The sequence below is a fragment of the Gemmatimonadota bacterium genome (assembly GCA_009838845.1).
GTDB lineage: Bacteria > Latescibacterota > UBA2968 > UBA2968 > UBA2968 > VXRD01.
This window is the reverse complement of sequence record VXRD01000102.1, coordinates 1-48,923: the sequence shown is the minus strand read 5'-3', so window position 1 is coordinate 48,923 and position 48,923 is coordinate 1. Positions and strand designations below refer to the sequence as shown.

General features: G+C 50.7%; 47 protein-coding genes. 23 read left to right on the top strand and 24 right to left on the bottom strand.

Annotation, left to right across the window (positions count from 1 at the left end; all coding sequences use genetic code 11):
- The first annotated feature begins 40 nt into the window (after positions 1-40).
- Both F4Y39_12920 and F4Y39_12915 read left to right on the top strand, forming a co-directional pair.
- On the top strand, positions 41-574 hold the full coding sequence (locus F4Y39_12920; GenBank protein ID MYC14624.1) for a hypothetical protein: 534 nt from the start codon (positions 41-43) through the stop codon (positions 572-574).
- A 5-nt stretch (positions 575-579) separates the two neighbouring features.
- Positions 580-1,191, top strand: coding sequence for a YigZ family protein (locus F4Y39_12915; protein MYC14623.1), 612 nt, complete (start codon positions 580-582; stop codon positions 1,189-1,191).
- Between the two features lie 8 nt (positions 1,192-1,199).
- On the opposite strand, the gene rnd is transcribed toward F4Y39_12915, so the two are convergent.
- Complete coding sequence (rnd, locus tag F4Y39_12910; GenBank protein MYC14622.1) at positions 1,200-2,369, bottom strand: ribonuclease D; 1,170 nt, start codon at positions 2,367-2,369, stop codon at positions 1,200-1,202.
- 99 nt (positions 2,370-2,468) lie between these two features.
- Here rnd and F4Y39_12905 point away from each other — a divergent pair, with 99 nt between their 5' ends.
- The gene (locus F4Y39_12905; GenBank protein ID MYC14621.1) at positions 2,469-3,380 is read left to right on the top strand and encodes an aldo/keto reductase; all 912 of its coding nucleotides are present in this window, start codon (positions 2,469-2,471) and stop codon (positions 3,378-3,380) included.
- A complete protein-coding gene (locus F4Y39_12900; protein ID MYC14620.1) occupies positions 3,310-4,215 on the top strand; it encodes an amidohydrolase in 906 nt (301 codons plus the stop codon). The genes F4Y39_12905 and F4Y39_12900 overlap by 71 nt, the downstream gene beginning before the upstream one ends.
- An 88-nt stretch (positions 4,216-4,303) precedes the next feature.
- Here the strand turns inward: F4Y39_12900 and F4Y39_12895 are convergent, their stop codons facing one another.
- The 3 genes from F4Y39_12895 to F4Y39_12885 form a co-directional block, all read right to left on the bottom strand.
- Positions 4,304-5,134 carry a phytanoyl-CoA dioxygenase gene (locus tag F4Y39_12895; GenBank protein MYC14619.1) on the bottom strand — a complete coding sequence of 277 codons (831 nt, stop codon included), beginning with the start codon at positions 5,132-5,134 and terminating at the stop codon, positions 4,304-4,306.
- Positions 5,135-5,233: 99 nt separating this feature from the next.
- A complete protein-coding gene (locus tag F4Y39_12890) occupies positions 5,234-7,450 on the bottom strand; it encodes an amino acid permease (protein MYC14618.1) in 2,217 nt (738 codons plus the stop codon).
- Positions 7,451-7,454: 4 nt separating this feature from the next.
- Positions 7,455-8,303: a phytanoyl-CoA dioxygenase family protein gene (locus F4Y39_12885; protein ID MYC14617.1), complete on the bottom strand. Its 849-nt coding sequence runs from the start codon at positions 8,301-8,303 to the stop codon at positions 7,455-7,457.
- Positions 8,304-8,450: 147 nt separating this feature from the next.
- On the opposite strand from F4Y39_12885, the gene F4Y39_12880 reads away from it, so the two are divergent.
- From F4Y39_12880 to F4Y39_12845, 8 genes are read left to right on the top strand one after another with little or no spacing between them, the layout of a single operon-like run.
- Positions 8,451-9,362 (top strand): hypothetical protein, encoded by a 912-nt coding sequence (locus F4Y39_12880; GenBank protein MYC14616.1) that lies wholly within the window; start codon positions 8,451-8,453, stop codon positions 9,360-9,362.
- A gap of 20 nt (positions 9,363-9,382) precedes the next feature.
- On the top strand, positions 9,383-9,583 hold the full coding sequence (locus F4Y39_12875) for a hypothetical protein (protein MYC14615.1): 201 nt from the start codon (positions 9,383-9,385) through the stop codon (positions 9,581-9,583).
- A gap of 30 nt (positions 9,584-9,613) precedes the next feature.
- A complete protein-coding gene (locus tag F4Y39_12870; protein ID MYC14614.1) occupies positions 9,614-10,588 on the top strand; it encodes an acetamidase in 975 nt (324 codons plus the stop codon).
- Between the two features lie 6 nt (positions 10,589-10,594).
- Positions 10,595-11,581, top strand: a complete 987-nt coding sequence (locus F4Y39_12865) for a hypothetical protein (protein ID MYC14613.1) — start codon at positions 10,595-10,597, stop codon at positions 11,579-11,581.
- Positions 11,582-11,584: 3 nt separating this feature from the next.
- Entirely contained in the window at positions 11,585-12,952 is a 1,368-nt protein-coding gene (gene bioA / locus F4Y39_12860; protein MYC14612.1) for an adenosylmethionine--8-amino-7-oxononanoate transaminase, read from the top strand.
- Positions 12,949-13,641, top strand: coding sequence for a dethiobiotin synthase (bioD, locus tag F4Y39_12855; protein ID MYC14611.1), 693 nt, complete (start codon positions 12,949-12,951; stop codon positions 13,639-13,641). The genes bioA and bioD overlap by 4 nt, the downstream gene beginning before the upstream one ends.
- A gap of 7 nt (positions 13,642-13,648) precedes the next feature.
- Positions 13,649-14,716, top strand: a complete 1,068-nt coding sequence (locus F4Y39_12850; GenBank protein MYC14610.1) for a methyltransferase domain-containing protein — start codon at positions 13,649-13,651, stop codon at positions 14,714-14,716.
- A 24-nt stretch (positions 14,717-14,740) separates the two neighbouring features.
- Positions 14,741-15,043: a hypothetical protein gene (locus F4Y39_12845; GenBank protein MYC14609.1), complete on the top strand. Its 303-nt coding sequence runs from the start codon at positions 14,741-14,743 to the stop codon at positions 15,041-15,043.
- A gap of 158 nt (positions 15,044-15,201) precedes the next feature.
- On the opposite strand, the gene F4Y39_12840 is transcribed toward F4Y39_12845, so the two are convergent.
- Both F4Y39_12840 and F4Y39_12835 read right to left on the bottom strand, forming a co-directional pair.
- The gene (locus tag F4Y39_12840) at positions 15,202-15,492 is read right to left on the bottom strand and encodes a helix-turn-helix transcriptional regulator (protein MYC14608.1); all 291 of its coding nucleotides are present in this window, start codon (positions 15,490-15,492) and stop codon (positions 15,202-15,204) included.
- Complete coding sequence (locus F4Y39_12835) at positions 15,492-15,815, bottom strand: type II toxin-antitoxin system RelE/ParE family toxin (GenBank protein MYC14607.1); 324 nt, start codon at positions 15,813-15,815, stop codon at positions 15,492-15,494. Before F4Y39_12835 ends, F4Y39_12840 begins: the two co-directional genes overlap by 1 nt.
- A gap of 778 nt (positions 15,816-16,593) precedes the next feature.
- Here F4Y39_12835 and F4Y39_12830 point away from each other — a divergent pair.
- Positions 16,594-17,571 carry an Rpn family recombination-promoting nuclease/putative transposase gene (locus F4Y39_12830; protein MYC14606.1) on the top strand — a complete coding sequence of 326 codons (978 nt, stop codon included), beginning with the start codon at positions 16,594-16,596 and terminating at the stop codon, positions 17,569-17,571.
- A 53-nt stretch (positions 17,572-17,624) separates the two neighbouring features.
- Here the strand turns inward: F4Y39_12830 and acs are convergent, their stop codons facing one another.
- Positions 17,625-19,619: an acetate--CoA ligase gene (gene acs, locus F4Y39_12825; protein ID MYC14605.1), complete on the bottom strand. Its 1,995-nt coding sequence runs from the start codon at positions 19,617-19,619 to the stop codon at positions 17,625-17,627.
- A 206-nt stretch (positions 19,620-19,825) separates the two neighbouring features.
- Between acs and F4Y39_12820 the strand changes: the two genes are divergently transcribed.
- The 4 genes from F4Y39_12820 to F4Y39_12805 all read left to right on the top strand — a co-directional run bounded on the left by F4Y39_12820 (position 19,826) and on the right by F4Y39_12805 (position 24,123).
- Positions 19,826-20,437, top strand: a complete 612-nt coding sequence (locus F4Y39_12820; protein MYC14604.1) for a sigma-70 family RNA polymerase sigma factor — start codon at positions 19,826-19,828, stop codon at positions 20,435-20,437.
- Positions 20,438-20,475: 38 nt separating this feature from the next.
- Entirely contained in the window at positions 20,476-21,072 is a 597-nt protein-coding gene (locus tag F4Y39_12815) for a hypothetical protein (protein MYC14603.1), read from the top strand.
- 32 nt (positions 21,073-21,104) lie between these two features.
- On the top strand, positions 21,105-22,223 hold the full coding sequence (locus tag F4Y39_12810) for a PDZ domain-containing protein (GenBank protein ID MYC14602.1): 1,119 nt from the start codon (positions 21,105-21,107) through the stop codon (positions 22,221-22,223).
- Positions 22,224-22,326: 103 nt separating this feature from the next.
- Complete coding sequence (locus F4Y39_12805) at positions 22,327-24,123, top strand: hypothetical protein (GenBank protein MYC14601.1); 1,797 nt, start codon at positions 22,327-22,329, stop codon at positions 24,121-24,123.
- A 36-nt stretch (positions 24,124-24,159) separates the two neighbouring features.
- Here F4Y39_12805 and F4Y39_12800 read toward each other — a convergent pair whose 3' ends face one another.
- The 3 genes from F4Y39_12800 to F4Y39_12790 form a co-directional block, all read right to left on the bottom strand.
- A complete protein-coding gene (locus tag F4Y39_12800) occupies positions 24,160-24,540 on the bottom strand; it encodes a transcriptional regulator (protein ID MYC14600.1) in 381 nt (126 codons plus the stop codon).
- 78 nt (positions 24,541-24,618) lie between these two features.
- Entirely contained in the window at positions 24,619-25,908 is a 1,290-nt protein-coding gene (locus F4Y39_12795; GenBank protein ID MYC14599.1) for a hypothetical protein, read from the bottom strand.
- A 188-nt stretch (positions 25,909-26,096) separates the two neighbouring features.
- Positions 26,097-27,221, bottom strand: a complete 1,125-nt coding sequence (locus F4Y39_12790; GenBank protein MYC14598.1) for a mandelate racemase/muconate lactonizing enzyme family protein — start codon at positions 27,219-27,221, stop codon at positions 26,097-26,099.
- Between the two features lie 551 nt (positions 27,222-27,772).
- On the opposite strand from F4Y39_12790, the gene F4Y39_12785 reads away from it, so the two are divergent.
- The 3 genes from F4Y39_12785 to F4Y39_12775 are packed head-to-tail and all read left to right on the top strand — an operon-like array spanning position 27,773 to position 31,102.
- The gene (locus F4Y39_12785; protein ID MYC14597.1) at positions 27,773-29,275 is read left to right on the top strand and encodes a hypothetical protein; all 1,503 of its coding nucleotides are present in this window, start codon (positions 27,773-27,775) and stop codon (positions 29,273-29,275) included.
- A 29-nt stretch (positions 29,276-29,304) separates the two neighbouring features.
- Positions 29,305-30,267, top strand: a complete 963-nt coding sequence (locus F4Y39_12780; GenBank protein ID MYC14596.1) for a hypothetical protein — start codon at positions 29,305-29,307, stop codon at positions 30,265-30,267.
- A 10-nt stretch (positions 30,268-30,277) separates the two neighbouring features.
- The gene (locus tag F4Y39_12775; GenBank protein MYC14595.1) at positions 30,278-31,102 is read left to right on the top strand and encodes a site-specific DNA-methyltransferase; all 825 of its coding nucleotides are present in this window, start codon (positions 30,278-30,280) and stop codon (positions 31,100-31,102) included.
- A gap of 141 nt (positions 31,103-31,243) precedes the next feature.
- Here F4Y39_12775 and F4Y39_12770 read toward each other — a convergent pair whose 3' ends face one another.
- The 14 genes from F4Y39_12770 to F4Y39_12705 form a co-directional block, all read right to left on the bottom strand.
- Positions 31,244-31,495, bottom strand: coding sequence for a hypothetical protein (locus F4Y39_12770; GenBank protein MYC14594.1), 252 nt, complete (start codon positions 31,493-31,495; stop codon positions 31,244-31,246).
- A gap of 11 nt (positions 31,496-31,506) precedes the next feature.
- Positions 31,507-32,367 carry an HNH endonuclease gene (locus F4Y39_12765; protein ID MYC14593.1) on the bottom strand — a complete coding sequence of 287 codons (861 nt, stop codon included), beginning with the start codon at positions 32,365-32,367 and terminating at the stop codon, positions 31,507-31,509.
- Entirely contained in the window at positions 32,364-33,089 is a 726-nt protein-coding gene (locus F4Y39_12760; protein ID MYC14592.1) for an OmpA family protein, read from the bottom strand. The genes F4Y39_12765 and F4Y39_12760 overlap by 4 nt, the downstream gene beginning before the upstream one ends.
- A gap of 9 nt (positions 33,090-33,098) precedes the next feature.
- Complete coding sequence (locus tag F4Y39_12755; GenBank protein MYC14591.1) at positions 33,099-34,409, bottom strand: hypothetical protein; 1,311 nt, start codon at positions 34,407-34,409, stop codon at positions 33,099-33,101.
- 23 nt (positions 34,410-34,432) lie between these two features.
- The gene (locus F4Y39_12750; protein ID MYC14590.1) at positions 34,433-35,410 is read right to left on the bottom strand and encodes a hypothetical protein; all 978 of its coding nucleotides are present in this window, start codon (positions 35,408-35,410) and stop codon (positions 34,433-34,435) included.
- A gap of 11 nt (positions 35,411-35,421) precedes the next feature.
- The gene (locus F4Y39_12745) at positions 35,422-37,308 is read right to left on the bottom strand and encodes a S9 family peptidase (protein MYC14589.1); all 1,887 of its coding nucleotides are present in this window, start codon (positions 37,306-37,308) and stop codon (positions 35,422-35,424) included.
- A gap of 66 nt (positions 37,309-37,374) precedes the next feature.
- Positions 37,375-38,604: a hypothetical protein gene (locus F4Y39_12740; GenBank protein MYC14588.1), complete on the bottom strand. Its 1,230-nt coding sequence runs from the start codon at positions 38,602-38,604 to the stop codon at positions 37,375-37,377.
- A complete protein-coding gene (locus tag F4Y39_12735) occupies positions 38,601-39,392 on the bottom strand; it encodes an NAD(P)-dependent oxidoreductase (protein MYC14587.1) in 792 nt (263 codons plus the stop codon). The genes F4Y39_12740 and F4Y39_12735 overlap by 4 nt, the downstream gene beginning before the upstream one ends.
- Entirely contained in the window at positions 39,346-39,990 is a 645-nt protein-coding gene (locus tag F4Y39_12730; protein MYC14586.1) for an NAD(P)-dependent oxidoreductase, read from the bottom strand. The genes F4Y39_12735 and F4Y39_12730 overlap by 47 nt, the downstream gene beginning before the upstream one ends.
- Positions 39,991-40,004: 14 nt before the next feature.
- The gene (locus F4Y39_12725; GenBank protein ID MYC14585.1) at positions 40,005-40,853 is read right to left on the bottom strand and encodes a hypothetical protein; all 849 of its coding nucleotides are present in this window, start codon (positions 40,851-40,853) and stop codon (positions 40,005-40,007) included.
- A gap of 21 nt (positions 40,854-40,874) precedes the next feature.
- On the bottom strand, positions 40,875-41,864 hold the full coding sequence (locus F4Y39_12720) for a 3-dehydro-L-gulonate 2-dehydrogenase (GenBank protein MYC14584.1): 990 nt from the start codon (positions 41,862-41,864) through the stop codon (positions 40,875-40,877).
- A complete protein-coding gene (locus F4Y39_12715; GenBank protein MYC14583.1) occupies positions 41,864-42,799 on the bottom strand; it encodes an aldo/keto reductase in 936 nt (311 codons plus the stop codon). Before F4Y39_12715 ends, F4Y39_12720 begins: the two co-directional genes overlap by 1 nt.
- Positions 42,796-43,935, bottom strand: coding sequence for a pectate lyase (gene pelA, locus F4Y39_12710; GenBank protein MYC14582.1), 1,140 nt, complete (start codon positions 43,933-43,935; stop codon positions 42,796-42,798). Before pelA ends, F4Y39_12715 begins: the two co-directional genes overlap by 4 nt.
- Before the next feature lie 5 nt (positions 43,936-43,940).
- Positions 43,941-44,348, bottom strand: coding sequence for a CoA-binding protein (locus F4Y39_12705; protein ID MYC14581.1), 408 nt, complete (start codon positions 44,346-44,348; stop codon positions 43,941-43,943).
- 327 nt (positions 44,349-44,675) lie between these two features.
- Here F4Y39_12705 and urtA point away from each other — a divergent pair, with 327 nt between their 5' ends.
- The 3 genes from urtA (at position 44,676) to urtB (ending at position 48,659) form a co-directional block, all read left to right on the top strand.
- The gene (urtA, locus tag F4Y39_12700; protein MYC14580.1) at positions 44,676-45,941 is read left to right on the top strand and encodes an urea ABC transporter substrate-binding protein; all 1,266 of its coding nucleotides are present in this window, start codon (positions 44,676-44,678) and stop codon (positions 45,939-45,941) included.
- Positions 45,942-45,992: 51 nt separating this feature from the next.
- A complete protein-coding gene (locus F4Y39_12695; GenBank protein ID MYC14579.1) occupies positions 45,993-46,892 on the top strand; it encodes an outer membrane beta-barrel protein in 900 nt (299 codons plus the stop codon).
- 93 nt (positions 46,893-46,985) lie between these two features.
- Positions 46,986-48,659: an urea ABC transporter permease subunit UrtB gene (gene urtB, locus F4Y39_12690; protein ID MYC14578.1), complete on the top strand. Its 1,674-nt coding sequence runs from the start codon at positions 46,986-46,988 to the stop codon at positions 48,657-48,659.
- Positions 48,660-48,923: the final 264 nt, after the last annotated feature.

Sequence of the window (48,923 nt, the reverse complement as noted above, 5' to 3'; positions counted from 1 at the left end):
CATTCCCGCATGGCCCGCGTTGCCTCATCACCTCATACTTTTGGGGAATGACGTCCGCCGCCGATGGGTTTTCTGGATCGTTCTGCTGGCTTTTGCCTCGGGGTTCTTCGGGTCTTGTCTTTTTATTGTCCATTTGGGATATAATTACGCGGGTCAAAATTTAGGGCTGTCGGGTTTTAGCGGGTCCAATATTCGCACGTATGATCGCATGGTTTCCGCTATTGTCGGCGCGGATAAAACGGTTTTTGATCCGGGTAAAATAGCGGTCTGGATTTTTGGGTTTGGGCAAGCGGGTCTGCTTATGCTCCTTCGCAATCGCGTCCCGTGGTGGCCCTTGCATCCCCTGGGTCTGGCTTTTCAGAAGATGTCGGGGTCTCGGGTCTATGCCTTCAGTATTTTTCTGACCTGGGCGTCCAAGCTCATTATTCTGCGCATTGGTGGCATTTCGCTCTATCGGCGCTGTATCCCTTTGTTCTTTGGCCTTGTGATCGGTTATGTCGTCGGTGTGGGGGTGTCTTCTATTGTCGATTTTACCTTTTTTCCGGAAGAAGGGCATTCTGTTCACGGGTGGTAGATCTTATGTCCAATCGCTATCCCATTCCCGCCGAGACATGCCGCGTAGAGGATGAAATTAAGCGTAGTCGATTTATTACTACTCTGGCACATACACCGGCACGAGAAGAGGCTCGAATATTTATCGATCAAATTCGCGCCGAATTTCCAGATGCTTCACACAATTGCTGGGCATTTTTGATCGGGCCGCCAAGCACGACTGGCAATGTGGGGATGAGCGATGATGGAGAGCCGCACGGTACGGCTGGTCGTCCTATGCTGACTGTGCTGACGCATTCGGGTCTCGGCGATGTGGTAGTGGTGGTGACGCGCTATTTTGGCGGGACAAAGTTGGGCAAGGGCGGGCTTGTGCGGGCTTATTCAGGTGGCGTTCAACACGCGCTTGAGAAGGTTCAGTGTACGGAGCGCGTGACGCGCGTCGCTGTTTTGGCGACGATTGACTATGCGGCTTATGAATCTTTCAAGTGGTTGCTTCCGGATTTTGAAGCACGTATTGTCGCTGAAGATTTTGGGGCCGATATTACATGTGAACTGGCTATGCCTGAAGAACAGGTTGGCCCTTTCAAGCAGGCAGTGGGGAATCTCACGAGAGGACAGGCGCAGGTTGAAGAGGTGTGAGGCGCGCATTATGGTTTATCGCGGAGCAAGTTTGGCAAGCGGGTGTTGGGATTGATGCCGATGGCGTGTTTGCCAGTTAAGAGCGCAGTGAGGTCTGCGCCCAGAAATTCGCGTCGCCAACCTGTGTGCAACGGATTATCTGTCGCATTTTTTTGGGAGGAAATGAATTCTTTGACTTCTGATCGCGATGCCACCATTGCGATGTCGATTCCTTCTGATAGACATTGTCCGCGCATAAATGCCATGGCGAGGTCGAGACGCGCATCCTCAAAGGGATCGGGTCGCACAGGTAGCGATATGGGCGGGCAATTTTTTTCGTCGATTGCCAATCCGCGCTGTACAGTGTTGAGGAGGCTATTGCCGTACTGATTTATGGTTGCCCTCGCAATGCCCCGCACTCGTTTTAACGACTGAATTGATTGCGGCTTGCGCCGGGCAATTTGCACGATGGCGTCGTCGCTTATCACGCGATTTCTGGGGCGATCTACCTGTCGCGCTTTTTTTTCGCGCCAGGCGGCCAGTTCGCGCACGATGGCCATATCGCGTCTCGATAGTCGTCCCGTGCCTTTTACGCGCGTATATTGTTCTTCGGGGGCGCGGTCGTCGTACAATTTGGCGATATCGTACTGACGGAGTTCTTCTGCCAGCCAGTTTTCTCGGCCTCGTCGCTGTATGTCGGTCAGGATATGTTCGCGAAGGGCGGGCAAAAAGCGCACGTCATCCAGGGCATATTCGAGTTGTTTGTCCGATAATGGTCGCCTCAACCAGTCTGTGCGCGTTTCTGTTTTGGGTAATTGTATATTGAGACGCATGCGCAATAGATTGCCCAGCGATAGGTTTGAACTCAAACCCGCGAAGCCCGCTGCACAGCGCGTATCGAATATATTGCAGGGGATGGCATCTGTTATCCGTCTTAAAATCCAGAGGTCTTGCTGTGCATCGTGCAAAATTTTCACGGTGTGGGGGTCTGATAATAAGGTCCCCAGAGGCGATAGATCCGATAATGTGACGGCATCTATCAGGTGGCAATCATTTTCTGAAAGTCCCACCTGTATAATGCCCAGGCGCGGATAATAGGTTTGTTCCCAGACAAATTCTGTATCAATGCCCACACAGGGCGCGTCCAGGGCGCGGTTGACAAGGGTTTCGAGTTCGTTGGGTGTATTGATTAGTGGCATGAAAAGACCGTTCTGGTTAATGTGTTGAGATCAAGGTATCATATCACGCGCTTAATATCAAGCACAGAACCTGCACCTTATTATTATAAAGGAGTCTATATGAACCATCGACAATTAGGCAAAGACGGTGCCGACATCCCGGTTATTGGCCTGGGTGCCTGGCCCATTGGCGGCGGTATGGGCAATATGGGCGATAGGGATAGTATTGATACTGTGCGTACTGCTATTGACAGCGGTATTACCCTGCTCGATACTGCACAGGCATATCGCACCAGCGAGGCCACACTGGGCAGAGCGCTCAAAGATGGCTATCGCGAGCGGTGCTTTCTGGCAACGAAAGTCAGTCGTCAATATTCTCGAGGGGATATTGAAAACGCCATTGAAAATAGCCTGCGAAATCTCGATGTCGATTACGTAGATTTGTATCAAATCCACAGTTGGAATCCGCAATATCCCATTGAAGAGAGTATGGAAACTATGGCCCGGCTGCAAGAACAGGGCAAGACGCGCTTTATCGGGGTTTCCAATTTCAATGCGGCACAGATGCAACAAGCGTACGATATTGCCCCATTTCATTCGAATCAGCCGCGCTACAATATGTTTGACCGAAATATTGAAGCCGAGGACCTGGATTTTTGCAGACAAACGGGTATTGGTATTCTCGCGCACAGTCCCCTGGGGAAAGGTTTGCTTACGGGCAAATACGCATCCGGCCACGTCTTTTCCGAAGACGACGAACGCGCGAATTCATCTCGCTTTCAAGGCGATTTATTTGCCCGTTATCTCGCAGTGGCAGATGAGTTACAGTCTGTCGCCGCAGACAAGAATATGACTATGGTCCAACTCGCCATTGCCTGGCTTCTTCGCCGCGAGGAGGTAACATGTGTGCTCGTTGGTGCGAAAAATCCCGATCAGGTCAAAGAACACGTCGGCGCGGCAGATGTCGATTTTTCGGATGATGAATTGGAACGTATTGAAAAAATTTTGCAAGATACGCCGAGTGGCTTTTAGGAGGTTTATTATGATTATTGATCCCCATCTCCACGTGTGGAGCGATGACGAAGAAACTTATCCCTACGGTCCCAGCCGACCGCATGAGGCGGGTTCGGTCGAGCTTTTGTTTGAGACGATGGCGGACGCAGGGGTGGATAAAGCGGTTATTGTTCAGCCGATTCACTATCTTTTTGATAATCGGTATGTTGCCGATTGTATCAAGCAGTATCCGGATAAGCTGGCGGCGCAGGCGCTTGTGGATCCCACGTCGCCCGATGCCGCGGATGAGCTGGAGCGTTTGCACAGGGAAGAGGGTTTTGGCGGGATGCGCATTCATTTGTCGCGTTATGGAGATCCTGCAGGTTTGGCTGCATCTGACAAGGATCCGCTGTGGGCGCGTGCCCGGGATCTGGGCCTGTGTTTCAATCTGTTTGGTGGGGCTGAGGATCACGCGCCTGTTGAACCCATTATTGCCCGTTTTCCCGAGGTCAATGTTGTGGTTGATCACATTGCCGGTATTCCCGTGGGTGAGCCGGATCCCAAACCACTGCTGACCAATTTGCTCAATTGGGGACAATATCCCAATGTTCATGTTAAGATTTCAAATGTGGGACAGCGATCCAATATGCCCTATCCGCATCGCGATACGCACGATATGATCAAGTGCATTTACGATGTGTACGGTCCCGAGCGGCTGATGTGGGGTACGGATTTTCCCCATGTATTCAGGAGTTGTGGGTATAAAGGGTCTCTGGATTTGATACGCGACCACATGTTTTTTAATGACGACGATCTCGAATGGATTTTGTGTAAGACGATTCTCAAACTGTGGTCTTTTGGTGAAGGAGGATGAGAATCTGATGGGATCTCTCCCTCTGAGTATAAAACAAAGAGCCATAACATTCAGGTGTTATGGCTCTTTCTGTTTTTCTGGTTAATCGCTATCCCAGTGCTTCGAGATATTCTTCGCCCCGGTGTTCGCGCAGCCAACTTTTGAGGGGGACGTCGGCTTCTGTGGGTTGCCACCATCCTTTGACGTCTATGCCATCGCCGAGTAGCTGGCGGCGGATGGGGTCGCATTTGCTGAGTATGTTTTCGGGCATGAGGTTGTAATCCAGCCCCCGCAGCCAGCGATAGCTGTAGCCAAAGAATAGCACGCGGCGCGTGACGTCGGATGTGTTAATTCCCCGCCGGTGCCACATTCTGCGGTCAAAGAGGACGGCTGTTCCCGCTTTGACACATACGGGTAATACATCGTATTCTTCGGGTTTTTTGTCCAGTTTATGGCTGCGCGGCACAATTTGCATCGCGCCGTGTTCTGGCGTGTCCACATCGCTTAACCAGTAGCTGATTTTCAGGGATAGACGCGGGTGGGGGCGTTCCATCTCGGGTACAGGGCGCCCGCCGTCTTGATGCCAGCCGCCCTGGTGTATCTTGTCTTTCTTTTGCTCGGGAGGATATACGATCAGATGGGAGATATAGAGCTGGATATTCCATCCCAAAATATCCCATAATAGCGGGAATGTTTTGGGATTATCGAGTAATTCCAGAAAGACATCGTCTTCCACAACAGTTCGGAATTTTTTCAATAATGCATCTGGTTTCAGTCCTTTTGCCTCGCGTTCCCGCGCTTCTACCCGATCGACGGCGTCATTCAATCGCGCGAGCAGGTCGGGTGATAGGGCGTCTTCGACGATCAAATATCCCTCGTCATTAAATTGCCTGAGTTGCGCTTCTGTAGCGCAGTGTTGCAACCATTTTTTTTCGTCCATGGTGTTCTCCTTTGGTGTGTTCACCTGTCTCCTGCACCGTATTGAGGATTCTTCTTCATCCTTCATCCTTCACACTTCCTCCTTCCTCCTTCACCCTTCTCACCCTCGCCTGCTGATCATGATGGTGGCACAGGTGATATTTTGTGCGAGAGCCGGTGCGAGTTGTCCAAATTGTCTGCGGTTTTTATCAATGCGCTCCAATCCCAAAATCGCCAGGTCGTAGTTATTTGCCATATCCGTAATTGCTTCGAGGGGTTTGTTGTGGCGCACGACCAGAGCATCGGCTCTGGTGGGAACTTCTTCATTTGCAAATTGCGTCAGTCTGCGCTGTGCGCGGTCACACTGAAAATCGCTGGCGTGTTCGGGCAATACCTGCAAAAATGTGACTTCGCGTTTGCCCGTGCGGCACAGACTGCCCAGCAAGCGGGCGCGAAATTTGTCGTGGGCACCGAGACTTCGCGTGGGTACCAGTACGCGATGTACGTTCTTTAAGTGCCAGCCCGGTGGCGCGTGCAATACCACGACATCACATGATACAGAACTGATGAGTTCTTCCAGATGGACACTGTTGACGTCGCTCAAACCCAATAATAAGCTCTCGCAGCGGTGTACGCGGGAGACCCGCACAATTTCGGGCCAGGGTTGTGGCGCGATGGTCATCAGTGCTTCGGGTGCCATTCCAGCGGCAAACGAGGCTGTTACGGCTTCTCTGAGTACTGTCTGTGTGTCGCGCAAGGTATGAGGTGGTTCTTCCTCGCGCCATCCCTCTTCTGGGGTAGCCACTACGGATAATAACAATACGCGCCCTACGCCTGGCGGTGCGAGCGCGTGGGCAACTGCGACCATGGCAGAGGCATTTTGAGGATTGGCCACGGGTACGAGGACCAGGGGGCTGCGACCGCGCATTTGGAGCAGTTGTGGGTCGAGGGCTTCGGCAGAGGCATCGACAACGCGTGCGCGGCGCGCCAATAATGCCCAATACAATAATCCGCCCAGTCCCAGCCATACCGCCGAGATCAAGCCAGCGGTTGGCACGGATATGGCCTGAAAGAGTGCCAATCCAGCGCAGCACAGACCGCCTGTAACGGGAATGAGCGGAAATAATGGCGTGTGGAATGGTGCGGGTGTGCGCCGTCGCGTTCGGGCCAGGATGCTGGTCCAGTGCGTCATGGCAAAAGAGATGAGGAAGATCAAACTGGCCGCAGCGCCAGCAGCCGCTACATCTGGTACGACCATCAGCAGGGTTGCCATTGTTAGAGCACTGACACAGATTGCGGTTATGGGCGTTTTATGGCGAATGTGTACTTCGCCAATGGGTGCGGGAAGGGTGCGGTCTTGCGCCATGGTGAGGGCTACGCGGGAAGCCGCGAGCAAATTGGCCTGTAGTGCCGATAGCATGGACAAGATGGCGGCGATCAGCACGAGCCAGAAACCCAGGTCACCTAAAAAATGTCGCGCCGCGAGAGCCACTACCACTTCGGGATGGTTGGCACTCAGGCCACCTATGGTCTGTCCAGGTGGGACACCCACAGTCGCGATAACAAAGAGCAGGGGCAGATAGACGCCCAGAGCCGCTGCGAGAGACAAGAGCATGGCCCGCGGCAATGTGCGTTCGGGGGTGCGTACTTCGCCGGCAACGGCGGCGATGAGATCAAAACCCTGAAGGGCGATAAAGGTGTATCCCATGGCTTGAAAAAATCCCGTTGTTCCATGGGTGAGAAATGGCGTCAAGCTGGCGTGTATGGCCCCCAGGCTGCGGCCCGTGAGTGCCCATAGACCGCCGCCGATAAGCACCGCAAAGACGATCATTTTTGCAAAGTTGATCCAGTTGTCCCCGCCCCCGCTCGTGCGAATGAGGCCGAAGGTATAATAGGCTGTTGCGCCTATGGCCAGTGTTGCGACCATCGCCTGTCCAAGAAGCCATTCTGGTGCGACGCCAAAGAGAAGACGCACACATTCTTGTAGTGCTATGGCAGCATAGGATGCAAACCCCATTGCGTAGAGTACGCCAGCGACGATGGATGCAAACCAGCCCACCCATCCAAAAGCGAAAGCCGCGCGTACGGATAATACGTTTTTGGCAAATGTATAGGTGCCGCCGGACTGGGGAAATGCGGTTGACATCTCGGCAAAGCTCAATGCAGTCAGTACGGCAATTACACCATTGGCCGCGAAGACGAGCAGTGTCGCCGGTCCAGTGGTCGCATAGGCCACGCCTGCAAGCGCGAGTATGCCGCCTCCGACGATGGCGCCAATGCCCACGCCCGTAGCACCTGCCAGACCTATGGAACGTTCTATGGTTCCCTGTTTGTTCATTGTTTTATTGTGAGGCTTTGGGAAAGTCTCCTGGCTGGTGGAATTTACCGTTTTCGTTCTGGACGAATTCGGGGGGAAATGCGGTGCATATTTGGCCGCTTTTCATGCCCCAGCGGTGTAGCGGACGCATGCGCCCGGCGTTGATTTTCGGGTTTGTCCACACGCCCGCTATGGCTATGCGGCTGTTTGGACTGGGGTTTGGCGGGCTGTAATGCCACAGGCTGCTGTGCCAGCAGACCACGTCGCCCGGGTTGAGTTCGATGTGTTCTGTGCCGCATTGTTCTATGCGCGTTTTTACGAGGTCGCGGGGCAGTTCACCGTGGATGCTGTCTTCGTACAGGACATGTTGTACTATCTCACCTTTGTGACTGCCCGGGACAAATTGCATACACCCATTTTCGCGGGTTGCCGGGTCGAGTGCCATCCAGGCATTAAAGGGTTCGGTTTCTCCGTCGCGCCAGAGGCCGTTGTCCTGGTGCCAGGGTGTTGCACTGCCCGTTTTGGCGGGTTTTACAAATACGCTGTTGAATTTGACGATGATGTCGTTGTCCAAAAAATATCGCGCCATGGCGAGCATCTCTCGTCCGGTGTGAAATGTATGCCAGATGAGGGGGGATTCGACGCAGAAGTTGCCCAATTTTCGAAATCTCAAGGCGCGCGCTTCGGGGGTGTCGCCCATGGGGTCCATGGGATCTGCATTGGGGTTGCCACTTGGCTCGGGTTTGAGCAGTTCGTTTTTTATGACGCCGCGCATGTCAAAAGCAGTGTCTTCTGGTACGACGTTGCGCTCGATAAAGAATCCCTTTTCTTCCCATTGGTGTTTTTGTTCGTCGGTGGGTTTCCAATTATTCATGGTATCGATCTCCTTTATGTAGAATACAAATAATCCGACATTTCTGAGTTTGTCAAGTTTTTAGAATTGTCAGGCTATGGATTTTGGGGTTTACAGGGGTGGGGTGATCCGTTAAATTGCTTTTAAACTTAAACATGGAGGTGCGTTATGTTGATTGCTACGTCGCGAACAGTACATGCGGGTTTTGAGGAGCAGGACGCTCCTGTGCAGATTTTGGAAGGCGATGTTGCCGCGCTTGCCAAAGGCGAAGTTTATCGCGTTATTGCCCTCAAGAGTGGCGATTTGTTTGTGTGTACCGAAACGGGGTCCCAGACGGTTGCTACGGATATTGAGCAGGATATCGAGTGTTTGATTATTGTTGACGAAGAACCCCTGCGCTTGCTTATCGGTACGGGCGAGTCCCATATTTATTGTTATGATGATGGGAAGACGCATCGGGTTGAGTCTTTTGACCAGTTGCCGGTGCGCGAGAAATGGTACACGCCCTGGGGTGGTCCGCCAGATGTGCGCAGTTTTGCCAGGACAACAGATGGCTGGATTTATGCCGATATTCACGTGGGTAGTATTATGCGCTCGGCAGATTGCGGTGAGACCTGGGAGCCTGTGACGCCGGATTTGCACGATGATGTGCATCAGGTGGCTACTTCGCCCCGGGATGACGACCGCGTATATGCGAATACGGCGCGTGCGGTGTTTGTGAGCGATGACCGCGGGAGGTCGTGGTCCCACCGGTCTGAGGGTTTTCCCTATTATTATGGTCGCGCTATTGCCGTGCATCCCGATGATCCAGATTGTGTGCTGGCTACGGTGAGCAAGGGTCCCCACGGAGAGGCTTCAGGTCAGCTTTACCGCTCAGATGATGCGGGGAGTACATGGGAACACGTCACCGAGGGATTTCCAGGAACGGTTCCGCACAATATCGATACGTTTCATATTGCGTTTTCAAAGGATGGGTGTGCATGGGCGGCTGTGGATAAGACGCTTTATACGAGTGAGGATCGAGGTAAATCATGGGTGAGTGTATGGGAGGCACAGGAGAAGATAAGGATGATTGCGTAAAATGACGGAAGGAGAAATACATGCCAGCGGTTCAAGAACTTCAAGCTGATGTTGCCCAACTCTCACCAGATGAACTGGCTCGTTTTAGAGCGTGGTTCGAGGAATTTGACGCAAAAGTATGGGATAAACAGATTGAGGAAGATGTTAAGCTGGGCAAATTGGATCACCTTGCGAATCAAGCTATTGCTGATTTTCGTGCGGGAAATGTTAGAGAGGTATGAGACATTTTACAAAATCTTTTAGGAGTATTCATGGCACATCATAACTTTAGCCCCACGCATTACCATACGACCATCGGGTCTCACGAACCTGTTCTTACCATTGAAAGTGGTGATACGCTTTCGACGACGACGGTTTGTGCGGGTGGGAGGGATATGACGAGTGAGCAAGTGACCGAGGGCGGCAATCCCCAGACGGGTCCTTTTTATATTGAGGGTGCTGAGCCGGGGGATTCGATTTCGGTTGTGTTTGATTATTTGATGCCCAATCGGTCCCATGGCTATACGTCTGCGAGCGTTGCGCCCAATGTGCTCGATCCGGGTTATGTGCCCAAATTTGAGGATGATATTTCGCGGGTTTTATGGGAGATTGATTTTGAGAATCGCACGGCACGCCCGGTAGAGGTTTCTCACAACCGCGATCATACCACGCCCGGTTATGGCAGTCCCGCTACTCGTCCATTGAGGGATCTAATTTTGCCACTTAATCCGCATCCCGGATGTTTTGGGGTTGCACCGCCGCGGGGTCAGGCGATTTCGACTGCGACGTCATCCACGCACGGTGGGAATATGGATTACAAGCGTTTCAACGAGGGCACGACGGTTTATTTGCCGGTTTTTGTCGAGGGCGCGCTTTTTCACATTGGCGATGGGCACGCGCTTCAGGGCGATGGCGAAATTGTGGGTACGGGTGTTGAAATTTCTTTTGATGTCCGTTTTTCGGTTCATCTGCACAAGGGCAAGACGATTAACTGGCCGCGGGGTGAGAATGAGACGCATATTTTTACGGTGGGCAATGCCCGTCCGCTCGATCAGTGCGTGGAGCACGCGACTACTGAAATGATCCGCTGGCTTGTGTCGGATTTTGGGCTGGATGAGCGCACCGTGCATGTGTTGTTGGGCGAGGCCGTTGAATACGATATGGGCAATATGTACGATCCCGCTTATACTTTTGTTTGCAAAATTCCCAAGCAAGTTCTCGAAACCCTGGGCGCGACCCGCGCGTAGTATGCGATGAAAAAATCTCACTGGATTATTTCCCCATCTGTCGATTTGTGCTGTATTTCGCTCGGATGGCTGGTCTTTTTTGCCGCTCCTTATCTGCTCCCTGACCTCAGTGAGACATTCCGTCTCATTGCGGTTACGTCATTTGTTGCCCACCGGTATTTCACTTTTCCTCTCGTTTATCTCGATCGCATTGAATTTGAACGTCGGCGGTTGATTTATCTCATTACCCCGGTGCTGTGTCTGGGGTTTGTCGCCTTGTGTTATTATTTTCGGGTTGAAGAGCCCGAGATGTTCGCTTTCTGGTATCTTTTCAATTATTTCCATTTTGTTCGCCAAAAGTACGGCATTTTGCGGATTTATTCCGGCAAGGGACAATGGGGGCACAAACAGCTCGATGCCTGGACTTCGTATCTCTGGGGCATTGCGGGTTTTGGGTATCTGTTTGCGTTTCAGGCCGATGTCGAAGGTCGCGTTATGCATTATTTGCATACGCTTATCGGGACGCCACTTCCCCAGGTGGGGGCGCAAGGGATATATGTCGCAGCTATTGCTGTTACTATTGCATGGCTTATTTACGAGTTTCGGGGCGCGCAGATTAACTGGCCCAAATTGCTTTTTTTTGCTTCGGTCGCGTTCATGTATGGCGTTGTGCCCATTTTATCTGCAGACGCGCTTTTTATTGCGACCAGCTTTAGCCATGCCGCGGAATATATCGCCCTTGTCGCGCTTACGGTTCACAATAAGGCAAAACTCGATGCGTTTGCGTCGCCTGTGCTGACGCGAGCGGGGAAGCGTATTGTGCCCTATACTGCGGGTTTTATTGTTGTGGTTAGCGGTTTGTTATATGGCCTCAAGTTTCTTTCTCTTCCGATTTTTCTCGTTTTTACGTATGGCACGTCGTTTATGCATTTTATTTACGATGGCATGATCTGGAAGTTGCGTCGCCCCCGGGTTGCGCGGGAGGTTGGCGCGGCGATGAGCGATGGACGATGAGCGATGGACGATGAGCAGAAACGCCATTTGAAGGATATCGACCGCACGGCTGTCTGGCATCCGTTTACGCAGATGCGGGATTATGCGGATGAGGACCCTGTTATTATTTCGCACGGCGATGGTGTTTATCTCGTAGATATCGACGGCAATCGCTATCTGGATGGCTTTTCGTCTATGTGGTGCAATGTGCTCGGGCATCGCGTTGCGGAGATTGACGGGGCTATTCGCGCGCAACTCGACCGCGTGGCGCACAGTACGCTGTTGGGTTTGTCCAATATTCCGGCTGTTCAACTTGCGGAGAAGTTGGTGCAGATCGCGCCGCGGGGTCTCAGTCGGGTTTTTTTTTCGGATAGTGGCGCGACTGCGGTTGAAGTTGCGGTTAAGATGGCGTTTCAATACTGGCAGCAGCGGGCACATCCGCGTCGGGAGAAGGACTCTTTTTTGCATCTGACGGAGAGCTATCACGGGGATACGATTGGTGCGGTGAGCGTGGGGGGAGTTGCGCATTTTCACCATGTGTATCGGCCCCTGCTTTTTTCTTCTGTTTCTGCGCCCGTTCCGCATCCCTACCGATGTGAATACTGCAATGGGGCGTGTGACAAGGCGTGCTTTGATACCCTGGAGAAGATTATTGCCGAACACGCGGACCGCCTCGCGGCTTTTATCGTGGAACCGCTCGTGCAGGGCGCGGGGGGTATGCTTATGCATCCGCCGGGTTTTCTCAAACATGCGGCTGAGTTGTGCGACAAATACGATGTGCTTCTGATTGCGGATGAGGTCGCTACGGGTTTTGGTCGCACTGGGAAGATGTTTGCCTGTGAACACGAAGATGTTGCGCCGGATTTGCTCTGTCTGGGCAAGGGGCTTACCGGGGGGTATCTTCCGGTGGCGGCTACGCTTGCGACGGATGAGATTTACAATGCGTTTTTGGGCGATTATGCGGAGATGAAGACGTTTTTTCACGGGCATACTTATACGGGCAATCCGCTCGGTTGCGCGGCTGCGCTGGCGACGATAGAAAAATTTGAGACAGATCGCACACTGGAGAATTTGGAATATAAGATCGCGTATCTCGAGGAGCAGTTGCAGCGGTTCAGGGATTTGGTACATGTGGGGGATGTTCGTCAGAGAGGCTTTATTGTTGCTGTTGAGCTGGTGTTGGATCAGGCAAATAAAACGCCGTATCCGTTTGAGGACCGTATAGGTCATCGCGTGTGCGATGTTGCCCGGGAAAATGGGCTTCTTATTCGCCCGCTGGTCAATACGATTGTTCTTATGCCTCCTTATGCTATTTCCAAAGGTGAGATAGATCAGATGATAGATGTTGTTTGCGATGCGATTCGGGTTGTTACAGAAGGGGATATGAGGTGATGCGGGGGATTTTTGTGACGGGTACGGATACGGAGATTGGCAAGACGGCGATTACAGCCGGGTTGGCTGCGGTGCTGAAGAAACGAGGTATCGATGCAGGGGTTATGAAGCCGATTTCTGCGGGTGGTCGCGCGGATGCAGAGTTGTTGAGACGGGCTGCAAGTTCTGACCAGTCTCTGGATATTATCAATCCGATTTTCTTGCGCGATCCGCTTTCGCCGAATATTGCGGCTGCGCGGGAAGAGAGGGTGCTCGATCTGGCACCTGTTTTTGACGCTTTTGATCGTATTTCGAAAGTTCATGATTATTTGCTCGTCGAAGGTGTGGGTGGTCTTCTGGTGCCGATTGCGGATGATTTTCTGGTGGCAGATCTCGCTGCGCATTTCGATTTGCCTCTTCTTATTGTGGCTCGCGCAGCTCTGGGTACGATTAATCATACGTTGCTTACGATTGAGGCAGCGGAGGCACGCGGTCTTCAGATTAATGGTGTGATCTACAATACGCTGTCGCCGGGGGGACCAGATGTGTCGGCGCAGATGAGTCCAGAGGTTGTGACGCGCATTTCCGGGGTTCCGTCGGCGGGTACTGTCCCTTATGATCAGGATGTCGATGTGGATGCGATTTGCCTGGGGGGGATGGCGGCGTTGGTTGAGGCGCATGTTGATCTGGGTTTGATTTTGGGTGAGTAAAGATATTGTGACGACTTTATATACTACGTCATTTAGAGGTGTTGGACAGATTACTGTGCGGGAGTTGCGGTTTTGTTTTGGGAATCGCCTTTCCAGGGTGCGAACAGACCGTGTGCGAGATTACGATCTGGTGCAGTTCAACTATCGGGGCGACCCGCTCGCGTTGCGCCAATTGGGTACGGTAGAGGATATTTTTTTGAATCTTATGGATATGCCGCTGAGCGGAGAGCGCGAGGATCTCAATATTATAGGTGAGATACCCGATTTGATTCCGTCGCTCAATGTACACAGGCAGTTCAATGGGTTGCCCAGAGGGCGCACAAGGTATCGCGTTATTGTTCAGGCGTCCATGCAGGGCTGGCAATCTTACCGTCGCAATCAGATGCAGGGGGCTGTTGAACGGGCTATACATCGCCGCTTTCCCAAATGGCGTCTTGTGCCCGATGATGCCAATTTGGAATTGTGGTTGCAACAGACCGGCAGGCAGGTGCGCCTGGGTTTGCGCCTTACGGATCGCACGATGCGCCATCGCACTTATAAGATTGCCAATCGTCCGGCGTCGTTGCGTCCTACTATTGCGCGGGCACTGGTACAGCTTACCCGTCCGGAAGATGGCGATGTTTTTCTGGATCCGATGTGCGGTGCGGGTACGGTTATGATTGAGCGCGCGCTTGCGGGTCGCTATGCCTTGGTTCAGGGTGGGGATATCGACGAGCAAGCTGTTGTGGACACGCTGGAGAATTTTGGCAATCGCCACAAACCGCGCGATGTTTTTCACTGGGATGCGCGTCAATTGCCTCTGCCCGATCAATCGGTTGACAAGGTTGCGACCAATCCGCCCTGGGGCCGTCAGGTTGGGTCTGTTTTTGAACTTCGCGCGCTCTATGAATCTGCTTTTGCGGAGATTGACCGGGTTTTGCGTCCCAATGGCGTTGTTGCGATTCTTTCGAGTGAGTGGAATGTGATCAAGAGTGCGCTGGCGCAGACCAATTTGACGCTGATTGAACAGATTAAAGATATCGCGGTGCTGGGCCGGCGCGCCGATATTTTTGTCGCGCAGAAGTTTGCGGTTTGACATTTTTCCTACAGGAGATTAAAGATGAATATATCTGAAGATATTGGGACCAAACTGCTCTATGAAAATGATCGCGTGCGCGTTTGGGATCTCGCGCTTGCCCCGGGCGAGAGTACGGGTATGCATCGGCACGAGAATGACTATTTGTACGTGGTTATCGGCGGGGGGAAACTCCAGGGTGTCTCATCAGATGGCGTCAAACGCGAGGCTCGCGATATGGTGGATGGGCAGGTGCAATGGCGAGATGTCGATGGCGAAGATGTTCACGAGGCTATCAATGTGGGGAATGGGCCTTGGCGGAATATTATTGTGGAACTGAAGGGATAGAAGAATACAGGCGTCGGTTCATAGCACCAATCCATCCTATGCCGCTCTCCTATATCGGGAGGGCGGTATTTTTGTGAGCAACTGGCGACGGACCTATTTTGTGTGTAAGCGTGATGCCGCCCGAGAGATCGAGATCCGCAAGCGAGAGATACAAACGTCTATCGCGTACTGTGGGGTATCAGTTCAATTTTGAGCCGGCAGCCGACAGCTTCAGCGAATTTTTGTAGCGTGTGAACAGATGGCGAGTGATTGCTATTCGCAGACTCTAAGCGGGTGATTGCCGTTGCTTTGGTGCCCATCTTCTCGGCGACCTGCTCCTGGGTCAGACCAGCGCGTTTTCGGGCTTCTAACAGCTTGTCGAGCAATTCGAACTCGGGTTTTTGAGCTTCATACTCTGCCCTGGTTTCGGGGTCTGCGAGAGCCTTCATTTTTAATTCTGCGTGTGTCATCATTGTTTGATTTCCCTCATTCTTTGGATGGCAATATCGAGGTCTCTTTTAGGCGTTCTCTGAGATTTCTTGACGAAGCTGTGCAACATCACAATTTTTCGGTTGACTATGGTGCAGAAAAACACACGGGCGATACCTTCCTTGGCTCTCAATCTGAGCTCGAATAAACCGTTACCCATTGCTCGCGTGTGCGGCATTCCAAGATTGGGACCAAATTTTTCCATTCTGTCGGTTAAAAGAAAATAACGCGCTCGGATGCCGGGTGGAAAGCGCAAAATATCTCGCTGTAGTATGTCGCTGTAGTATGTGATTTCGAATTTCATCTTATATACATATCAAATATGTTAGTTTTTGTCAAAGCGAAATGTGAAGATATATATAGAACTTGTCTTTTTGACCTGATAGCCGGAGTTTGTATCATTTGAACCAATAGCATATCTTTTTTCTGCTGTCTCGTTCATTTGGATTGTCGTTGGTTTATAGTATCTTTGATAACCAATCTGCGCCTGCCTGTCGGCAGACAGGGGCACGTTGCAATGTGAGGTGACCAATTATGGATACGAAAAAGACGTTTGATGCGGTTAAAATTGTGCGCCGGATTCGAGACGCGCACTATGAGAAACTCAAGGATAGAACGGTAAAAGAGCAATTGGCATTCTACCAAAGCAAGTCTCATGCATTGCGTAACGAATTAAAAAAGAAATTGCATTATGACGGCGAATGATCCCAAGACAACACGATGCGTATGAGAAAAAATAAAGAGAGATGTTTTGAAATGTGAAGAACACAAGCGTCGGTCCACCGCATCAGCCCATTCTATGCCGCTCTCCCAATATCGGGCAAGTGGCACATATCTTTCACTATGCCGCCTATTCATGGCTCAAAATGTACCCTTTCGCCTTTCATCTGTGCCCGTCTGCGTCCATCTGCGGATTTAAATTCAAGTTGTGAACAAGGCCGCGATACTGCATATTGAAGGCATAATGAGATGCTTATATGCAATTTATCGTTCAATTCTGTGATAATTGGCCCGATATTTGCTTGAGGTCTGACTGTTGCGTTTGTCCAAAATACGACCAACCTTCAGACTAGGCATCTCACATGGCCGAATTTGATACGATTTCCAAACACCTCATTCAAACTTATCCCGACGACTTTGCCGGATTCACCCTCGGGCGCGAGGACGTCGAAGTTCTTGCAGTCATTGACACAGAGCAATACACTGTTGAAGCACGCCAGACCGATAGCCTGATTCGCGTGCGTGTCGATGGCGAGGAGGTATTGGTTCACAACGAGTTTCAAACGACTGACAGCACCAATCCGCCTATGCCACGACGCATGGCGGGCTATATTGGACATGCTATTCGGCAACACGGTCTGCCGATCTATTCCAACGTGATCTACCTGCGTCCCAATGCGGGGCAGCACGATCCCGGGCACTATGTCCAGGAGCATCTCGGCTACGAAATCGCGATTCGGTATCGCGTGATCAGACTGATTGAGATAGAAGGCGAGCGCGTCCTCGAATCGGGGCAATCGGGTCTGATTCCTTTCACACCGTTGATGAAGCCGCCTGAAGGAATGACCCCGGATGCGTGGTTGCATCAGTGTATTCACACGGCTCGGACGCGCCCCATTGCCCGGTCATATAGGGCGGATTATCTGGCTGGGATGGTGGCGTTGAGCGAGTTGGTATATGCGTCTGAAACGATTTCTGATATTATTTTTAAGGAGGGCATCATGGACATCTTGCGCGAATCATCACTTTTTCAATCCCTTACTCAGGAAAGTAGAGAGAAAGCCAGAGAAGAGGGCCTTGAAGAGGGCATTGAGCAAGGCATTGAGCAAGGCATTGAGCAAGGCATTGAGCAAGGCAGAGAGGAAGGAGGTAGAGACCGCGCTATTGCAGATATTCTTGATGTGTTGGAGATTCGATTTGATCTCCGCGCGACAGATTCCCTATCTGCTCGCATAGCCGCCATTGAAGATTTGCAACGCCTCAAACAGGTGCTCCGCTCGGCGGTCCAGGTGTCCAGTCTTGAAGCATTTGAACATATGTTGGATGACGCAGTGCCGTGAGATGATGGTTGATTAAAAAAGCGGGCACGCAACCGTGCCCGCTTTTTTTTGCCCTACCGGTTGGCGAGGAGGTCGTCAACGACGGTTGGGTCGGCGAGGGTGGAGGTGTCGCCGAGGTCCGAGGTGTCGTCTTCGGCGATTTTGCGCAGGATTCGGCGCATGATTTTGCCCGATCGCGTTTTGGGTAAGCCCGGTGCCCAGTGGATTACGTCCGGGGTGGCGATGGGGCCGATTTCGGTGCGGACTTGTTGGACGAGTTCGGCTTTGAGGTCGTCGGTATAGGCTTCGCCCACGTTGAGGGTGACGTAGGCATAGATACCCTGTCCTTTGATTTCGTGTGGGAAACCCACTACAGCGGCTTCGGCCACTTTTCCGTGTGAGACCAGGGCGCTTTCGACTTCGGCGGTGCCCATGCGGTGGCCCGAGATATTGATGACGTCATCTACGCGGCCGGTGATCCAGTAGTAGCCGTCTTCATCTCGACGACAGCCGTCACCGGTGAAGTAGAAGCCTTTGTATTGCTGAAAGTAGGTTTCTTCAAAGCGTTTGTGATCGCCATAGACGGTGCGCATTTGTCCCGGCCAGGGTTCTGAGATGGCGAGTACGCCATCTACGCCATTGCCTTCGACGATTTTGCCCGATTCGGGTTCGAGGACCACGGGTTTGATGCCGTAGAGGGGAAAAGTCGCGGATCCGGGTTTGGTGGGGGTTGCGCCGGGCAGGGGACTGATGAGGATGCCCCCGGTTTCGGTTTGCCACCAGGTATCTACGATGGGACACCGCTCTCTCCCGATATTGCGGTGATACCATTGCCAGGCTTCGGGATTGATGGGTTCGCCCACAGTGCCGAGTATTTTGAGGGATGACAGGTCGTATTTGGCGGGCCATTCGTCGCCTTCTCGGGTGAGGGCGCGTATGGCTGTGGGCGCAGTGTAGAATTGGTTGACTTTGTATTTGTCGATGACCTGCCAATATCGGCCCGGGTCGGGATAGACGGGCGTGCTTTCAAACATGATGGTGGTGGCGGCATTTGATAAGGGTCCGTAGATGATGTAGGAGTGACCTGTGATCCAGCCTATGTCGGCGGCGCAAAAGTAGATGTCGCCATCCTGATAGTCAAAGACGTTTTTGTGCGTGTAGCCCGTGTACACCATGTAGCCACCTACGTTGTGCTGTACGCCTTTGGGTTTGCCGGTAGAGCCAGATGTATAGAGGATGAAGAGCGGGTCTTCGGCGTCCATTTCTTCGCAGGGGCAGTCGGCATCAGCTTCTGACATGGCTTCGTGCCACCATAAGTCGCGTCCTTCACGCATGGGACATGCGATGCCACTGTCTTCACCTACGCGCTGGACCACGATGCAGGTGTGAACACTAATGTTGCCCATGCGCGAGTTGGCTAATGCGATGGCTTCGTCGGCGGGTTGCTTGCGTTCCATGGGGCGGTCGCCTCGGAACATGCCATCTGTGGTGAGTACGATCTGGCAGGCGGAATCGACGATGCGGTCTGCCAGTGCTTCGGCAGAGAAGCCGCCAAAGACGATGGAGTGGACAGCGCCGATGCGCGCGCAGGCCAGCATAGCGATGGCGAGTTCGGGGATCATGGGCATGTAGATGGAGACGCAGTCGCCTTTTTTTACGCCTCGAGATTTGAGTACGTTGGCAAATTTGCAGACTTGTTCATGCAGTTCACTATAGGTGAGTTTGGCGTCTTCACCAGGCTCATTGCCTTCCCATAAGATGGCGACTTGATCTCCTCGAGACGCGAGGTGACGGTCAATGCAGTTGTACGTGATGTTGGTTCTGGCCCCTTCAAACCACTTGATAGAGATCGGCCCGTTATCTATATTGTAGTTGTAGGACCGCACGGTGTCCCATTTTTTGTACCAGTGAAATGTATTGGCAATTTCTACCCAGAATGCTTCGGGATCGGCAATTGATTTTTCGTATTGTTTCCCGTAGGCATCTATGCTGGGGACATGTGCATTGGTGCTGAGATTTTGCGGTGGGATGTATTGTCCGTTTTGTTCGACGACCTGATTTGCTGCCATCGGGGTTCCTCGCTTTCTTATGAATGTCATCAGTTTCGGATTTGGGGTGATGAATATAAGACGGGATTGACGAAGGCGCAATGTGGAAAAACAGTCGGCGCGTATTTTTGGGAACCCTGACGGTGCATGGGGGGTTTAATAGTAGGATTGAGGATGTAAAGCTTTGGGATGGGAGGGGGAATACATGCCCGAAGGGGAGGAATTCCATGCTTATGGCAAATTCGAGATATGGACTTGGCGAACAACCCGATGTGGAGATTTTAGCTGAAGTATCTGCTGGAGATATTGATGCTTATGGAAAAATTGTGCGGCGCTATCAAGGGCGGTTGTACAATTTTGTTTTTCGCTTTGTGAGCGATCGGGAAACGGCAGAAGATATCGTGCAAGAGGCGTTTTTGCGCGCGTTTGGAAAGCGCGAGGAATACCGTGCAATTGCCAATTTTTCTACCTGGCTGTTTACGATTGCCGGAAATTTGGCCAAAAGTGAGTTGAGGAGGCGCAAGCGATGGCGGTTGTTTTCACTGGATCGAGACGAGGAGTCAGATACGGGCATGGATTTGCCCGATGAATCTATGCGTCCCGATCGCATGGCGGAATCTTCTCTGGCCGATGTGGAGATTCAGAATGCCATTGCTTCGTTGCCCGATAATTACCGCCAGGTGATTTTGTTGCGCGATGTGGAAGGTATGTCGTATTATGAAATTTCTGAAATTGTGAAGTGTCCGGTTGGGACGGTGAAATCGCGCGTCAATCGCGGGCGCTTAAAATTACAACAAAAATTGAAAAATGAAGGTCGGGATGTGGGCCTGAATGTCTAAGACATCCCGGAAACCCTGCTCGGAGGTAAAATATAGACATGACCGTTACTGATTTTGAAGCGCGAGTTTCGGCTTATGTAGATGGCGAAATGAGTCCAGTTGAGATGGCGGAAATGGAGCGCAAAGCCGCCGAGTGCGAGCATTGTCGCACTTTGTTGGCCGATGTGCAAACTTTGAGGGAGCGCCTGGCGCAATTGCCACAGGTGCGCCCATCGGCTGAGTTTGATTTTACCCTGCGCAGCCATTTGGCAATGGCTATGGCAAAAGAAAAACACCCTTTGAACAAGGCACGTCGCGCAATGTTTTCTTCTGTCTCGCGGAAGATTACAACACTGGCTGCGGCTGTGGTGATCGGCCTGGGGTTGACTCAGGCGGTTTTCCATGGCGATACAACACCGGTGCCGCAAGTGGCAGTGGAGCGTTCGGAAATTCCACTGATGAAGGGCCAGATATTGCCGAGTGTTGATGTTGGTGCTCTGGAATTGGAGCGTTTGTCCAAGGAGTCTTATAGTCTGGATTCTCGTCATTATCGGGATTCGGCGCGTGTGGATTCCGCATCGCGGTTGAAGCAACTGCCATCGGATATGCGCGATTTGCGCCGCGTGAAACAAGTTCCCGTTTCGTATTCATTTTGACGTTGACTCGACAAGTGGAGAGAGGCGGGATCATGAGATTTTTGTGTTGCGCAATGGCGTTGTGCCTGCTCTTTGTGGGCAGGGGATGGACGGAAGAACGCAGCCTGTTGTGCACGCTTGAAGAGGAAATTGCTGCAATTTTGGAAGATAATCGGCAGAGTGTGGTGCGGATTCACACGCTCTATCCTCCCCGTGCGCGGGCAGATAGCGGGCCGTTTGGTTCGGTGTTTACCCACGGCACGGGGTTTATTTTTGATCCCCAGGGTTATATTTTAACGATTGAAGCCGCTATTGCAGATGCCGATGAGATTCGGGTGACGCTGGCTTCTGGCGTGCAGGTGCGGGCGGTGCTCGTGGGGGCAGATCCGATTTCGGGGATTGCTGTTATTCGCGTTGAGGCAGAGAATTTGCCCACGGTTGTGGTGGGAGATTCACAGTATATTAAAATTGGGCATTACGCCCTTTTGTTGGGCAATGACTTTGGCAATTTGGTGCCTTCTTTTGGGATGGTGTACGGAATCTATCGGGATAGGGATTTGTTTCAGGTGTCGGCCCGCGTGCAGAGCAGTTATGGCGGGGCTCCCGTGTTTTGCGGTAATGGACGGGTTGGGGGTATGGTGTGGCGCTATGAAGACCCGATTCGCACCGTTACTCAAGACGATGGTTCTCTATTTGGATGGACCTCCCTGCCGTCGTCGGTTTTTGTCATTCCGATCAATCGCGCGATGCGGGTGGCGCGCGCGCTGGTTGCACATGGGCAGATGGCGTATGGCAAACTGGGTGTGGAGGTTGCACCACGGGGCAACGAGGTGGTGGTGGTCAATGTGCAGCCGAATAGTCCTGCAACTGAGGGCGGGATTCAGCCGGGCGATGTGGTGCTTTCATATCGTGGGCGCGCCATTGGTGGTCCAGTGCATTTGAAGCGGATGGTGCTGGAAAGTACGCCGGGCGAGACCGCAACGATAGGTATTCGACGCGAGGGACAGGTGGTGGCGATACAAGTCGAGCTGGATCAGATGGATAGCGCTGCTCTGGTCGCTTTGCGTCCAGCGCCTCTGGTGAAGCCCAAAGATGCAGCGGTTTATCAACATATCAATTATTTGCAACGCGAAGTCGGGCGTTTGCGACAGATTTTACATCGCGATAAATAAGTGTTCGCGATAAACGCAAAAAAGCGGTGGTCTTCGGATCACCGCTTTTTTATTTTTTATAGTTTGCTCTCTTCGACGAATCGTAAAATAAAGGAGTTGATTCATGCTTAATCCCGCGCCTGTTGCTGATTTTTCACCCGCTGATTTTGCCGATGGCGAACTCGATTTGCCCTATTATTTGTCGCATTTTCATCGGGTTGCCAATGCTGTTGAGATGGATGGTCCGGATCGCGGCTTTATCAATATTTCGGTCTGGCGGAGGCCGAAAGATAACAAACCTCACAATGCGCGCATTATGGAAAATATTCTGGCGCTGGCTTTCTTTTTTTGTACCGACCGCCCCTGGAATGTGTTTTACGCACAGCCCGACCTGCGCCAGCGTCTCGAGGCTGCGCTCGATTTCTGGTGTGGCATTCAAAACGGGGATGGGCGTTTTAGCGAGTACGGTCCCGGCAATTGGAATCTCGCCGCCACTGCTTTTGCCACAAAGTTTATGGGGCAAACCCTCCACCTGCTCGACAGCGGTCCGGACATTGATTCAGCCCTGCACGAGCGCGTCATAGCCGCCGACCGCAAAGCACTCTACGCCACTTTTACTATTGATGAATTGCAAACCCAGGGTCGCAATTTTACCAATCAGTATGCCAATGCCTGGGGCGGTGCGCTGGCGTATCTGGATCTTTTTCCCGATGCAGAACTCGAGCGTTTGCTCGATCAACGTCTTGAAGAGAGTTTGACGGAATTTCAGAGTCCAGCGGGTTATTTTTACGAGCGCAGCGGTCCCGATTGGGGCTATTTTCTCGGTACTCACCACAGCGATATCCACGTTGCCTATCACTATGCTCGCGGCACGGATCGGGCGTCTATTTTCTTGGAAAAAGAACGGCGGTGGTACGATTGGTTTTCATACAATGCCGTGCGCGAACCCGATGGTACGGGTTACGCGCTCAACAGCGGTGTTGAAACCCGCCAGCAGAGAGCTTTTCTCACTGAGTATCGCGCCAATCTCGGCGGTGCCGAGAGGTCTAATTCTGGGGATATCGACACGACTGCGCTCGGTGAAGTACTCGAGTTGCCCCGCGCTTATGGTCGCACGGTTGAGGCACATGCACGGGATATTGCAGATGCGCGCGCCCGCCTTGAAGCCAATTGGCCCGCTGTTGCGCCGCTCCAGGTCGGTGAATTTTGGGCTTTTACGCCTTATGCGTTTTTGCATCGGGATCACATTACTTGGTATCCCACGCTGGAACAAAAAGAAGCGGCCACTGCGATGTTGCCGTATATCGCACGAGACCACTTCACACACCAGCGGGTTGACAGCCGCCATCCGGTCGTTTTTACGTTTGTCCGTCGTCCAACCTATTACGTTGCTTTTAATACGGGGCCTGTGCTGAGTGCCCAACAGCGGTATGGGCTGGGGTTGCTCTGGCATCCTCGCGCTGGTGCTGTTCTGCAGTCTCAAACGGATACAGATCATGCTGCCTGGGGGACGGTTGTCAATGGTACGCTCTGCGAAAAGGCCGATATTGCCGCTGTTTTTCGGATTGATGGGGATCCGGTCATACCGCGACCTGGTAGGCGTGACCTGCCCGATGGTGACCTCGAGATCACCTATCCTCTGGGAGAAAGTGGTAGCAAGACGATTCTTTTTGCCAGCGATGCGATTACGGTTTCTGTCAATTACCCCGGTGCATTTACTGAGGTTCTCCCGCTTTTGAAGGGAGAACTGGATACAATAAAGAACGGATCGGTTCTCACGCGCGGTGATGTTTCGCTCTGTATTGAAACCGAAAACGCACTCACTTTATCCGATACCGATCTCAAATCCGGTGATCGCCAGGTCGTGACGGCGTACATCAATGCTGAAAATACATTGACTTATCGCATCGCGTTTCAGTGAAAGATTCGTTGCAATCCAGTCTATCAGAAAAACATATCAATAAATTTTTTTCAAAGAGCACTCATAAGGCTGAACCAAAATATCCGCCGAAATTCCAAGACCCTTATGCAACTTGCGAATCATGTTCAGTGACAGTGAGCATTTTCGATTCAAAACCTCTGACACACTGGTGCCTGAACCCAGATAGGGTTCAAGATCACGATGAGATAAACCTTGACTCTCCATGTGGTGAAGGATTGCCTCAATTGGATCCGGTGGCGGGATAGGGTAGTGCTTCTGTTCATAAACTTCAACGAGCGTGACCAAAACATCGAGTTTATCACCTTCTGGCGAACCATGAGTTGCTCCCCAAAGCCGTTCGATCTCTCTCAAAGCGGCTTCATGGTCTGATTCGGTTTTGATGGGTTTAATATCCATAATTGGGCATTTCGTCATAAAAAAATTCGGTTTGGAAGCTCATCACGCCGGCAATGGCATCAGTTCAAGGACTACCTCTTAACTACAGAAATCGGGAACTTCCCCCCAGGTCTCGGTCGCCTCACGGATCTTTTCTTTGACCTCAAACACGAAGGCACCATCCCTATCGAGTTGGGATGCCCGCGCCGCCGACCAGGTGTAGCTAATACCGAGGCCGGGTGACATGGAGATCCAGGGGCGGTTCTTCTCGGTTCTTACTGCTTCAATTGGCTCCATGTCATCAGGAGAAATCAGACTTTTAGCGACCAGACAATCCCAGTGATAACGATAAGAGCCGGCATCATCAGGCCATATAGAGTCAATCTTCATCTCGCCTGACTGCCAGAACTCAATGTATTCGTTTACTGCAAGCGACGTAGTCGCCGAGCATCGATTACTCCAGTGCATGAAGTGCAGATTCGACACCAGTCGCCAATCTTCGTTCTGGTTCTGCAACGCCAAGAGCTTTTTGGCGTCAACCTTCGACCAGAACTCCTGTGCCTGTGCCACAGTATCTCCCGGCCAAAACTCAAGCGTAATCCTCCATGATCTTGCATCATCCTTGGCCTTTAGATAGATCCGCTTGTAAGAAGGAAATTCCACAGGGATGAAAGGCAACGGTCCCTGCTCTGCCTCAGTTGGGTCAATCTCCCGCAGGATCATTTCGCATCGCCGATTCAGTAGGTCGAGATCGTTCCTACACACCGCGAAGTGCTCAAATGGATTGAGCACTGAATGGTTGGCTGCAACATAATCAATGAAGTCTCGGATGAACACCCTCTCTGCTGGGCTGACCAACCCTCTTAGTTCAATGTCCGTAAGGGTACTGACGATATCTCGCCATGCCAAAATTACGGCCTGCGAATCCACTTTAATCTGTCCCTCCTCGCCTAAACTCGCCTCACTCGGCATCAACTGCCACGCTTCGACCTCAGAATCGCGTTTGCTCTCAACGGTGAGGGTCAAACTCTCCTGCTGATGCCGCCGGTTCTCTGGTGCGATAAAGGTCACTACGCCGTCGTATCTTGCTCCTCTATCCTCCAGCTGGACATCGTCATAGACATCCTCTCCCTCGGCGGTGATCCCAATAGCCACAAGGCGTCCTTCCTGTGCGAACAGATTTTCAGTCTGGGTTTGAACGACACATTCACGCTCTCTTAAGGCCGTTAATGCAGGTATCGGTTGCTTCTGCTCGTCCCGGACGAGATCCAAAAATGCCGCACGAATGATTGGCGAGATGCGTATCAGGTTCATTAAAGCCCAGGTAAGGCGGTCTTCCGTACCTGGCTGCTTGCTCAAGTAGCCTTCAAAAATATTCAGCTTATCCACTTATTCTCCTCCTGCTTATTGCTCTGTCAAAAAAATTTGCTGATATGTTTTTCTGATAGACTGGATTGCGGCTTTAGGCATGCCGCAATGACAACTGCCTGGGAGCCTGCCCCGTAATGCTTGCCGTATAGAGTCATTACGGCACATGCTTATACGGGGTCACTCCGGCGCAGGCCGGAGTCCAGACCTTACGCGCGGTGTTTGGCAACGACAGATTCGTCGAGTTCAACGCCTAAACCAGATCCTGTTGGTGGGGTGATATAGCCGCTTTCAAATCGGATTGGTTCTACGAATATTTCGCTGTGGAGGTCGTTGGCGTTGAATTCCTGGATCAGAAAGTTCGGCGAGCATGTGTCGAGTTGTACTGCGGCGGCTGCGGCGATGGGACCGCAATACATGTGGGGTGCGATGAGGGCGTAGTGGGCTTCGGCCATGCTGGCGATTTTTTTGGATTCCAATATTCCGCCACATTGGCCCACGTCTAATTGGAGGATTTGGGCGGCCTGTTTTTTGAGGAGTTCGGCAAATTCGTATTTGGTGACGAGCCGTTCTCCTGTGGCTATTGGGATGCTGGTGTGAGCGGCGACGCGGGCCATTTCGTCGATGTTTTCCGGGGGGACGGGTTCTTCAAACCAGAAGGGGCTGAATTCTTCCAGTTCTTTTGCCACGCGAATTGCGCCGGATGTGCTGAATTGTCCGTGGGTGCCGATGCCGATTTCCAATTCGTCGCCGACTGCGTCCCGGATGCTTTTGAATATTTTGGCGACGTGGCGGATGGTTTTGAGTGGGAAGTCGCGCGGGTGGGGAAAGAGGGGTTGGAAGGGGTCGAATTTGCAGGCGGTGTTTCCTTCTGCGACCAGGCAGGTCGCAATTTCGCCCGCGCGTTCTGGATTTTCCCAAATGCCGTCGGTTGGCATGTAGGCATAAGCTCTGAGTTTGTCGTGGACTCTGCCGCCGAGCAGATTGTAGATGGGCTGGTTTAATGCTTTGCCGACGATGTCCCAACACGCCATTTCAATGGCGCTCAAGGCGGGTGTTGCGTCGAGGCCGGGATGGCGGTAGTCGTGCCGGGACGCAAAGATGCGCTGCCACAGGCTTTCGATGTCGAAGGGACTTGTGCCGATGGCGAATTGCTGACAGAGGTTTTTGATGAGGCTGATTTGGGAGTCCAGATTGGTGGCATTTCCCGAGGGCCGCTCGCCCAGTCCGACGATGCCTTCGTCGGTGATGAGCTGGACAAAGAGCCAGTATCGCCCCCCGCGATAGGGCTGGATGTTTTTGATTACGATGGTTTCTACGTCGGTGATTTTCATGGGTGATGCGCTCCTGTGCTGGTGTGTGTATAATGGGCGGTTAGTACACCGCGTCAAATAAGGCTGTCCATATCGACCTGTTCCCCGTCATTGCGGCATGGTTTTGAGCCGCAATCCAGTTTTCATTAATTGGCGTTGCGCCTTCGTCGGTGATGGGATAGATAAGAGATATGCAGGTCATTCACAGGCCGGTTTTTTAGGGTTCGCTACAATTATAGTCAGAAATTGCCCTTGCGTGTGTCCCAAAATTTGGCTATATGTGAAAGGTAAATTAAAAACTAAAAGACCTGTGAAAATTACTAAAAAAAGTTAGGTTTAAATCACCCAAAACTGGCCTTTCTCAGCACAACAAGGCACAGGTCTATGTCATCTCAAACTATCGAACTTCAAAAAGTCATGCAAGGATATTTCCCAATAGACTTGAATACTTGCAGTATCTTCTGCAGGTAGGCTGGATTGTTCAAAATTACAAATCCATCAATATGGGTGCCAGTATCGGATTCAATATATAGTGATTTTATATATGGCTGGCACTATTAGGATGATTACCAATGGCTGATGAAGACAAATTCAAGGGCGAGATAGTAGTGGCATCTCGTATAGTTGAGTACCTGAGTTCCGGACTATACGAGTCTCCAGCAGCCTGTTTGAAAGAGTTGATAAACAATTCTTTTGATGCTGATGCAAAGCGTGTAAACGTATTTGTTAAACCTGATGCAGATCGCATAATAATTGAGGATGATGGGTTTGGGCTTAACAAGGACGAGTTCGAAAAGCATTTTAGTCGGATAAGTGAATCATATAAGCGTGAAGAATCTGACACAACACCATTGGGGCGACCTAAGATTGGAAAAATAGGAATCGGATTTATTGCCGCCAATGAGATCTGCAATGTTATGGAAATTGTGTCAACAAAGAAAGGAAGCACAGAACTATTGGAAGTCTCAATTCGATTCGATCTTATGAGACAGGATGTGGAGGAAAGAAGGCGTAACAACGGAGGGATTGCGAAGGCAGATTACGAAGGTGCTGTGACCTTAGATGCTGATAAAGATAGCCACTATACCCATATATTTTTAAAGCAAATAAGAGACGAGGCTCAACCCATTCTTGCTGGTGTCGGAACCACTGAGTTTTCTGCAGGCAAAAAATCACTATACGGAAAATCTCCATCCTCAATGTGTAAAATATTAGCGGAGAAGGGCCTGAGAAGCTGGGATACTTTTGACGCTTATTCTCAAAACCTGCTAAAAATCGGCTTAAATGTTCCTGTGGCTTATCATGATGAGTGGATTTTGCCGACCCTAAAATCAAGCGTAAAGGATATAGAAAAGGAAGCTGCAGAACTAGACTTTTCACTATTTATTGACGGGAGTGAAATTAGGAAACCAATAGTCTTTTCACCGCCTGAACCTGAAAAGACTATAATTACACGATTCAATTTTAAAGGGAAAAATGTCGCTGCTAAGGGATACTTCTATGCTCAGTATAGCACGATCCGACCTCAAGAATTACAGGGAGTGTTGATTCGAATTCGAAATGCTGCTGTTGGCGAATATGATCCTAGCTTCTTAGGTTTTACTTCCAGTGCAGGACCGTTATTTCAGGCTTGGATATCAGGTGAAATTGTGGCGGATGATCGACTTGAAAATGCGATGAATATTGATAGACGAACGTTGCGAGAATCACATCTCGCATATACTGAACTCCAACAAGCTGTCCACGAATACATTCCTGAATTGATAAGACGTGTACGCAATGAAATATACGGTGAAAGAAGCAAAGAACAGAAGGTTAGTAAAGCCCAAGATATTGTACAAAAGATTAGTGATGTCGCAGACAAACAGATCGCAGATGTTTCACCCAAAGCAGCAAGTGCTATTAAGAAAAGTTGGTCTGACACCGCAAGAAAGGAACCTAACCAGAAGCAGTTGCTAAAGAGATTTACAGTCAATTCATTGTACGAAGTTGTTGTTGAAGCAGCAAAGGATGTTCTTAGCCAAAGGCAGCTAGAAGATTTCTTATCGAGATTGACGGAGCGACTAAAAAAGTGAATGGACATTCTCGACCGGTAGACCGTGCAATGAACGAAGATAGAGCCGAGAAACTGACCATCCGCTCTCTCTGGCTTGAGGAAGTCAAATCAGTAGCAGAGCAGTATCCTGATAGTGATGTACCTTGGTATTTAACGTTGAGTGGAGCCGAAGGACGAGATATAGAGCTTCTTATTGACCAGAAACTCATTTCATTAACGGAAGTCGGATCCATTAAAGAAAAAGATCAGCATAAGGTTGTAGCTGTTGAAAATAATAATGAATCTGTTTTACAATTACAAAGAAAGTTCGTAGGATTAAGAATAAGGGAAGCTCCGTTTCAGAGCATTGTTAGAGGCGAAGATATGTTTAACTGGCCTCGAGATGAGGATGAGAAATATTGCCGAGCGCATATTGTGAATCTGGACTTGAATAGTCCGTTGAAGGGTATGCCAGAAAATGGAGGTGTTAAGTTCCCAGTTTTGGCTTGGATACGCAAACTTTGCCAGCTACATACCAGGTCTCCCAGAAATGATTGGACCTTATGCTTAACGCTTCACGGTGAAGTGGTTTGGCCAGAGGAAGTCAAAGAGGAAGTCAATAGGTGGATGAAAAAATTCTTATTAGAGAATTTAAGCCGTGAACCTGTTTTCGCTCGTAGTTGTAAAGAATTCTTCAAAGACGCACTATATGAGCAGATTTCAGATTGCAATGAGTTGGACTTTACAGTGCTTGATAGGCAAGATCAACAGAAAGTAATTATGGTAATGGTACCAAAGATCATTGCCGACTTGGTTCATAGCCAAGGTTGGAGCGTTTCTACTGAACGAAATTTGCGCTATGGTGGAGATGGCGAACACGCTCCAATGGTTACTTGGATAGTCAAGTTTACTTGGAGAGGTGAAGCAACCGCGACCCCTGATGCGCGATATAAATCTGCTCTCAGAGACATATTTTCAGGGGCAGGGATTGTAACTGAAAGTGGAAAAATTGAGGATCACCGGGTTTTATAGGGTTTAACAAATGGCTAAAGAACGATCAATATGGTTGGGTAAACCTCCAGGATATATACGCAAGTTAGATGAAGGCATTTTGATCAAGTGTGATGCACTGAAGCTCTTGAATAGTCTGAAGGATGGGTGCGCAGATATCATTTTTCTCGACCCACCCTTTAATCTGGGTAAGAAGTATGGGTCAAATAGTAGAAAAGAGGACAAGATCGCTGAATCTGAATACGAGGAGTTCATGAGAAGCGTACTATTCTCTTCAATGAGAAAACTGAAGGAAGGTGGTGCGTTGTACTTGTATCATTTGCCACAATGGGCGATCAAATTTGGTGCATTACTTCAGCAACATTTGACATTTCGACATTGGATATCGGTCACAATGAAAAACGGGTTTGTCCGAGGAAAATATCTGTATCCTGCACATTATGCCTTACTGTATCTCACTAATGGAGAACCACAGGTATTCAATCGACCAAAAATTCCCGCGCCAACGTGTAGAAGTTGTGGAAAATATATCAAAGATTATGGAGGGTACAAGCACTATATTGAATCGGGAATAAACCTCAGCGATGTGTGGGATGATTTGAGTCCTGTTCGACACGCAAAACACAAGAAGAGGGCTGAGAATGAGCTTCCTTTAGAATTGACTCGACGTGTTATTCAAATCAGCGGATTGAATAACGGGCTATTGGTTGATCCATTTGTAGGATCTGGTACCTCTTTGATTTCGGCTGTTGAAGCTCAAATGAGCTTTGTGGCGTGTGATAGAGAGAAAATATACTGTGATATCGCGTCAAGAAGGGTTAAGGAATACATGGCCGAAAGAACATGTGACTGCTAATCCATTGGAGTTTTATCCCTCATCACTCTAAGCATCTTGATCACAAGAACCTAGATCTAAATCAAGATATTACTGTCTTAGAATTGGGTCTTGAACCCAAAAACCGAAAAACGGACTTCAAGTTAGTAACCCTAACTGAAACTACCCAAACCGATGTAGCGCACGGTGGCCGATGCGGATTAACCACGGCTGCGCATCTGGACAACGCGCAAAAAGTTGGTCAGATGCGGCAAGTGGGTCGTCCGCTACCTCGAACTCGCCTGTTTCAATATCAATCGCCACAATCCTACCGCTGTTGCCTTCTTCCACCTGTGGCCTCACTCGTTGCTCATAAATCGCCTGACCGCGCTGGGCGAACTCCTCTTTGCTATAACGCGGCTGTCGTACTCTCATGCCGTTATCCTTTAAAATGGCATTTTGGGTTGATTGAACCAGCGCATGTATTCCCTATAGTCTGGATCGGATCTGAGTTGATGGTGTTGAGGCTTGTTTGCATGACAGCCGATACACAAGGCAAGAAAATTTTTTTCGTTGCTGTCGTTCTTTTGACCATTAATGTGGTGGACGTGAAGAAACTTTCTCTCATCTCTAAGATTAACGCCGCACTCTTCACATTTCCAGTTCCGCTTTTCTTTATATCTGTAAGAAATTTGCTCCCAGTTCGGCGGATAAGTATTTACTGGGGCTGTAATGTCAGTATGCGTCGGATCTCTTGTTATTTGAGAATCATATCTTTCAAAAAACGCTCTCAAGTCGAAATAATCCCTGATTGCATTCTGTCCCGAGTATCCGCGCCTACGGTAACCGTTGTAATTTAGTCGGTCTAAGCAATACTTACAGACATATAGCCTGCGCTCGACCTCTTCCTCTTTATCGCGATACCCGCTTTCCCCAAGAAGATTGACAATAAATTTTCCATCCCTTCGATATGTAACCACATATCTTTCGTACCTATTTAATTTTTTCATTTCCTGTAGAGCATCACAGTCGGCAACATGAAATTTGTATAACTGTTCGCGAGTAGCGTCACCTGGCACATATTGGTCTCGGATATAAACGACGACCTTTCGTCCTCCGTATTCAAGTGTGCCATCATCAGCATATTCAATTTCATCAGGTGTGATCTCTATCCCTGTTGTAACTAAAATTTTATCGATATTTATAGAATTCCACTCTTCTCCTGAATTCCATGAGATCAGTTCAGCTTCCATATTTTGTCGAAGTTGATTCAATCCAACATGTTTTGAAAAATCTGGCAGGTTCATTCTTTTTTATCTCGCTTTATAATTTCAACAATCCGTTTCTCCGCATTCGTCCGCACTCTAAACTCCACTCGTCTTGATTCTTCTTTATTTTCTGTGCCATCAGGATAAGAAATCACCTTGCTTGAAGATAACCCATTGGCGGTCAAGAACTGTTTCAGCCAATACCTGATCTCCTGATTCCCACTGAGTTCGGGGAGAAGTACATATTGAAGTACACGTCTTGTTCTGTCCTGTGATAACTCCATATTACGAATATAAGCCTCTTCAGGACTCACGCCTGTCTCCCATTCGCTTGAGGTGTGTCCTTCAATACGAATTTCCGCTATGTCGTTGATATAATCAGATTGCCTCAAAACTTTAATATAACGGGGAAAAAAATTCTTCAAGATGTTTTTGAAGGCGGGACGAACCTCTGCTTCCCCTTGTGCAAATAACACTTCAGGCTCTTTGAACCGGACAGAGAGAGTTTGTCTATCCAGGACAGCGTTCCATTTATTCAGGTCTTTTTCAAACTCTTTCTCAAGGTCGGCATATAGGTCGGACTGCAATTTTTCATACGTGACAGCAATTTTCTCAATTTTTTCTTTTTCTGCTTGAACATGCAGCATATAACTAATGGCTATAAATAGGAAGATTACCATCAATCCAGCCATCATATCAGAAATAGAGATCCAATGTTCTTCCGTATCTTGCTCTCTATTTGTCAGAATTTCTTCACTCATCATCCTGTCCTATTGGCGTCGTGGGTAACGACCTGTTTGTTGTAAACCATCTGCCATTCGTACTACGTTGCGAAGCTGATCCGTTAGGGGCGAGTAGTCATCAACAAATCGTCTTGATAGACTGGCAAGTTGACTTCCCAATGATTCAATGGATTTTGTGAGTTCTTCCTGAAGTGCTCTATCCAGGAGTTGGATTTGCTGGGTCATATTGGCTGTGCTTTCGCGGAAAATGCGCTCCGTTTCGGTATTGAGTCGCCTGTTTGTGTCTGTCACTATCGTCTCAAGTTGTTGGGCTTGATTTGTCAAGGCTTCTCTTTGTCTTTCCATAGAAACCTGCGAATTATCAATGTTTTCTGCTACCACTTGTGTAAAGTTATCGGTTAATTGTTTCAGCCGATTCTCAATGATTGGAAATGCGTTACTCGCATTATCAGCTAACGCACTAAACGCCTCGAGACGATTATTCATCAGTTGTATCTGCTGTTGTATTGCTTGAAGTGTGGGATCAAGTTTTTCCGCGCTTGAAACGATGACACCACTTCGTTCAGCAATACTCTCCAGCGATTGACGTGATTTTTCGATGCTTTCTGCCGCAATCCGAAATTCCACAGCCAGTTCGTCCATCTGTTGACGGTACTGTTCTTGCCAGTCGTTGATTCTTCCGACCGCTTCATTGAGTTGCTTAAAGTTATCACCAAACTGCTCATTGATTTTTGCATTGAAGTCCCGCATGACGGCTTCAAGTGCTTCAATTAGCGCTTTTGTATTGTTGTCAGCCATATGAGTCGCAAATTCTTTAAAGGCCTGAAGTAAATCGTCTTGCTTATCTGAGAAGGTGGTTCTCAACTTTTGCAATTGAGTCAAAACGGTGCTGTCACCATCTCCCGTCAATGCTTTTTCTATAGCACGGAGGGTTTCCCTGGTTTCGTCTCCTTCTGCTTGATGTACTTTGTGAATTAACAGTAGGATATTTGCAAGGTCATCAATGGTTGCGCCTGTATAGGTCTCCTCTGACGCTGCTTGTTTTTTCCGCTCGTTTAGAGATGATAATTTAAGACAAATCGAGCCTACAATTCCTATAATGGAAGTTAAAAAGGCAAACTTTAGGCCTTCCAACAACAGGGGAACACTTGCTTCAATGTTCTGTGTGTCAAAGTTTAAAAGTCCCCAAGCGATACCAGCAAATGTTCCAAGCACCCCGATGACGGTCACAATTGAGGCAATAGCATTGACTTGTTGATGTCGAATTTTCCGGAACCACAGGATTGTCCCGACGATTATTGCGACAACAACAATTAAAAGTATGTCCATTATGTCCATGTAGATAATTCCTCCGTTTTAATTTATACCTCGTTATCAGCAGTTAATGAATTTTTGATCACGCGGCATTGCCAGAACGCCCTGTTGCTCCATCCGAATCGCCACGGGTGCGATGTTGCAAATCGCTGGGGCAAGGCTTCGGATAGCAGGGCGAGTGTTTGTACGGTGGCCGCGAATTGATGGGTGTCCTGCTTGTCGCGTTTTGCGTGCGCTTTGTAATAGGGGATGAGCGCATCTGCTGTGCGGTGTAGCGCGGCGTTTGCTTCTGTCTCGCGCCACCCGGCGGCTTTTGGCAGTCGCGATAGCAGATAGACCGCGTCCATGGTTGAAAAGTTGGGGCGTCCGTGCCAGAAGCCGTTTTTCTCCTGGAGATGCAGCATGGCATCTACGATTTTCTCAGCTTGCGGTGGGAGTTTGTCCATTCCCGTGTAGATCAGGCTGTAGGCAAATGTGCGGCTGATGTTGGTGGGTCCTTCTCCGGGCCAGGTTCCGAGCGCGGGGTGCTGTTGTGCGGCGAGTTCGTCGAAGAATGTGTTGACCCAGGCGGGGTCTGGATGGCTGACGAGCATGGGTACGCGCGCGAGGACTTCGTGATGGGTGTCGCCGGATGCTTTCCACGTTTTGAACCATTGGCGGAGTCCGGTGATGGTTGTTGCGCTGCGCTGGTCGTCGGGGAATTTCAGGACCTGAGCACTTAGTATGTTGAGTGCGCGAACTGCGTTCCAAAATGCGATTCCACGGCGCGGATTGTCTGAGGGCGGGAAGGCAAAGGATCCGTCCTGTTCGCTCTGTTGCGATTGGATCCAGGCGATCCATTTTGCGCGGTCAAGCGCGACTGCGTCGAGCGCGTCCATGCTGTACAGGATATAGGTGATGAAGAGGGTGCTCGGGAGGCTGGGCGCGGGTGCGTCGCCATTGCGGAAGGCTCCCGTGTCCGGGAGGTAGAGGGATTCTGCCCAGGTGATCAGATCGTCGCGGATGGGGTCGAGGGAGATTGTCATGTGGTTCTCATTTACGCCAGGGCCGTCTGGAGTCCGGGGACCTGGTCCGCGCCTTCTGGCACCTGAATTTTCGCTCCTTGAAAGTCCTCTCCGACCGGTTCAAATCGTCCGTTCAGGTGCTCGGATAAGAACGCCTCAGCAACGGCGTAAAACGATAAGCGGTTTTCCGGTCGTGCAAATCCGTGCCCTTCGTCTGGGTAAAGCACGTAGGTCACGGGGATGTTTTTTTGCTTCATCGCCTCGACGATTTGATCGGATTCGACTTGCTTGACGCGCGGGTCGTTGGCTCCCTGGCCGATCAGCAGAGGCCGCTGGATCTGATCTACACGCGCAAGCGGCGATTTGGCCAGCAAGGATTGCTGGCCCTCTTCTGTCGTCCAGTCACCTACGCGGTCTTTCATCATTGGGAGGATTGGAATCCAGTAGGGCGGCACGTTTTGTAGCAATGTGACGAGGTTGCTCGGGCCGACAATATCGACGCCGCAGACGAATGTCTCGGGGGTGAAGGTCAATCCGACCAGGGTCGCGTATCCGCCGTAGCTGCCGCCCATGATCGCCACCTGGTCGCGTTGCGTGATCTTTTCACGGATCGCCCAGTTGACAGCGTCAATCAGGTCGTCGTGCATTTTGCCGGCCCACTCGCCATTGCCGGCGTTGGTGAATTCTTTGCCGAAGCCGGTCGAACCGCGGAAGTTGACGCTCAGTACGGCGTAACCGCGGTTCGACAGCCATTGATGCTCTGAATTGTAGCCCCAGATGTCGCGTCCCCAGGGACCCCCGTGCACCAGTAAAACCAGCGGGACCGGATTGCTCGGGCGCGCGTCGCCTTCGGGCGCGCTGTCGGGGGGGAGCGTTAGATAGCGGACCAGGTTCCATCCGTCGCGGGATTTGATGGTCAGCGAATGCATCCTGGCCAGTTGGTACTCGTCCAGGTCTGTGCGGTTGCTGAACAGGTAATTCGCCTGCTTCCTTGTGCGGTCGTACAGGTAGTATTTGACCGGCCCGTTGTCCAGGACGTAGGCCGCTGTCCACAAGCGGTCGTCGAGCGTGCGGCTGGTGATGGACAATTCGCCGTCTTCCACCGAGTGCAAGTAATCCATGTCCTCTTGAATCGCCGGGTCCAGCACATGCCAGCGGTTGCGGTCGTAAATGAACGATACGGCTTGTACGTGTTTCTCTGTTGGATGAACCAATATCCCACCCACATCCGCGCGGTCGTCCTCGGCTACCAGTTCTTGTTTCCTGGACACTAGGTCGAGGGTGAATAAGGCGGCCGTGTTTCGCTTGCGGCTGTCGATCAGGTAGAGGATCTGGTTTGATTTGTCGAAGCCGGTCAGATAGGTTGTCAGGGCGTCGGTGTTGGGAACCTCTATGAAGGGTTGCCACTGGTTGCTCTCATCCCTTTGGAGGATCTCCTGTCCTCCGGTCGGCGAAAATGTCATGGCAAAGCGCGTGCGGTCGTCGTTGTCGAACAGGTAAGAGACAAAGCCCGGATTCTCTTCGATCAGGGTCCGCTCGCCGGTGGAAAGCGCGATTCGATAGACGTCGTGTAGCTGCGGATTGCGATTGTTGATGCCGACCAGGATCTCGTTGGGCGTCTTTTCATTGACTGAGAGAATCTGCGCGTTGACTTTTTCAAAGGGCGTCAGGTCTCGGGTCTCGCCTGTGGTGATATTCGTCGCGTACACGTGCCAGTCTTCGTCGCCTTTGGCATCCTGGTAGTACAGGATGTGCTGCCCATCATAGGTCCAGATGTAGAGGCGGATGCCGCGTTCTTCGTCTTTGGTGATCGGTCTGGCTGAGTCGGGATCTTCTACTGCGGTGACCCAGACGTTTAAAACGCCCGCCACTGGCGCGAGGTAGCTCAGGTACTCGCCGTCGGGACTGATTCGGGCCATGGATTTTTCTGGGTTGCCAAACAGCACTTGTCGGGGAATCAATTTGGTATCTCCTTTTAGTTTTGCTTAAGACCAACCGCGTACCATATACGCCTGTAATATGCTGCTTTCATCGGAGTTGAAGAAGCCCGACTGTCCATCCGGGGAGAGGAAGGGGTGGATGTGTGTGTTTTTTTGCCAGGACGATCCGGGGTCCGCGACTTTCCGCGCGTTTGCGAGGGCGCCTTCCTCTTCTTCGGGGAGGTCGAATAGCCAGACGGCTCCGCCCGCGTCTATTGGACCTGCGTCTGTGATTAATCGCGTTCCGTTGATGTCTGTTGCGAAGTGGCAGAAGTCGGGCGTGTCGAAGGATCGGGACAGGTCGTTTCGCCAGCCACCCGGGGTGTTGATGCCTTCGTCGCCGACGTGAGGCGCGGCGCGTCCGGAGATGAGTTGTCTTTCAGCGGGTTCGCGTGTGCTCGTGCTGGTGATGGCGATGTCGCTTTGTCCCTGCCAGCATTGATGCCCCTGGCAGAATTCGTTTCCGTCCCGTCCCCAGGGGAAGTCGCGCAGTGCGGAGCCGTCGTCCCGGATCAGGTGGATGTCTGCGCCCTGTCCACTGACGAGCGTTTCTACGCTGCCGTCGGGCGATGCGGTGTTGCCGTGGTTTTCCTGGATCATGATGTCGTGGGAGGCTTCAGGGTCTGTTTGGCGCGTGTATTGTGGGTGGATATTGCACCAGGAGGGTCCGTGAAAGATCAGGCGTACAGATGGCTTTTCAATGTCGAAGACGAGGAGACCCCAGGGTGCGCCTGCGGTTTTGCCGTCGCCGAGGAATCCCGAGATTGCGATGCGCTTGCCGTCGGATGAGATTGTCGAGAGGGGATACGGTCGGCTCAATTTGAAGTCAGTGTCGGGTATGGCGTGGTCCAGGACATAGATGGTGTCGCGTTCTGTTCCGTCCATTTTGACGCGTTTGAGCGCCAGGCGTCCGCCTCCGGGTTCTGTTTCATTGACGAAGTAGTAGAGCCATTCGCCATCGGGGGAGATGGATGGTCCCGTGGTTCCGAGTTCGGTGGTGATGGGCGTTAAGCTGCAATGGTCCTCGAGGTCGCAGATGAGGAATTGGTGCTCGGGGTCCTTCGGGTCAGAGCCATGGGGATGTGCAGACCGGTGAATGATTAGCCGCTGGGAGTCGGGCGTGAAGATCTGCGCTTCCATGTAGATGTGGGATGAGGGGACCGTTTCATCCGTGAGCTGGATGACTTCGAGGTTGTTCCGCTCGGTCTCTGGAACGAGGTCGGGTCGGATTTTCATTTTGTGTTTTCCTTTGTATAAGTATGGGACAGATCATCCTTTGGTTGCCATCCCAGAATGCGTTTTGCTTTTTCGTTTGAGAATTTCTGGTGCGGTCGGTTTGCAAAGATGTTGAAGACTTCGCATTGCGATGGGAGGGTTTTGAGGTCGATGGTCAGGCCCGGTAGGAATGCGGCTGATGCATCGCGCCAGGTTACGAGGAACGGGCGGTTCAGACCGGGTCTTGACAGGTCGTCGTGATAGCAGAAGATGTAGAATAAGTAACACAGTACATAGACGTCGCTCTGTGTGGTGAAGATTCGGCAGATTTCTTGGCCCAGGCCCTTGGATAGGGCGTATAGGTTTGTGCTGGGTTTGGGGGGGACATCGGGACCGATGTTGTAATCCAATGCCTCGTAGGGTGCGCCCTGTACGGTGAAGTGCGGTCCTGTGTTGATGACCCTCGGGATTCGGTGTGCAACTGCTGCGCGCATGATGTTGTAACATCCCAGGGTGTTGACATCAAAGGCGATCTGTCGGTGGGGGCGCAAGACCGATAGGTTGACGATTGCGTCCATGCCCTCTGCCGCACGCGCGACCGCATCGGGGTCTGATACATCTACGATCATCATTTCGTGTGGGGTGTCAAATGGCTCCAGGTCGGTTAAGCGCAGTTCTACATGTCCTTCCAGAGCTTTGACTACGTGCGGTCCCAACTGGCCATTGCTTCCGTAGATTACGACTTTCATGTTTACCTCATTATTAAAGGCCCAATGTTTGCTTTGCCTGGTTTGTGGGGAACCGGGCATTTGCAACGTCTGATTGTACGTGCAATACCCGCCACATGGGTCCGTTTTTTACCAGTGCCTTGCCGATGGCTTTTACCGCGTCTTCTGTTGTCAATGCTGTGTCGCCATCGCCGTCTATGTCTCCAAATCGCAAGCAGGTTACGCGGACTGAGTGCTCTCGCGCAAATTCCCGGCAGGTAAATTCACCCAGGTACCGCGCCATGGGACCCGATTCTGTTGTGGGTCGCGGTGCCCAGACTTCTGTGACGTTCCAGTTGGGGTCGCATGACGCGAATAGGCTGAGGGAACTGATATAGATGACGTGGGGGACGTTTTTCTCCCGTGCTGCGTGCATGATGTTATAAGTACATCGGGTTTGAAAGTCTATTTCCCGTTCGTCATTTTTCAGTTCTTCGGGCAGTTCCGCGAGATGCACGATGGCGTCCATGCCGTGTACGAGGGTTTCTGTTTCTCCTTCGTGCCCGAGTTCGCATTTAACAAAGTCGCAATCTGTTTCTACTTCTACGAGATCTGTCAGTACGACGTTGTGTTCTTTCGACAGATCCGCTGATAGTGCCCGGGATAGTGCTGTTTTGCCCGAGGTGATCAATACGTTCATGGGTTACTCCTGTTTTATACGTAGCGTCCGATATTAGCTTCGTCGTAGTATTTATTCACATTCGGTATTTCGCGCATGCCGTGCCAGACGCCGCGGAACAGGGTTTGTCGCTTTGGGGGCATGGCGGCAATGACTTCAGGCGGTGGGCATTTTTTGCCCCATTTTGCATTTACGGTGTTGTAACAGGTGAATAGGCTCAATCGGTCCCATTCTTCGTTGCCCCATGTTGTGCCTGTATGGCACAGGGCTTCGGTGAAGATTACTGCGGATCCCGCAACGCATGAATACGTGTCCCACAGGTCGCTTTCGCGTCCACTCAGGGTTTCGGGGCGCGGGAATGCGGCTTTGTGACTGCCCGATAAGAACATGGTGCCGTCGCCTTTTCGCACTTCATTTAATTCCCAGACGACGCGGATCAATCCCGCGTGAATTTTCCCGGGTTGCATTTGATAGATGTGTGAGTTGCCGCAGAAGTTGAAGTACCCACCTCCGCCATGGGGTCGGAAGTTGTCGTGACCGGCTCGTCGATGGCTGGTGTACGTATGGTCGAACCGAAATCCGTAGCAGTCTTCGGTTGCCAGTGCCTGATGTGAGATGATTTCGTTTAATACACCGACCACAGCCGGGTGGTCGAGTAGTATTTGCGATGCGCCGCCGTGATTGTCGCGTTCATCAGGGGGCAGTGTTTCGCTTTCGTTCAGGAATTTCATCTGGTGTTCGCGTATGGGGATGAGTTCTTCTTCACTGAGCAAGCCGGGTAAGCAGATCCATCCCTTGAGGTCAAATGTGTATTTCTGCTCTTCACTCATGGGCGCGACGGGCAAGCCGTCGGCATTGGTCGTGGGTAATAATGGGTTAGACATAAAAATGCTCCTGAAAAATGGTTATATCCTCAATAATTCCTCCCACTGATCCTCCTCTACCACCACTCCTTTCTCCAGACTCTCGCGTCGCGTTCGCAACATGCCTTCGCCGGGATAGCGCGCGGATTCGTGAACTTCATGCAGGTCGTCAATGATGCCGTTTACAATGCGTTCACATAGTTCACGTCCGTTTAATGATGTGACGTCAATTGCAATATAGGTTTGCGATACGGCGTGTTCATCGCCCTGTGCGCCGATGTCGTGCGTTGTTTGACCAGCTGATAATAGCGCGGCGAGGGTGTCGAGTACGATCGCGAGTGCCGATCCTTTCCAGTAGCCGATTGGGAGGGCGCGTTTTGAATCGAGTATGGCACCGGGGTCGCATGTCAGATTGCCCTCTGTATCAAATCCTCCGGCGATGGGCAGGGTCTCTCCTCGCGCTTGTAAGACTTCCAGTTTGCCATTGGAATACTGGCTCATCGCCATGTCCAAGAGGATGTGTCCCTCTTTTCTGGGGATGGCCATTGTCATCGGGTTGTTTCCAATGCGTTTTTCCGTTGCGCCCCAGGGCGGCATGAGCGGGGTTGTATTTGTCCAGCACATGCCGATGCATCCCGCGTCGGCGGCTTGCAGGCCATAAGCTCCGGCACGCATCCAGTGGTTGGTGTTGCGCAAGCCTATACATCCCATGCCGTTTGCTTTTGCGAGTTCTATTGCGCGTCCCATTGCGAGATGGGCATTGACCAGCCCTATTCCCATTTTGCCATCCCATTGTTCTAAGACGCCGAGGGCGTTTACGCATTCGGGTTCGGCTGTGCCGTCTAATCGCCCTTCGCTAAGTTTTGCCAGTAGCCCGGGAAATCGGTTCAGGCCATGGGAATAGACACCGTCGCGCTGATTTTCTGCGAATAATCGCCCGCATAATTCCGCGCGGTCCTGTGATAATTCTGCCTTCAGGAGCGCCGCGACAAATGCGTCTTTTAATTTTTCAAAAGGAACCCGTGTTTGCATTAGATGTTTCCTCCCAATTTCCGATACAGATCTTCATCCAGTAAGGCGGTACCTGCTCGCGTATTGTCTATGACTTGCTCGACTTTTGTCGCGCCCGGGATGACGACGGGATTGGATTTGTGCGAGATGACATATCGGAGAGCGGTTTCTACCAGTTTTGAGTCGTCTCCAATGGTTTGTCTGATGGCTTCCAGCTTGTCCAGCATGTCTTCGTATTCTTCGCGATCGGATTGTCCCGGGTTCCAGTCGTCGCGCACGGTGTCGCCAAATACGCTTTCGCGGTTGTATTTGCCGGATAAGACGCCTTTGGCCAATGGGCCTCGCACGAGGATGCCTAAATTTTTTTCTGTGCAATAATCGAGAAATCCCGCTTCTGGTTCGCGATTGATGAGTGAGTAATCCACTTCTACTACGGCGCAGACGCCGTTCGATATTTCGTAGAAGTTTTTCAGGACATCCAGGCTGTTGGTCGATATGCCATAGGTGCGGACAAAGCCCTCTTCGCACAGGGTATCAAAACCTTCGATGTACACGGTTGGGTCTTCAATGCCACCTTCATGGCATAACATGACGTCGATTCGGTCGGTTTGCATGCGTCCCAGGCAGGCGTGTCCGCACAGGCGAATGGCATCAACGCCTGTTTTTGGCACAGGCGCTCCGGTGCGGCTTCCCCAGTTGCCGATTTTGCTCACGATAATCAACTTGTCGCGCATGGATGGGGTCAGGGTTTTGCCTATGCGCAATTCACTCATGCCATTGGGGATGCCATAGGATTCGGCGGCGTCCAGCAGGTTCATGCCATTGTCAATCGCGGCTAATATAATATCGGTTGCTTCTCGGTCGCTCAACTCGCCCCACTGGTTGCCCAGGTTCCACGTTCCCAATCCTACGACGGAAACGCGCCATCCCGTTTTGCCAAATGTTCGATATATCATTCCTGTCTCCTGTTTTTGTTTTTCCACATGGGATAATCTTTTTCCAAAATTCGCGCGGGCCAGTATCCATACCACGCATATCCGGTTCGTCTTTCCAGGGCGACCTGTGATAGAGAATAGACTTTGTTGCCGTCCCGGTTGGCCATAAAGGGGCGGTTTGTACCTATTTCGTGAAAGCGCGCCCACAAAGGCGGGGCGTCCGGGTCTTTGACAACGATCAGGTCTGTGGTCGCTGTGTGATTTCTAAAGCGCGTGGGGTCTATTTCGATGCGTTTTAGTCGAATGCCTTCTATTTTTGCCTCTTGAAACCATTGTACCGCAGTTTCGATTGCATCTATTATCTTGGAGCTCGGATTTTCAATACGCATTAAAAAATGCACGATCTTCGCCGTTTGTCCCGCTGTAATGGACGGCAGTTCATAAGTGCGCGCTTTTACGGGTTTATAAGTTATATGGTCGTGTTGCTGACTCCATCCCGTTTTTTTGCCTTTGACGACGATCTGGCATTTCAGGGTTACAGCAATCGCCCGGTGCAGTGCGGCTTTGGCTTTGGCGTGTAGTTCATGGCTTGTCCATGCAAATTGAGGCTTGCGGTCTGCGATATCTTTCAACAGGGTCATTATGCCAATCATTACGCCGTCATTATAAGTAATGGCATCTACATCCCAACCGCGCCATCCACCTGTGGGTTGTTGCTCGCGGAATATATAGTCCAGACCCCGTTCGACTGCATTGCGATATCGATCCAGGTCAGTCGCAATGTACACTTTTGCCAGATAATCAATCTGTGAGTACGTGTTGTGATTGTCAAATGTGCTGACCATCCGCCGTTCGCCTTTGATCGCTCTGACTGTGTCGGGGTCAATCTGCGCCTGCCAATCTATATTATTGGGCCAACCACCATCTGCGTTCTGGTAAGCGAGCGTGTTCTCGGCAATATGGACAATTTGCGAGGGATTGTACATCGGGTCATTGCGGTCGCGTCCATATCGCTTGCGCCAGTGACTCATCCCGTCTCTCAATGGGTGCAGGTCAATGGCTTCATAGGTTTGCGCTTTGGCTGTTTCAATACTGTCGTTGGCTTGACAAAGCCCAATAGCGAGAAAATAGAAGATTAAAAATAGGCAAAGTTTCATCTTTTTTATCCATCTTCTCGATAGCCCAATACGACGAGCAGACACGAGCCGTCGCCGATAACCGAAAGTCCCAGTTCTTCTCCCGTTGAAATTGCGGTTGTGCTCTCAGCCCCAGGTTGCATCCATACGTGTTGAATGCCGGCTTCGTGAGCTTGAGGGATTATGGTTTCTGTCACGGGAGGTGGTGTGATGATTGAGATGCCGTGAACGGGTTCGGGGAGTGAATCTATATCGGGGAAACAGGGTTGTCCCTCTATTTCTGTCTCTTTGGGGTTGATGGGATAAGCGGCCAATCCGTTCTGTAGATAACACCGCAAGATTTTGTTGCCGTATTTTGCCCGGTCTCGCGATGCGCCGACAACGCCGAATGCTTTTCCTTTGAGAAATTCATCGATTCGTTCTGGGATTGTCATGCAAACCTCATTGATTTAATGGTATTGATAAAGAAGCGCGGTTGTCAACGGCCATGTTTAAGATATTCGAAATACAGCAGAAAATCCACGTTGAAAATAAGGTGCTGTCTTAAAATTTCAGTTTAAAAGAAAAAAATAAAGAAATATCGAGTTTATCTCTGTTTAATCTTTTTGAAATAATTTGAATGTAACTTTTTGCCCGTCACAATGACCACATCGGGTATTACTTTGTTGAAAGGAGGCTTTTTGTAGTCTAACCTATTCGTTAAGAAGATTTTGTTTTTTCGATGTATCACAAACTACACACTGGATGGAGGTATCAAACGTATGAAAAAGTTTTTGAATATTTTGTTTGCCGCTGCACTGCTATGCACTACAGGTCTTTCTGTTCACGCAGAGGAGACTGTTAAACTCGGCGTGTTGCACTCTCTGAGCGGGACTATGGCGATCTCTGAGGTTTCACTGCGCGATGTCGTGCTTATGGCTGTTGGAGAGATCAATGCCAGTGGCGGCGTGCTGGGTAAGAAGATTGAACCCGTGGTTGTCGATCCGGCATCGGATTGGGATCTGTTTGCCGAGAAAGCCAAAATGCTGCTTCGGGAAGAGAATGTCGCTGTGACTTTTGGTTGCTGGACTTCGGTTTCGCGCAAGTCTGTTTTGCCGGTTTTTGAAGAGAGCAATGGTTTGCTCTTTTATCCGGTTCAATACGAAGGGGAGGAGTGTTCTCGCAATATCATTTATACCGGTGCTACGCCCAACCAGCAGTTGATTCCCGCTGCTGAATATCTGATGAGTGAAGAAGGCGGCAGTTATAAGAAGTTTTATTTGCTGGGTACGGACTATGTTTTTCCGCGTACTGCGAATAAGATTCTTCGCGCTTTCTTGCTGCACAAGGGTGTGCCTGAAGAGAATATCGTTGAAGAATATACGCCTTTTCACCATCAGGACTATCAGACCATAGTTCAGAAGATCAAGCGCTTTGCCGCAAATGGCGACGCCGCTGTCTTATCCACTATCAATGGCGATTCCAATGTTCCGTTCTATAAGGAATTTGCCAACCAGGGTCTCACATCGGCGATGTGCCCGATTATGGCGTTTTCTGTTGCTGAAGATGAATTGCGTTCGATGGATACGGAGTTTCTCGTCGGTCATCTGGCTGCCTGGAATTACTTCCAATCTATTTCCTCTGCGGACAATCGCGCATTTGTGAAGAAATTTAAGGATTATTGCGCGGCAAATGGGTTGCCCGGTGGTGCCAAGCGGGTTACTGACGATCCCATTGTGTGGTCTTATGTGGGTGTTTATCTGTGGAAAGCTGCTGTGGAAAAAGCCGGTTCTTTTGATGTTGATGCCGTGCGTCCCGCGCTTTACAGCCTCAAGTTTGACGGTCCGGGGGGTACGGTGATGATGGATCCGGTGAATCACCATTTGCACAAGCCCGTGCTGATTGGCGAGATCCGCAAGAACGGTCAATTCAAGATTGTATATGAGACCGATGGCCTCGTCGCTCCCGATCCCTGGGACGATATCACGAGTGCGGACAAAGATTGCGATCATGTCAAGTACATGGGAACCTATATGCTGGGTCAGTAAAAATTTGGGCGGGGCTACTGGATTGCTCCGCCCGCAAAACAGGAGAAAAAAATGAAAAAACTGTTGTTGCTTCTCGCGCTGCTGGCTTTTTCCGCCACTTCGTCATTCGCTCAGATCAAAATTACAGATAACCTCACGGTTACGGGATTTTTTGATATGTCGTCAACGTATGATACGGCAACCAAATCCAATAGTCTGTCTTTTGATCAGTTTGAAGTTGACTTTATTTACAATTATGGACACGGGCTGTCAGCCCAGGCCGATATCAATAGCCTCAGTGGTGGCTCTGTTGATCTCGAGCAGGCTTTTGTGACTTACAAAGCGCCGAATGGCGTTAGCATTACGGGCGGTAAATTTTTGAGTTGTTCGGGTTGGGAGACTGCAGAACCCACAGGTTTGTATCAATATTCTTATTCTGCTACACTTGTTTATGGTGGTTATCAAAATGGCGCTGCTGTGGGTTTTGGCAATGGCAAAGTCGGCTTTTTTGGCTCTGTTGTCTCCAGCGTGTGGGATGGGACCGATACCAGTTTTGACGATCTGGGTTTTGAAGCACAGGTTGCTTTTACACCTGTTGAAGCATTTACGGCGAAGGTCGCGTATCTCTGGGAAGATATGGGTGGTTTTGAACAGTCGCTCGTCAATGCCTGGGGAATGTATGCCACGGGTCCCGTGACACTGGCTGCGGAATACAACTATCTGGCGAACTGGGGGGAAAGTGGCAATAGTGGCTATGGCTGGATTTTAATGGGTAATATGGCTTTGTCCGACAAGGTCGGTGCGACTGTGCGCTATAGCGGTCTGGATACAGATGCCGATGGAAAGTTTACGGAGATTACCTTTAGTCCCAGTTATACGATTACCGATAACTGGGGTGTGTTGGCCGAATTGCGCCGCGATATTGATTCCGAAGTAACCCTGTTTGCTTTTGAATCTATTTTTACGTTTTAACTTGAAAAAGCACACCGCAAAAGAGGGATGCCGCTTTCCTCTGGTTCTCTCCCAGGTGGGCGGTGTCTCTCACTGTGGTGGTGACTTAAACGCATGAAAATAAAACGCCACAATTTTTTGCGCTCTATCTGCGCGCTGGTTTTCATTCTGGGCGCATCTTCCGTCCATGCACAGATGGATCACCAGTTGCAACTCGGGCGCATTGCTAGCAATAACCGCGATAGTATCACTACTGCGGTCAGGGCTATTTCAGATGCAAAAGATGTCGCTTATTATGCCCTGATGGTCGCGCTTTTCAATGGTGAACTCTATCTGAAGAATAATGAGCTCGTCATTATCGGCGAAATGCAAGAAGACGATTATGGCGATACCTTCGCCCCGCTCTATACCGCCTATCCCAAACGCCATCCCATTTTGGACGATGAGGGCAAGCCCCTCATTGCGCCGCTGATTGATCTCGAAGAGATTGATAGCAACCGTCGCATCCGCTCGTTTATCCAACCCTATCTCACGCAGATGGAGATTTTTCATCCAGATCCCGGCAAGCGCCGCATTGCTGTAGAAACGCTGGGCAATCGCGGTGATCTGGGCGCGGTCCCCATGCTGCGAGATGCTCTGGAGAAAGAAACGGATAGCAGTATTCAAAGTCTGATCCGCGTTGCTCTGGGCAAGCTCGAACTCACACATCCCAGTCCCGAAGTTCGTCTCAATGCGGCTAAAGCGCTGGGTGAACTCAATAATACATTCGTCCTTTCTTTTTTGCGCGCGCGCGTTGAACCCGATGCCGATGGGAATATTGCTGAGTCAGATCCGGCGGTTCAGAACGAGATACGAAATGCGATTCAGGAGTTGGAGACGTTTAACCAGATTATGGTGGTGATCCAGACTGCTTTTGTCGGTCTCAGTCTGGGGTCTATTTTGATTCTGATTGCGCTTGGTTTGGCGGTTATTTATGGGCAGATCGGTATTATCAATATGGCGCACGGCGAGTTTATGATGGTTGGGGCTTATTTTACGTTTATTGTTCAGAATATTTGTATGATTGTCCTGCCCGCTGCGTATATCGATCTGTTTTTTCTGCTGTCTTTGCCGGTTGCATTTCTCGCGGCTGGCGGTATGGGTTTGCTTGTGGAGTCTCTGGTTATTCGCCGTCTTTACAATCGTCCGCTCGAGAGTTTGCTGGCTACATGGGGGATTGGTCTTATTCTGGTGCAACTCGCGCGTACGATTTTTGGCGATCTCACGGCTGTCAAGCTGCCCCAGATTCTCAGTGGTGGTTTTGAATTGGCACCGCAGGTTATGTTGCCGTATAACCGGATCTTTATCATTGGTCTCACGGCTGTTATTCTGGTTGGTCTGGCCGCGTTTTTCTTTAAGACCCGGTTTGGTCTTCGGTTGCGCGCGGTTACACAAAACCGCGAGATGAGTGCTTGTATGGGTGTTCCCACCCGTCGCGTTGATGCGATTGCGTTTTTTATCGGTACGGGTATCGCAGGGATCGCGGGATGGGCTATGACGCTTATTGGCAATGTCGTGCCGAATATGGGGCAGACGTATATTGTCGATGCTTTTCTCGTGGTTGTCGTTGGCGGTGTTGGAAAAATTTTGGGGACTATTGTGGCGGGTCTCGGTATTGGCGTTTCCAATAAGGTTATTGAACCCTTTGCTGAGGCCGTTTATGCCAAGGTTCTCATTTTGGGTCTTATTATCCTCTTTTTACAGTTGCGTCCCACAGGCATTTTTCCCGCGAAGGGGAGAGACGAGTGAAAACGCGAATCAACGAATCAACGAATCAACGGAACGGGGTACAACTGGCCGCCTCTCAGAGCCTGCCCCACAAGTGGGTAATGTGGGGCCAGTTCATAGACAAATAGGCCGTCATTGCGGCATGCTGTAAGCCGCAATCCAGAGGTTTTGGGTGGTTGGGCGGGGTTCGTCTATTCATCTATTCGTCTATTCGTCTATTCATCTATTCATCTATTCGTCTATTCGTCTATTCGTCTATTCGTCTATTCGTCTATTCGTCTATTC

What these genes read in the sequence shown, in the direction of transcription:
- F4Y39_12915 (MYC14623.1), top strand. Translation starts at nt 580, where the DNA reads ATGTCCAATCGCTATCCCATTCCCGCCGAGACATGCCGCGTAGAGGAT.
- rnd (MYC14622.1), bottom strand. Translation starts at nt 2,369, where the DNA reads ATGCCACTAATCAATACACCCAACGAACTCGAAACCCTTGTCAACCGC.
- F4Y39_12905 (MYC14621.1), top strand. Translation starts at nt 2,469, where the DNA reads ATGAACCATCGACAATTAGGCAAAGACGGTGCCGACATCCCGGTTATT.
- F4Y39_12900 (MYC14620.1), top strand. Translation starts at nt 3,310, where the DNA reads ATGTCGATTTTTCGGATGATGAATTGGAACGTATTGAAAAAATTTTGC.
- F4Y39_12895 (MYC14619.1), bottom strand. Translation starts at nt 5,134, where the DNA reads ATGGACGAAAAAAAATGGTTGCAACACTGCGCTACAGAAGCGCAACTC.
- F4Y39_12890 (MYC14618.1), bottom strand. Translation starts at nt 7,450, where the DNA reads ATGAACAAACAGGGAACCATAGAACGTTCCATAGGTCTGGCAGGTGCT.
- F4Y39_12885 (MYC14617.1), bottom strand. Translation starts at nt 8,303, where the DNA reads ATGAATAATTGGAAACCCACCGACGAACAAAAACACCAATGGGAAGAA.
- F4Y39_12880 (MYC14616.1), top strand. Translation starts at nt 8,451, where the DNA reads ATGTTGATTGCTACGTCGCGAACAGTACATGCGGGTTTTGAGGAGCAG.
- F4Y39_12875 (MYC14615.1), top strand. Translation starts at nt 9,383, where the DNA reads ATGCCAGCGGTTCAAGAACTTCAAGCTGATGTTGCCCAACTCTCACCA.
- F4Y39_12870 (MYC14614.1), top strand. Translation starts at nt 9,614, where the DNA reads ATGGCACATCATAACTTTAGCCCCACGCATTACCATACGACCATCGGG.
- F4Y39_12865 (MYC14613.1), top strand. Translation starts at nt 10,595, where the DNA reads ATGAAAAAATCTCACTGGATTATTTCCCCATCTGTCGATTTGTGCTGT.
- bioA (MYC14612.1), top strand. Translation starts at nt 11,585, where the DNA reads ATGGACGATGAGCAGAAACGCCATTTGAAGGATATCGACCGCACGGCT.
- F4Y39_12845 (MYC14609.1), top strand. Translation starts at nt 14,741, where the DNA reads ATGAATATATCTGAAGATATTGGGACCAAACTGCTCTATGAAAATGAT.
- F4Y39_12840 (MYC14608.1), bottom strand. Translation starts at nt 15,492, where the DNA reads ATGACACACGCAGAATTAAAAATGAAGGCTCTCGCAGACCCCGAAACC.
- F4Y39_12835 (MYC14607.1), bottom strand. Translation starts at nt 15,815, where the DNA reads ATGAAATTCGAAATCACATACTACAGCGACATACTACAGCGAGATATT.
- F4Y39_12830 (MYC14606.1), top strand. Translation starts at nt 16,594, where the DNA reads ATGGCCGAATTTGATACGATTTCCAAACACCTCATTCAAACTTATCCC.
- acs (MYC14605.1), bottom strand. Translation starts at nt 19,619, where the DNA reads ATGGCAGCAAATCAGGTCGTCGAACAAAACGGACAATACATCCCACCG.
- F4Y39_12820 (MYC14604.1), top strand. Translation starts at nt 19,826, where the DNA reads ATGCTTATGGCAAATTCGAGATATGGACTTGGCGAACAACCCGATGTG.
- F4Y39_12815 (MYC14603.1), top strand. Translation starts at nt 20,476, where the DNA reads ATGACCGTTACTGATTTTGAAGCGCGAGTTTCGGCTTATGTAGATGGC.
- F4Y39_12810 (MYC14602.1), top strand. Translation starts at nt 21,105, where the DNA reads ATGAGATTTTTGTGTTGCGCAATGGCGTTGTGCCTGCTCTTTGTGGGC.
- F4Y39_12805 (MYC14601.1), top strand. Translation starts at nt 22,327, where the DNA reads ATGCTTAATCCCGCGCCTGTTGCTGATTTTTCACCCGCTGATTTTGCC.
- F4Y39_12800 (MYC14600.1), bottom strand. Translation starts at nt 24,540, where the DNA reads ATGGATATTAAACCCATCAAAACCGAATCAGACCATGAAGCCGCTTTG.
- F4Y39_12790 (MYC14598.1), bottom strand. Translation starts at nt 27,221, where the DNA reads ATGAAAATCACCGACGTAGAAACCATCGTAATCAAAAACATCCAGCCC.
- F4Y39_12785 (MYC14597.1), top strand. Translation starts at nt 27,773, where the DNA reads ATGGCTGATGAAGACAAATTCAAGGGCGAGATAGTAGTGGCATCTCGT.
- F4Y39_12780 (MYC14596.1), top strand. Translation starts at nt 29,305, where the DNA reads ATGAACGAAGATAGAGCCGAGAAACTGACCATCCGCTCTCTCTGGCTT.
- F4Y39_12775 (MYC14595.1), top strand. Translation starts at nt 30,278, where the DNA reads ATGGCTAAAGAACGATCAATATGGTTGGGTAAACCTCCAGGATATATA.
- F4Y39_12770 (MYC14594.1), bottom strand. Translation starts at nt 31,495, where the DNA reads ATGAGAGTACGACAGCCGCGTTATAGCAAAGAGGAGTTCGCCCAGCGC.
- F4Y39_12765 (MYC14593.1), bottom strand. Translation starts at nt 32,367, where the DNA reads ATGAACCTGCCAGATTTTTCAAAACATGTTGGATTGAATCAACTTCGA.
- F4Y39_12760 (MYC14592.1), bottom strand. Translation starts at nt 33,089, where the DNA reads ATGAGTGAAGAAATTCTGACAAATAGAGAGCAAGATACGGAAGAACAT.
- F4Y39_12755 (MYC14591.1), bottom strand. Translation starts at nt 34,409, where the DNA reads ATGGACATAATGGACATACTTTTAATTGTTGTTGTCGCAATAATCGTC.
- F4Y39_12750 (MYC14590.1), bottom strand. Translation starts at nt 35,410, where the DNA reads ATGACAATCTCCCTCGACCCCATCCGCGACGATCTGATCACCTGGGCA.
- F4Y39_12745 (MYC14589.1), bottom strand. Translation starts at nt 37,308, where the DNA reads ATGGCCCGAATCAGTCCCGACGGCGAGTACCTGAGCTACCTCGCGCCA.
- F4Y39_12740 (MYC14588.1), bottom strand. Translation starts at nt 38,604, where the DNA reads ATGAAAATCCGACCCGACCTCGTTCCAGAGACCGAGCGGAACAACCTC.
- F4Y39_12735 (MYC14587.1), bottom strand. Translation starts at nt 39,392, where the DNA reads ATGCCCGGTTCCCCACAAACCAGGCAAAGCAAACATTGGGCCTTTAAT.
- F4Y39_12730 (MYC14586.1), bottom strand. Translation starts at nt 39,990, where the DNA reads ATGAACGTATTGATCACCTCGGGCAAAACAGCACTATCCCGGGCACTA.
- F4Y39_12725 (MYC14585.1), bottom strand. Translation starts at nt 40,853, where the DNA reads ATGTCTAACCCATTATTACCCACGACCAATGCCGACGGCTTGCCCGTC.
- F4Y39_12720 (MYC14584.1), bottom strand. Translation starts at nt 41,864, where the DNA reads ATGCAAACACGGGTTCCTTTTGAAAAATTAAAAGACGCATTTGTCGCG.
- F4Y39_12715 (MYC14583.1), bottom strand. Translation starts at nt 42,799, where the DNA reads ATGATATATCGAACATTTGGCAAAACGGGATGGCGCGTTTCCGTCGTA.
- pelA (MYC14582.1), bottom strand. Translation starts at nt 43,935, where the DNA reads ATGAAACTTTGCCTATTTTTAATCTTCTATTTTCTCGCTATTGGGCTT.
- F4Y39_12705 (MYC14581.1), bottom strand. Translation starts at nt 44,348, where the DNA reads ATGACAATCCCAGAACGAATCGATGAATTTCTCAAAGGAAAAGCATTC.
- urtA (MYC14580.1), top strand. Translation starts at nt 44,676, where the DNA reads ATGAAAAAGTTTTTGAATATTTTGTTTGCCGCTGCACTGCTATGCACT.
- F4Y39_12695 (MYC14579.1), top strand. Translation starts at nt 45,993, where the DNA reads ATGAAAAAACTGTTGTTGCTTCTCGCGCTGCTGGCTTTTTCCGCCACT.
- urtB (MYC14578.1), top strand. Translation starts at nt 46,986, where the DNA reads ATGAAAATAAAACGCCACAATTTTTTGCGCTCTATCTGCGCGCTGGTT.